This window comes from Bacillus sp. EKM501B (assembly GCF_011800505.1).
Classification (GTDB): Bacteria; Bacillota; Bacilli; order Bacillales; family Bacillaceae_G; genus Bacillus_A; species Bacillus_A cereus.
In genome coordinates, this window is sequence record NZ_JAALFZ010000017.1 from 1 (window position 1) to 57,671 (window position 57,671).

The window sequence follows — 57,671 nt, forward strand, 5'->3', positions numbered from 1 at the left end:
AAGTGCTGCAGATACTTCAGTATAAGCATCCGTATTTTGCGTCGCATCTACTAAATCTTCTGCACCAACAAGCGGTAATTCACTAATTGCAGCTAAATGTTTTACAACTGCTTCAATATATTCTGGATCTGCATTTAAGCCTGTACCAACTGCAGTTGCTCCCATGTTCACTTCATATAAGTGTTGACGTGATTGCTGAATGCGTTTCATATCACGTTCAAGTACACGTGAGTACGCTTTAAATTCTTGTCCAAGGCGAATTGGCACAGCGTCTTGTAAATGTGTACGTCCCATTTTAATCACATGATCGAACTGTTCGGCTTTTAATTCAAATACATCATGCATATAACCCATCGTTTGTAATAAGCCTTCTAATGCATTTAACGTTGCGATATGAATCGCCGTTGGGAATGCATCATTTGTTGATTGGGCCATATTTACATGACTATTTGGACTAATATAGTGATAGTCTCCCTTTTCCATTCCTAATAATTCAAGAGCACGATTGGCAATGACTTCATTTGCATTCATGTTCATTGAAGTACCCGCTCCGCCTTGGATTGGATCTACGATGAAATGATCATGCCATTTTCCATCAAGAATTTCTTGAGCAGCTTCTGCGATCGCACCGCCCTTGTTTAATTCCAATCTTCCTACATCTGTATTCGCAAGCGCTGCAGCTTTTTTTACAATTGCGAACGCTCTAATTAAACTTTCATGAATTTTGTACCCTGTAATCGGGAAATTTTCAACAGCGCGTAAAGTCTGAATTCCGTAATATGCCTCAATAGGTAATTCCTTTCCTCCCAAAAAATCATTCTCCACTCGCACGTTCTTGTTTGTCATTGCCATTTTAATTTCTCCCCCATATTAAATGTAAAACCTAAATAAATCATATGAAGTCATTACCAATCCTTATCAGATTTTATTGTTAAATCGTAGGCTAAAGGCTCTTCAATAATTTTTTTAATCTCTTCTAATTTATTAGTTTTCCCAAGCGCCCACATCAATTTTGCTATGATGGCTTCCGTATTCATATCTCCAGACAATATTACTTGATGTTGTGCCACTTTCCGTCCTACTTCATAGAGAAGTATGTCTTCTCCTTCTTCCAGGCATTGAGTAGTAATCACTACAGCAATCCCCATTTCAGTCAACTCTTGAATTTTCGAAAGCAAGTTCCTTCCTTCAAAAGGTAATCCACCGTTTCCAAAACTTTCAATAATAATTCCTTTATACAAATCTTTTAAACAATCAAATATCTCTGGTTTTGTACCTGGATACAATTTCATAAGAAAAACATCCGTACATAAATTAGTATTTATTGAAAGTTCATTATGGGAGGACGTTGGCTTCCAATGATATTTCACTTCATCTTCATTTACCTCAGCAACATATGGATAATTCACACTTTCAAATGCATCATAACTTTTTGTTCGCATTTTAACTGCTCTCGTCCCAATAATCACCCTACTATCAAAAACAATAAACACACCGCCAACATCCTCACAGGCAAATCTAAGAGCATCAGCTACATTTTTCTTTGCATCTGTCTTTTTAAAACTAATAGGTACTTGTGAACCTGTTAAAACAACTGGTTTTCTTAAACCTTGCAGCATATAAGATAACGCGGAAGATGTATAAGCTAACGTATCCGTTCCATGTGTAATCACAAACCCGTCATAGTCATCATAGTGATTAAAAACAGCATTAGCTATTTCTTTCCAGTGCTCAGGTTGCATATTGGTACTATCAATATTCATTAAGATTTTGCAATCTATTTCTAAGTTTCGAGAAGACTTCGAAAAATAATTCAATAATTCCTCAGCAGACAATCCTGGAACAAGCCCCTCATTCCCCTCCACAGATGCAATTGTCCCACCAGTTGCAAGTAATAAAATTTTCTTCATACACAACCCCTCCATAAAATAAACAACGATATATCGTTCGCGTAATGCGTATTTATATTTATCATTATAGAACTTAATTTGAATTAATCAAGATTTTGTATTCAATACGCGTACTTTTTTTCTATTCTTGATTCTTTTTCTATGCTATAATTAATTTAATAAAATTAGATGGGGTATGAGACGAATGCTGGAACGTTTATCTAAATTAAGAAAAAATCAAAAATGGTCCTTACAAGAGACAGCAGATCGACTTGGGATTGCGAAAAGCACCTATGCTGGTTATGAAAATGGTTATAGATTACCTTCATTACAATCTTTATCTAAAATAGCCGATTTATTTGATACATCTGTAGATTATATATTAGGTCGAATTGAACATTCACATCAAAACAAAGATGTAATTGATATTACAAGACTCCTAAACGATCCAGATGCAACACTTTTAGTAGATGGAGAAGCACTGTCAACAGAAGAGATAATAGATTTTATTGCTTTTGTGAGAAGTAAACGAGAACTAAGTTCCAAGAGAATAGAAAATATTGAACCAACATGTAAAAGTTAATTCAATAAAAAACGAAGACACTGCACTCTTTAAACTTAGAAATACTTAGACAATTAATTTGTAAACGGTTTATATAATAGATTCTTAGCAGCTGGCCTCATTTGGGGACTTATACTTGGAAACAATCCCATTGGTTATATGATTCAATTATTTTTCATCATTTGTGTGGGGTAGCAGCTATTTTCGGAGATCTCACATCCAATAAATCAATTATCATGAAACAAGGACTTCTCGCTATTTTAGCGTTGCTTGCCCTTTTATCTGTCATATAGAACTAAAGCTTTTCAATAAAGGAACTCACTTTTGAAGAATACGCCATTCTTTCTGTAGATTTATAAGAAAGAATGGCGTTTTTGTATGTCTATTTCTGTATCGAGAGAATTTGAAAGTATAACAGAATTCAAACAAGAATTAGCAAAGTATATAAAGTACTATAATCATGAAAGAATCAAGGAAAAATAAAAGGGAATGAATCCGGTATTGTACTAGGCTCATTCCCTAGAGGCTACTTAACAAACCGACCTTTCTAACTTTCGGGGACACAGTCTAGTTGAAGTGCTACAAGCAACGAATTTACTATTTTAAAGTTAAGTGTTTAACCTTGAAGTATTTAATTCTTTTTTCCAGACAAAGCATACATTATATCTTGATGCTTTATTGTCCTCTTATAATTATGTGGTATCGGGAATTTGTTTCGTTGTTCTTTTATTATAATTATGATTACTATAAGTGATAAAGCTACAGGTATAAAAACGATTAACAAAGCATCTTAATGTTTATGAAATTCTTTGTTAATCGTTTCTCTTCTCCCTAATCTCCTGCGAGACTATATTTTTTATTAAAATTTCCCATATCTTATTTGATTTATTCTGTGACACCAGATTGGGTTACTTTTACATCAGCTGTTACACGAAAACGTAAATCTTTATAGGATTCTTCCCATTCTTGACTGTTCCATTTTCTTACGTGAGTTCTACCAAGCTTTCTAAGTCCTATAGGATCTGTGTCTTTTTTAATAAATCTCTTTATCAATGTAGTTGCTTTTTTTTCTATTTCTTTTTCCATAATTTTTTCTAATTTTTTTATTTCTTTAGGATTATCTAGATTTTTTGTTTTTGTAAATTCTTGAATTTCAGCTTTAACTTGAATATGAGCATTTACGAATGGATGCTTACTATTCCCCTCCATCTTATATTTTGTTCTAGCTTTTATATTCTCTATCGTAGCGTAAGTATTTGAAGAACCAGGTAGTTTGAATTGGTATGTACCTTGTTTAAAATTATCTGTCAACAATTTAAATACAAATAAATCTTTAGGGTTCACTTTATCAACCATTTTACATCTTTTAAAAAGTGCTATTCCATCTAACTCCAACACGTTACCTTTTTTAGATATTATCGGTAAATAGGAATCTCTCGCATCATCATTAAGTTGGTTTAAAAACATAAAAAAATTTGTTTTGGGCTGCGTTCCATTGTCCATATTTTGCTCCAGTAAAGAGGATAGATAGGAAGCAATTTCTTTTTCTTTAGAATAGTTCCCCTTTAATAGTGATTCCCCTTTTACATTTGTAATTGCTAAATAAATTGCATTTCCTACACTAGGATTTCGGTTCAAAGTCTCTAAAATTTCCTGCATTCCCTTTTCAATTATTTTTTCATTAAATATAATAACACGCAATTGCCCCAACTCTAGAGGTCCAGAAGATTTTTCGGATGCTCTTGCAAGAACTTCTCTACCAGTCTGGCCTGATGCTGAATAGATTTTTGTTTCACCTTCCCCGCCTCCTTTATAAGCTGAAATCGCAAAGGTTCCTTTTAGCTTACCTTCTGCTTCGGTATCATATGCCGCAACTTGAACTAAGTCAATGTCATCCACAATTTTCGTTTTAGCACAACCTATTAAGAAGACACTTAATATAAGGAAAAGTATCCATCGCTTCATGTTTATCTCCTTAACTTTATTTTGGCCGTTTGAATTAGCCATAGTACAGGTAGGTATACATATATATATACAAAGCCCATTTGACCTGTCCAAGTATTTAATAAGTTAATTTTATTACGATTATTCAAGAAAAATGATAAAACAAAGATGAATAGGATGATAACTGGCAAAACATATTTTTGCTTTATTCCCAGTGCCTCTTTTATACCACGACTTACTCCCCATAATGTAAAGGAAACATTGGGTAATATAAAAAAAGCCCAAACAGAAACAATAATGTATTCAAACCGCTCTATAAAGGGAAATTGTATAATTTTAATCATGCTTAAATATGCCCATATCGCACTCGCTAGTTGTTTTTCACTAAAAAATGCAAGAGTTAAAATCATAAGGTATGTGTAGACAATAGTCGTTACTAAATTTGCATAGTGCGCATATTTTTGAGACGTTTTTGCCTTTTTAATAAATGGGTAGTACAGCAATAACATTTCAAATCCAAAAAAACTAAACATATTTCCTTTCATTCCTTTCATAATTTCTAGGAATGAATGCTGTGCAATTGGAAATAAATTCTGGAAATCTGCATACTGCAAAGGATAAAAAAATGTGAAGATTAGAATGCTTGGGATAACGATTCCAAAGAAGCCGATTCCGGCAACTACACGAAATCCTCCAGTAACAATGTAATAACATAGACCCAAAAAAGCCCCTGCTATAACCCAAGATGAAATTGAAGGAAACATCCAAACATGTACTACTTCGATATAAGTATGTAGTGTTGTTGCACCTAACAATACAATATAGGATAAAAAAATGAAGTTGAGCAATCCACCAATCCATTTTCCAAGTACGTTTTGATTGATTGCAATGATGTCTCCATTACCCTGATTTAAAATCTGATATATGATCCAAATCATAACATTAACAGATATTCCAAAAAGTAGCGTGCTAATCCACGCATCATTTCCAACTAATTTTGCACTAATCCTTTCAAAACCAAGCATACCAACTCCCAACTGTATAGTAATAATTAAAAAAAATACCATATATGGCGAGACTTGATACTCAATTGGGATCTGTTTCATAATGCTCCTCCCTGTTAAATTCAATCATCAAAATCATTTCGTGATATGATTTTATTTTTCTCTACCTCTTCTGGATTAAAGCGAAAACGCTGTTTAGACCTTGAAAAAATAGGACGTCGAAACATCGCTGAGATTGGCATACGTATAATGCTGTCTTTCCAATCTGTAGGACGTGTAGGATAAAAAGGGAACAAATAAGGACGTCTTAATGATTCTGTACGTAATAAGCGTACTAAAAGGAAAGAACTTGTTAAAACAATTCCTAATAAGCCCAATAGGTGTGCAGATATTATAAAAGGAAAACGAATTACTCGAATTGTATTACCAATTCGATATATTGGTGCTGTAAATGAACTAAGAGCTGAAAGTGCAACAATGATAATAAGTACGTTACTTGTAAGACTTGCTTCTACCGATGCTTGTCCAATTACAATACCACCTACGATACCGACAGTTAAACCCACTTTAGTTGGTAAACGTGCCCCTGCTTCTCTCAGTAATTCAATCGTTATTTCTAAAAAAAGTGCTTCAATTAATGGAGGAAAAGGTACTTTACTTCTCGATATGATTAACGTTTCAAGAAGTTCTTTTGGGATAAGCTCGTAATGATATGTTAAGATCGAGACATATAATGGCGTCGTTAAGACAGAAAATATAAAAGCAAAAAGCCTTAATAGACGAAAAAAAGAGGCTATAATCCAAGGCATGGTGTAATCTTCTGTCGTAGAAAAAAAATCAATTAATGTTGTTGGAAGAGTGATGGCATAAGGCGAGCCATCTACAAAAAGTGCAATTTTCCCTTCTGCTAATACAGCTGCCACACGGTCCGGACGTTCTGTATTCAAAAATTGAGGGAATATAGAATTTGGGTTGTCTGCAATTAACTGCATCAAATAAGTACTATCCAAAACATGGTCTGTTTTTATTTGACTTACCCTTTTTATAATTTCTTGTAGATTTTGATCATTTACAATTCCCTCTATAAATACAATCGCAACAGTTGTGTTAGAGAGAGAGCCTACTTTCAATTCCTTCATTTGTAAATAAGGTGTTAGGAGTTTTCTACGTACTAAATTTAAATTTACATCTAAATCTTCGACAAATGCGATTTGCGGACCCACAATATTGTATTCAATTTCAGCTTTTGTAATATCCCTTTTTTCTTTCTTTGACACATTTACTAACAAACAATTTAGTTTATCTGTATCGAACTGAATAAGTATATAGCCATTTAAAATACTATCCTGAATATCTTCAATTTGATTTGTTATTTTTGAATTTTCAAAGGGTAAGACAGACCGAATATCTTGTAATGAATCGTAGCTCTTCTCTTTTATATAAGTTAAAACCTCTTCATGAAATATATTTACATCGATTAAGGTTCTAAAATATGAAATGACTATAGAGGATTTGTTTGAAGCGATCTCCAACGTTATAAAATCTTTAGATTTTTTTAGTAATTGCATTAATTCCTGCAAAGATTTTATAGAGTGAACAGGTACTTTTTCATGTGGTTTCAATTGATAATACCCTTCCTTTCAAAAAGAACCTATATATAGTTTTTAGAAATTTCTATTTTAAAAATGAGGGATATTTATATGTCAATATGCTCATTAAAAATAATGCCTTTTTAACTAACTTAACCAAAATTAGTTAAAAAATGTATTACAAGTAAAAATTTGAAATATCCCCAAGAAAAATTACAATATTAAAAACATCCTTTCTTTTGGTTCTAAAGAAAGGATGTTTTTATAACAGGCTTTTTCAAGTGTCTATTCTATAGGGTACATTTACCAGTGTTCTTCTCTTTATTATTTCATTAAGTAACATTAGCATTACATTTTGTATGGTTTCTTAAAAAATTTCAGTAAAAGAACATATTAATTTTGAAGTGTACAAATAGGGAGAGTGACTTCAACTGTAGTTCCCTTATTCACTTCACTCTCAATAAATACATTTCCCTGATGTGTTTCAATGATTTTATAACAGATCATTAACCCTAAGCCAATCCCCTCTTCTTTAATACTATAAAAAGGTTCTCCGAGGTATGGTATACGTTCTTTTGGAATGCCACACCCTTGATCGATAAAACGAATACTTAATTGATTATTATCAAGTATATTTAATTGAATGAGAATTTCTCCTCCCATCGGCATAGATTCAATTGCATTTTTTAATATATTAACAAATACTTGCTTTAATTGATTTCCTTCACATGAAATCAATGGAATACCAGGGTTAAGATCGATTTTAATTTTTATATTATTCATCATTGCTTGAGGTTGTAGTAGCATTAAAACTTGATCCATTAGCACACTAATGTTATTAGGTTGCATTTTTACCACCTGTGGTTTGGCTACCGCCATAAATTCAGTTGTAATGCTCTCTATACGCTCAATCTCTGATGATACTATATTAATATAACCCTGATTATTCTCACTTTCCGTTGATTTTAGTAATTGCATGAACCCTTTCATTGCAGTTAATGGATTATTAATCTCATGAGCCATTACAGTCGCTAATTGTCCTACAACAGCAAGTTTTTCAGATTTTCGTAATAATTCTTCTGTTTTTAGCCGTTCAGTGATATCACGAGAAATACTTAGGAAAACTTTTTTCCCATTTAAGTTAAAAACACGAACACTAAACTCAGTTGTTATTACTTTTCCTGTTGGAAAAACATATTCATCTTGCAAAGTGAAGGAAGTTTGTCCCTTTTTAATTTTTTCTAATAACCTTACGATCATTTGAGAATCTTGTGGTACTATATTTGAAAATGATAATGAGAGCAACTCTTCTCTACTATATCCAAACCTTCTACACCCAACAGGGTTTACCTCAATAAATCGACTTGGAGCATTTTCTTCATTCAGCTCTACTACATATACCGCATCAGTTGCTTGTTCGATTAGTGCACGGTACTTCATTTCACTATCTCTTAATTGCTGGTGTAATCGATGTCGTTCTCTTTCTGCTTGTTTTCTTTCAGAGATGTCTCTACATATTGCTGATAAAGCTATCACATTTCCTCTTACATCTAGTATAGGAGAAACTGTCAGACTAACATCAAGAAGACTCCCATCACTCCTTTGTCTAACGGTTTCTAATCTAGTAACCACAGATTCTCCTGTTAGAATTTTCTGAATATTTTTAAGCGATTCTTCCATTAAAAAATCTGGTACACAAGGTAATCTTTTACCTATGATTTCTTGTGATGACCACCCAAATATCTTTTCATAAGCTTTATTCGCTTGTAAAATATGCCCTTCTCGATCAGAAATGGTAATAGCATCTAGATTGTGCTTTATAAATGATTCCAATAATTCTTTGGTAGCGCTTAATTCTGATTCTACCTTTTTCCTTTCGGTTATATCAACTGTAGAACCAACAACTTCAATAACTTGTCCATTTCGTTTAATCGGCCTAAGCGCAATAAGAATAATAGTTTTATCATTTGGCCAAGGTAATTCAAATATAATTTCTTTTCCTTCCCATGCCTGAAGATAGTACTTCATCAATTGTGGAACTAAATGTGGAGGAACAATAGAAGCATCAATAGTACGTAAGCTTTTTCCTACCACCTGTTCAGAATAAAATCCGTTTTGATAATAAAACTGTCCATCACATAAAGTGTGTATAAAGTGCTTACCCACTTTTTTAAATTTAAAAATTCCTCCTTGAAGCTCATGTACGGTATCTGCAAGTTCTTGCTTCGATTTTTTTAATTCTCGATTCATTTTAGATAAGTCCTGTGTTAAATAATACAATCTCTGGTAGGCTTCCATAAGAAATAGCCCAATTAAAAGTCCTAACGCTATATATAATAAGCCTCCTGTGTAAAGTAATGTAGTATTAAATAATACGCCAACTAACCACTTTATTCCAATAAAAACAGAAAAATATAACGATGCACTTTTAAAAGGATGTAGTTTTTTAAAATAAGTTTTAAAGGTAGAAAATAGAATCCCCATACCTAAATAAGCAATCACAGGAGGTTCCCAGTACCCTCCTGTGTAAAAGATACGCATTACAATTATGCTAATTAACGTAATCCAACCAGCAATACGACCAAAGTAAATAAAAGATAGAATAAGAGGAACAACTCGAAGATCGTAGGAAAATCCCATGTATGGAAAAGAAAAGAACATTAACGTAACTGCAATAATCCCTCCATAGAGCTTTTCAAAATATCGACTAGAATTAATTGTAAACACTTGAATAAATATTGCTGCGCTAACTAATAAAGAAAAAATAGAAAGGTTGATGAAATAATCTTTAATAATCATGTAATGTCCCTCCTTGCATTAAGTGTATTCGACAAAAAAGCTAAAAATCCTACAAATTGTATAAACAGTTCAAATGCATAAATTTTAAACTAGGATAAAATCTAGAAAAGTAAATAAGGGGCACAGCAGATGAGATATTTTAATGAAAAATAGTTCAAAAAAGATAATAGTAACCGTTGACTACTATTATCTTTTTTCTTTAATTTATCGTAATATGTCTGAAACTCTAAGGGACGTGGTATGTCATTTCATCAAACAATGATTATATGCTGAGTGATGAATATAGAAATTTCAGCAGTCATTTTTGAAAAATAACATAAAAAACAAAACTATCTTTAAAAATGGAAAAAAACTATATAAATGTCAACTAATCTATGTACAAAAACGTTTACTTAATTTTGCATAAAATCACTCAACTTAGGAAGCTAAGTAGTTCTTCAAGGTCGATAAGAACACCTGTAGATGCTTCAGGATAACTACATAATTGTATGAGTAATGTACTTGAAACCTTTCGGTAAAACCATATACATAAGACAACTAACTCCTTTGTTCAATATTTACTTTTTCGCTGAACAAATTCTTTTTCTTGAGCAAAATATTCTAGGATATAAGGAGATTTTTCAATTAACTTGTTGTCTAGTTTATTGTCCAGCTCCAATTACTTCGTTACTTTCAGATTCAGTTCATTATATTTTGTACTTTGTCTTTATACACAACATATTCTTTACCATCCACTACTGCTACTACCGCAAATTCATCATTTGGATTGAATGAAAGCCAATCAGCCCACATGTTAGTATTAGCCCCTCCACTCCACATATTATGAACAGTGTTTTTAGTTAAATTCATAACTTTATAAGACGCATTTGGCGCATTTGTTCCAGTCTTTATTTCAAAAGTGTATGCGTTATGAATTTTTTTATAAAAGTAGAAAACGTTTGATGGACGAAGCTGATTCAAAAAATCCTGTTCTTTTTTCTCTGCAATTTTTATCCCTTCTTGCAAAGTGACAACATCTGTTTTTAATGTTTTCCAACTGTTTTTCGCTGCATTCAAGCTAGGGGTTAAGAATTTATATTTATTTTGATCAGCTTTTTGATCAGCTTTATCAATATGTCCCAGTACACCCGAATATTGAGAATCTAAATCCTCCCATTGCGTAGACATATAAGTAAGAGCAGTGATAGCACTATCAAGCATACTATGCATATCACTAATATTATGAAATGCAACTCCAACTACACGATTCAATGTTATTTTATAATCTACAGTCTGACGCAATTTTTCTAATTCAGGTTCTAGCCAACCTAACTTACCTCTTGCATCACCTATCATTATGCCACCAGCAATCAAGGTTGGAATAAAGGGGATTTTCACCATGTCTAAGCCCTTAGATTCTATGTCTTTCTGATATTTTACTTGTCCTAAAAGGTCCTCTAGACGCTTTTGGTCAGCCTCCACATCAGCACCTTGGTTTTTTAAAATCGATTGCAATGTCTCTTTATGACTTCCAAATGTTCTAACATCTTCTCCAATAGCATTTTTTAATTGAATTAATTCTTCTTTTAATGCTTTTGCAGACTTTTGATTTTGTTGAATTCCTCCCTGTAAATCTGTAATCCCTTTTTTTAAAGTATCTCCATTTCCAGTATTGATCGCCTCTACTAATGTTTCATAATAATTTTCAAATTTTGTATCGTATTCTATAATGCCTGTCAATGTATCAAAAAGCTGTTTTTTTACTTGTGTATTCCATGTAACAGCATGTGCTCTTGCATTCTTTTGATCTTGTACAATTTTACTAGGTAAATCTGCATTTCCATTAATAGTTATTCCTTCAAAACTCACATCTGGATTATTAATTAGCAAATAAGAATATTCATTCATAGCTTTTGCAAATAAACCAGCATCTTGCAAAGCTTTTTTCATCTGTTCTTCATTTGCTGAAAGAGACATATTTTCAGTGTTCGTTTGTTCAATTTCAATTGCAAAAGTTTCTAGTGGTATGACTGCATAAGTAGTTGTTATAGTTAAAAATGCTGATACAGCGAGTAGTTTATGAGGGATTTTTTTCATCATTTCGTATTCCTCCTATATAAGGTATGGTTTCAAGTTCTAATCTTATTAAAAAGCGATGTCTTTCAAAATGAGTTCTACATCTTTTATCAGTATCGTTTGAACTTTCTTTAGCAGCCTTCAAATCATTAAGTATTAAAGAAAATGTATATAATCTGCTTCAAATTAACCGATTCTGTTGCAAATTTTAAAAAAGCAATTAAACTACAAGGTTATTTTTTATTCGAATCATACTTATATATAATTGAAAGGCGAAGTCTTTAATGAGACTCCGCCTTTCTGTTATATAAGGATTTATTAATTATTACTTTTCTGTTTAACAGTGTAATCATAGACTTTCTATGTTTTAGTTCACTTTACAACAGAATTAATATTTCCCTATTTTTGTGGAGTAACAGTTTCCACTTTTAATTCCTTTATTCCTTCTTTTAATGTAACAGCATCTGTTCGTAATGTTTTCCAACTGTCTTTCGCTGCATTTAAATTAGGTTTTAAGAATTTAAATTTATTTTGATCGGCTTTTTGAGCTGCATTCTCAATATGCCCTAGAACGCCCGAATATTGAGAATCTAAATCATGCCACTGCGTGGACATATAAGTAAGAGCGTTAATAGCATCATCAAGCGCCTTGTGCATTTCATTAATATTACTGTAAGCAACTCCAACTACACGATTTAAGGTTACTTTATAATCCACGGTCTGACGTAATTCTGCTAATAAAGGCTCTAACTTACCTAAATTATCCCTTGCTACTCCCACTATGATACCGCCAATTATTGGTAGACCCAAAATAGCACCCTTCATTACATTAAACCCATCAGATTCTAATTGTTTATAATAGTTTACTGATCCTAATACTTCTTCTAGACGCTTTTGATCGGCATCAACATCTGCACCTTGATTTTTTAAAATTGACTGCAAGAGCTCTTTATTACTTCCAAATGCTCTAACATCGTGTCCAATAGAGTCTCTTAATTTAGTTAATTCTTCTATTAGTTGTTGTGCATACTTTTGATTTTGTTGAATTTCACCTCGTAAATCTGTAATCCCTTCTTTTAAAGTTTCTCCATCCCCTGTATTAATCGCCTCTATCATTGTTTCATAATAATTATCAAATGTTGTATCGTATTCAACAATACCATTCAATGTATCTAAAAGCTGTTTTTTTACTTTCGTATCCCAAGTAACGGCATGTGCCCTTGCATTCTTTTGATCTTGTACGATTCTACCAGGTAAATCTACATATCCATTAATGGTAATTCCCTCAAAATTCACATCAGGATTCTTAATTAACATATAAGAATAGGCATTCATAGATTTTGCAAATAATCCAGCCTTTTGCAAGGTCTCTTTCATTCTCGCTTCATTTGCAGAAAGAGCCGTATCTCCATTATTCGTTTGTTCAATTTCACTTGCAAAAGTTGTTACTGGTGAAACTACATTAGCAGTTGTAATAGTTAATAGCGTCGATACAGCGAGTAATTTGTAAGGGATTTTTTTTATCATTTCATTTTCCTCCAATTTAGGTTTTAAATTTCAGTTCTACTCCTGTTTAAAAGCAATATCTTTTGAAATGAATTCTGCATCTTTATGAATATCATTCCAACTTTCTTTAGCGGCTTTTAAATCATCTGGTATTAAAGAGAATTTGTGGTCTTGCATAGAATCGATATTATCCAATAAATCTGTATAATTTGCACCCATTGTATTCCATTGCTTTTGAATATTTGTTAGAGACAATATCGCTTGATCTACAGTCTGATATAGATATGCCAATGTTTCTTTCGCGTTAGTAAGCGAAAGAACTGCTTGATTAGCACGATCTGCTTTCATACTTAATTCTCCGATTTTGTTAGAAATTTCATTATAGGAGTCCATATGCTTAGATGCTGTGACACCAGCCGCTGTTCCTAGACCGATACCAGCTGCACCAAGAGCCGAGAGTCCACCAACAACAGCCGGTGTTGCTGTACCGCCAGTTACAACAATAACTACCGCTCCTCCAATAGCTGCAATAACTAAAATAGCTGCTCCCAATCCACCACCAATTGACCATGCTAATACATCATCAAAATGTTTTTTCTGAGTAGAACGAAGTTGCTCAATTTCAGCTTGAAGTTGTGGAATCGTTGCCTGTTGACCTGCTAATATTGCAGTTAATCCACCTTTCCCATCCGGACCACCAACATTATTTTTAAAATCTGTAGAATTTTGATATAGTTTCCCTTTGAAGTCTTGTAGCATCTTAATCACATCTGTAACTTCTTTTGAATTTGTATTGATTGTAGTAATTAAATCATTTATACCCTCTTTTAGACCTGCCTTATCTTTCTTTTGTACAGTTTCTACTAATGTGTCGTAATAATTTTGAAATTGTTCATCGTAATTTACAATATTACGAGCAGTTTTTTGAATCTGTGGCTTCGCTGTATCTAACCAGTAATTCGCATTGATTCGTGACAGCTCTTGATTAAGGTGAATATTTTTGAGCAACTCTCCCCCCTCTGAGCCTAAATCGATATTAGATAAATTTACATTTGGTTGCTTAATCATTGTTTTTGCGTATAAATCCATTACTAGAATATGAGACCCTGTTTCAGCTAATGCTTTCTTCAGTCCTTCGGGGCCTAATGCATAATTGCCTACTTTTTGTTCTTGAGCGGTCGTTTCTTGTGCAAATGCATGAATAGTGTTACCGGTAGTAGCAGTTATAACTGTTGCTAATGTAGCTAAAGTTAATACTTTGAATGGAAATTTTTTCATGACTATTCTCCTTCTTTCGCTAAATGCTTATAATCTTTATGAATTACCAAAAAACGCAATATTAAAATTTATATACTTGTTCTTCAAGGTAACTTATTACATTTTTTAATTGTCTTAATGTATCTTTTTGAGACTGCTCGTTAGTTGTATCAACATTAGTGGATAATTTTGTAATACTATTTTTTATTAGATTTAAATCTTCTTTATAGCGCTTTAGTAGATCCAGTTCTACATCTACTTGATTTGCAAACGTATGCAAATCATTTTGTGTAAGAAGAAGCATTGATTTTTGTAAATCAGCTATTGATAATTTCGTTGTTAAATCATATATTTTTTGATTTTGTTTCTCTAAATCATCTAAATATGCTCGCTGTTCTGCTGTTAATTTATTTACTTCAGCAAAAACGCCAAATGTTTTCTTAATCTTTTCGGTATCAATGACCTTCATCAGGTCATACTCTTGTGTTTTTGCTGCGGCTGCGGCTGCTATTTCACCTTGTTTGCTTTTCTCAATTGCTTCACGAGCTGCTTTTTTTGCTGCTTCAATCTCTAGAGCAGTTTTACCTTGTTCTGTCGCTTCTTGCGCCGCTTTTTTCTCCGCTTCTAAAATAGAGTTGTTAATTTCTTTTCCTTTGTTATACGCTGCCACCCCTGCTTGAGCAGCCGGTTCAATAATTTCTTTTGAAAGACTATAAACTTCTTTGAATATAGCAAATCCCTGTTCATTTAAAGCCCCTGGTATTAATGCAATTTGCTGTAAATCATTTTGAATTGCTTTTTTGGTATTTAATATTTCATTTTTTAACTGATCTATTTTTCCTGTTCCATCTGTACTTAGTATGCCTTGCGCAGTTGCCACATTAGTATCAAAATCTTTTAATTTTTTATCAAGCTGTAATTTAAGATCTGTTAATTCATTGATTTGTCGTTGCGCATTTTCTTGATTCGTCATAGCCATTTCTTGAAGTACTTCAAGTCTATCCGAAAACCCTTCTCTATCTTCTTTATTGTCTACAAACGATTTTAATGTCGGGTAATAACTATTAAATTTTGTTACAAATCCTTTACTTTTTGAATTTAATAGAATTAACTGTGGATAGAGTTCCGATGACCATTCCTTCATATCTTGTTTGATTAGGAATTGATTGGTATTTAAAGCTGGGACTTCCTCTAGCTGTACATTAGGACTCATTAAAGATTGATCAATATACGTTTGGACTAATTTAGAATGCGCACCTAATTTTCGTAATGATGAAGAAATATCCATGTTTTCTTGTTGAGTTTCTGCTTGAACGATTGGTGTTGCGAGAGTATTGATAGGAATAGTTGCTCCAGTTACAATGGATGTTATTAAAAATCCTGTCATTATTTTAGTTTTCATTCCGTACACTCCTTTACCATTGTTTTTATAACTTAATTCATATAACTTGTACGACCGCTCTCTTTGTAAACTGGATAAGAAGGAGAAATCTTTCAGATACGTTAATATCGTTGTTTTTTACTTCTAATAGGATATAAGGATTTTATTTATCTCTCATTTCGATACTCTATTTTTTAAAATATAAATAACAAAAATTTATTAACTATATTTGAATCAGGCACCTTATGAGTAGTAAATTATTAATTCTTTCCTAAAGTTGCGGTTTAACTTACAGAATCGTGAGGATCAATAAACCAATGCTTACAGTTAATCTTGTCATAACATTGTTTAATTTCAATTTGATAATATCCCTCTTAGTTTTGTCAGCAAACTCCTTACTAGACAACAAAAGATGAAATTATACTGTACATTGCTTATACTTTTATTGCGGAATAACTTCACTTTTGTTACGCAGAAACTTAGAACACGTTTATTACCAATTTGATTCTTGACCTCTTGTAAATGAATTGACTATTTAGAAAATTATTAAAGACATAATTTTACTTACAACTTCACTATAATTCCTATTAGCGTAACCTTCTCCTTTCTGTCTGGTCATACCAGTTATGTTGTTCATTAAAACATTAAATTTTTAATGCGTAAATAGAAAAATTTTGTCGATTAAGCTCGATAATTTACTGTTAAATAAAAATATGAACCGAAAAAAATTATATAAATATAGTTATTCGTAAATTTCATTTCTGTAATTGGAATGATTACAAATTAATGTGTATACGGTTAAAAATAACTATTTTAGCTCAACCAAGAAATTTTATTTTAGAAAAAATACTTATAGAATAATATAATAGGTCTTTTTATACTTTTTTACCTTTATTTAGTTATGTATAATTGCATAAAATGTAGATATATTTAGTAATATATGTTATATTATTGATTTTTCACAAAAATCCTAATATCATTATTAATAAATATCCAGTATGAAGATATTAGTCTATAAACTTATCTTCGTTATAAACATAGGTTTTAAATTACAAAAAAGCTACAAAGCTTCCTTGGAACACTTTGCAGCCTTCTGTCTTTTTATTTCCTTTAGCAAAATAACGGTTAGTGTATTTTTTCAAATTAACAATATGGTACAAAGATTTCCATTGAGCTTTTGCTCACATATGTGTTTATAAAGTCTTCAAGAGCTATTTGTTTGAGCTGACATCAGACTAGTTTATCTGATTCAGAACTATACCGATAAAGTGCAACTTTAATCAGTGGGGGTTTTGTTCATCCCCACTGATTATTAGCCCACACCAATCGGGCTTTTACGGGCAGCCCGCCCCCCACCTAACTTCTTTGCTTTCGCTGAATTTTTAGATGGAGGTCTTACTGCCCGGCAAATAGCGGGATAAATTCAGCACATGATTGTTATTTAAAAAATAGATATACTTTGTTTCTCCATTATTTTTCTAACTCCTAAAAATTGAAACTGTTCCGCTAACAAGATAATATCTGGTTAATCTCATACGTCTATTTGAATACAAGTTCTTTTTCTAGACAAATCACAAACTCTTTCTAGAGTAATAAGTCCAGTATTTTCATCTTTTGGGATACTTACACCCATGTTTAAGTCTTTACATTGGAGACAGCAAATAACAAGCTTATATTATTGTATATTTTTCACGGTACTGCCTAGGAGTCATGCTAGTGATTTTTTTGAAAACTCTTATAAAATAACTTTGGTCATTAAAGTTAAGCCAAGCACAGATATCTGATAACGAATAAGTAGTGAGGGTTAATAATTTCTTTGCTTCTTCCACTCGTTCCCTTTGAATATATTCGCTTAAAGTAATTCCCATTTCTTTTTTAAATAGTTTAGACAGATAAGTAGGCGTAATTTCTAAATGATTAGCAAGTTCATTCAGAGATATTCCATCGTAAACATTTTTATTAATATGTTTTATACATGTAGTAACCGCGTAAGAATACTTTTTTGCATTGTATTCTTTCACACGATCTGCAAAGGTACGTAAAGCGTCCCCTGATAATCGCTTTACAGATTCTACATTATCTAATTGTTCTAGGGTTTGTATATATAAAATACTATGGGCAAAAGCAATATCTGGTGGCAGATTTCCTTCTATTGCATATCGAGTGGCTAAGGTAATCGCAATAATTCCAAGGTTTTTTTGATTCCTGAGCGGATCCTCTACTAGCATAAGTTCAACATCTTCTTGCGAAACCGCATACATATACTGTATTAACTTTTTTTTATTTCCTTCTTTGATAGTCGAAAAGAAATCATTTACTAATGCCATATTGTGCGTTTTAGGTTTATTTTGTCGACGTTTTAAAATATATAAATCAGGTTTCACATTTTTATTAGGAGTTTCCTCTAGTACTTTATTTTTTTCCAAGACAATATCTACATCTAACTTTTCATTGAAAATCATGTAATGTAATAAAATTCCCATATCAATTAATGTAGTTTTTTTAATCTCAGATAAACACTGATAATAGGCAAGTCTTTCTTGAATGTTATCATTTGATTTAAATTCTTTCTGAAATTTTATGATCATATCATCTGAATCTTTTGAATGTATAGTAGGACCGATTATAATAGTCCCTTTAATATCATCATGATTTTCTATATGAATTAGAACAAAATTTTCAAGATAGTTGTTGCTTCGAAAAAGTGGCAAGTTACAGGGATCGTTTTCTTGATAAATATCACTAAGATGTTCTTCTTTTGAAGAATAAAAAGGACTACAAACATTATCAGATGTAGAATGATATAAAATTTTTCTGTCTGCAGATAAAATATGTACAGGGGCATTAAATGCTTTATGTGCAAGATCACACAAGTGTTGTATATCGATAGAAGTATTCATTACATTCTCCTTTATAGATCCATAAAATATATTTTGTTATATATAATTCACGACAAATAATACTATAAAATATCAAATTAGTACAATTCACAACAAAATATTACTATATCTTTTTTATAAAAATCATATATTATTTAATTGTAGTTAGCATCTAAATAGCAGAGTAGATACGTAAAGGAAATACACTAAGTTCTTTTCTTAATTCTACAAAATATAATTATTGAACTTGAGAAAACAGTGAAGTACTTCAAAATACAGTGGTAGTCAATGCGAGGACCAAGCTGGAAAAAGATTTAAAATAAAGCGAAAGTAACAGGAGATACTGTACCACCGCAAGAAACAACAGTCAAAGTTCCAATTCAATCATTTATACAAATTGAATTCAAAAAATAAATACTGCTAATTTAAATGTGAAACTGAAAAACTATTTTGCTCCAAATTTTAGAAAAAGATAATAAAGAAGTTGTGAAATTGGAAACAGATGAAAGCAATACGGCTATTTTTGAAGCACTATGCTTTGAAAAGTACAAGGTGGAGGAAATTCAAGTACTCAATTAAATATTTAATTGAGAGAAAGGTCTTTTCATCAACTAAAAATAAAAAACGAATGGAATATTCAAAAACATGACACTATATTACTGGTCGTAACAATAGTTTTACTTTCCACAAAAGAGGAAAAATATATAGACTTTACAAATACTAAGAATAGCAAACTAGATAGTTTTATTACCGCATCACATAAAGTGAAACTTTAATCAGTGGGGGTTTTGTTCATCCCCCACTGATTATTAGCTCTCACCAATCGGGCTTTTACGGGCAGCCCGCCCCCCACCTAACTTCTTTGGCTTCGGCTGAATTTTGAGGTGGAGGTCTTACTGCCCGGCAAATAGCGGGATAAACTTATTATTAATTTCCAAATACAATAGTTGTTAATCAACAAAAAAACTTCAATAATTAAGGTGCACAGTAAATTGACCTCAAAACAGTAATTACTACAATATCAGTTTTTACTTATTCTATAAAAAAGAAATATCACTTAATAATTATTACTTTATATCAATTTAGACATAAAACATTTTATTATATCGGCTTAAGTATTATGAAATTAAAATTACAAATAACACCAAAACTCTTTTAAGGGCTCGCACATCGTTCGTATCGGGTTGATTATCTTTTGATACCTATGTCATTAACACAACTAAAAAAGTTTATTACAAAGGAATCTGAGAGGTTTTTTCAATTTCGAAATTTATTTTTTTGTAAATTAAAGGAAAAATAATCCATATATACGGATTATTTTCTTAGTGTACTCTGTATTGACCTGTTAACTGTTTTTCAGCCATTCGAACTAAGCGTTTTGTAATCTCTCCACCGATCCGAACCATTTGCAGATGATGTGATGTATCAGGTCCCAGTGTGACTCCTAGTTCAAAAGCAATTTTATACTTCATTTGCTCAATAGTACTTGTAGTAGCAGAAATAAGAATTTCATTTGTATTACTTTCGCATCTTTGAATATTTATAAATAACATGTACCTAATTATGCTATTTATGCATGAGCAACCTAATTTATTCCAGTATTTTTATAGAAACCCTTTCCTTTCCCTTATTCCACCAATTAAATTTGAAAAACAAATGTACATTGCATTTCAATATAACAATAAAAGCTACAAAAGCAACGAATTTACTATTTTAAAGTTAAGTGTTTAACCTTGAAGTACTTAAATTCTTTTTTCCAGATAAAGCATACATTATATCTTGATGTTTTATTGTCCTTTTATAATTATGTGGTATCGGGAATTTATTTCGGTGTTCTTTTATTATAATTAAAGTTTGAAGTTCTATGTTCAATACTTTTGCGAGGACATGATAGTTATATCCATTGTTTAACAGAGAAATTATGTCATAAAACATAGTTTTTCCACCCACTAATTTTACTAATTTATTCTTTAACTCATCCCCTTTTTCTTTAGCTTCATCAATTTCTAACAACATAGATTTTTTATTTGTCTGCTTAATGTATTGAGTATACAACTCTGGGAATTCTTTTTGTACTTCTTTGTTTAATACTGGTTTATATTTAATCATATAAGTAACTTGTAACAATGAGCGTTTTAACAAACTATCTTCAATGAGATACGCTACTTTATTAAATAAATGGACATATTCCTCAATATTGGAATAACTATTAAAATGAGCTAATACTCTACTTTTTATACTAAAAGCCTTGCCTACATAAATAATATTGTCATTATAATCTTTAATGAAATAAATACCACTGTCAGATTTTTTCAATTTATTATCTAATTCTTCTATACTCATAAAATGCAATTCACTCATACTTCTCTCTCCTTAGCAGTTTTAAATCGTAAAAAACAAGCAAGGTTTCTAAAAAAGTACTTAGCTGCCCTAGCATCTCTTATTTTATCTCTTGCTAAATGTCAAAAAACTGTTTCTATGTTCCTCAACTATCAATATGATTATTAATAAAATTTTCTATCGTTATTATCTCGCAATTTTATCATGTAATTTCGAGATCGTTTCCTCATTTAAATTACTGTGTTTTATCGAATAAAGGAAATATATTACTACCCCAATAGTAATCCAAATACTAAAGTACGCCCATGTCCTTAACGGTAAATTTAGCATTAAAAACACACAGCATACAATTGCAACGCATGGTAATACAGGTACAAAAGGTACCATAAATCCACGTTTTAAATTTGGGTGTGATTTACGTAGAATAATAACTGATAGACAAACTAACGCAAACGTCACCAAACTACCGATATTAACTAAATTAACTAATTCTTTCAAATCAATAAACCCAGCTATTATAGAGCTCCCTATTCCTGCCAATCCAGTTATAAAAGTGGGTGCTCCAGTTTTCTTATTAACTTTCGCAAATGATTTCGGTAACAATCCATCACGACTCATTGCAAAGAATACTCGTGTTGCCGCATACATATTGGAAAAAATAACAGCCATAAGGCCAATTACAGCACCTGCAGCAATTGCACCAGCGACTTTTCCTTGTCCTACAACTTCCATTACATAAGCCATCGCCTCAGGAACATTTAATTCTTTATAGGAAACCATTCCTGTCATAACAAGACATACCATAACATAAATAATTGTACATATGATTAATGATGCAATAATACCGATCGGAAGATTACGTTTCGGATCTTTTACTTCTTCTGCTGAAGTTGCTAATATATCAAAACCCGTAAAAGCGAATAAAATAGCTGCTCCACCCGTAAAAACTCCACTTAAACCGTATGGTGCAATTGGTATCCAGTTTATTGGTTTTACATAGAATATACCAACCGTAATAAACAACAAAATCATTCCAATTTTAATCAATACCATTGTATTATTGATTCGTTTACTTTCCCTCGTACCACGGGATAACATCCATGCTAATATCAATGTAATGATTACTGCTGGTAGATTCACAATACCACCATGCGAAGGAATCGTTACTAGAGCTTTAGGTATCTCTAATCCAAATCCCTTTATTAAATTGTGGAAATAGCCTGTCCATCCAGCAGCGACAGCCGCTGTTGCCACCATATATATTAATAGCAATGACCAACCTACTAGATGAGCAACAAACTCACCAATTGTTGCATATGAGTATGTATATACACTACCAGACGCCGGGAGTGTAGAAGCAATTTCCGCGTAACATAATGCTATAAATCCACATATAATTGCTGCAAGTATAAATGAAAAAACAACTGCTGGGCCAGCATTTCTTGCTGCTACTAATCCAGTTAACACAAGAACGCCCGTTCCAACTATCGAGCCTACCCCTAACATAATTAAATCAAATGCTCCTAATGTTTTCGTTAAAGTCTTGCTTTGATTATGCTCTAACAATTGTGTAACGGATTTCTTTTTTAGTAAATTACTCATATTTTCTGTATCCCCTTTAAAATAAGGTTTATTCTTCTCGTTAGTGTTGTATATAAATTTACTTAGTTATTAACTAGCCTCATAATATTTCTTTTACATTAAATAGATTTAAAATATTATATAAATTCGCTTCTCACTTACTAGTTAAACTAGACATTTCCATAGATTTTTGCGTACAACGTTTCATAGCTGAAATGATAGCTGTTCTTAAACCTTTTTCTTCTAGCGTTACTACAGCCTCTATCGTCGTTCCACCTGGAGAACAAACCATATCCTTCAATTCACCTGGATGTATTCCTGTTTCCAATACCATTTTTGCAGAACCTAATACAGCCTGAGCCGCAAATTTATAAGCTTGTTTTCTCGGCATACCGCCAAGTACAGCAGCATCTGCCATGGCTTCTATAAACATATACACATATGCTGGAGAAGAACCACTAATAGATGTAACAACATCCATTAGTTTTTCATTTATGACCTCCGTCTGGCCGAAAATATTAAATATGTTCAGTACCTCTTTTATATCTTTTTCTGTAACCATTTCATTAAAACATAACGCAGACATTCCTTCTCCAACAAGTGCCGGTGTATTAGGCATTACTCTAACAACTTTTAACTTTCTACCAAATTCATTCTCAGTGCTCTTAATACTTTTCCCTGCAGCAATAGTTACAACGATTACATCATTTTTTATTTGATCTTTTATTTGGTTAATTACCGATGAGTATAAATCTGGTTTGATTGATAAAATTAAAATGTCAGCGCTGTTAGCGACTTCATTGTTGTTAGTAGTTATAGTTATGCCATATTCATTACTAGCATTTTTTAAATTAATGACATTTAAATCTGAACAAATTATTTGATCTGGAGAAACTATATTTTTTTTAATCATCCCACCTATCATAGCAATACCCATGTTTCCACATCCGATGAATCCTATTTGTTTATTCATAATAATTTGCTCTTGCTCCTTCTACTCTAAATTTTATTGATCTTGAAATTATTATTCTAAATAAGGGCTATTACAATTACTTGGTTTATCAATAGAATTTCAAAATTCTCCTTCCTATATAGAGCTTACATATACCTCTAATAACTTCTTTGCTTTCGCTGAATTTTGAGGTGTGGGTCTTACTGCCCGGCAAATAGCGGGATAAAATCATTTCTTTAATCTATAATAAGAAGGACATAAAAAAACAAAAAGTTACAAAAATTTTCAAATTAAAACTTTTATAACTTTTTGTTTTGATGTAAATATAATTTCAATTAAAGTATCTCATCGTTTTAAACTTGACGCTCCATAATCTTGTATAGTTACATTTATATGATATTTAATCGGTACTTTACTAAATGTTTGATCCCAATCTTTTTTAACTTTCTCCCATGTTCTCGGGTGTTTAATTCTTAATTGGTTGCCAAAACCCGCAATATCGACTTGATATTCTTTTTGTATTTTTTTTGTAACATGATGTACTAAGTGCTTTACTTCTTTTTCAATAGCTTTTTCTTCCCTTTTTAAAAATTTATTTTTAAATTTTTTTCCTGATTGCATCCAATTTTCAGACAAACGTCCTTCTGATTCAATGTTTACATCAAAGGAAATATTATTTCCATTAACATGTGGTATGATTTTGCTTTTTATTGACTTTATTTCGTATATAATGAGTTTCTTTGATTCTTTATCAAAAGTTTTTACCACACCACCATTCCTTTTTCCATTTATCCATACTACTCCTTCCAATTCCTGTTCATTTAAAAAGCCCATCAACTTTTTTGTCTTCCCTTTAATTACAGCAGCTCCTGCAAATTTTGTTTCCCCTTTTATCGAGATTACATTTTGCAAAAGAAAACTGGACCCTGACCGCATCTTTCCTTCCAATTTAGCGAGCGATACAGGAGGTAAAATCCTTGTTGTTCTATTTCTATTATCTGCAATTCCAGACAAACGAAATGCTGGGATTTCTCCTTTTTTGTTTGATTCCAGTACCTCCTTCGCTAGACCCTTGCTAATTAAGAGCATACAGCTAAGCCGAACTTCATTGTCACGGAGATACTGTTCAAGTAATTGTTCTAAACTGAATGTACGTACAAGACTATCACTAATAACAATGTTTTTTAAATGTGGGCTGAACATTGTGCTCTCTCTTTTCAATGAAAACTCACGAACAATTTGATGAATGGAATCACCGGTCTCAGAAACATTTATATAACGTTTTTGTTGTCCATTTCCTTTACTTTGTGCTTGCGAACTAACAATTTGATAAGTAGCTGTTATAAGATTTCTTTTAGGATAACCTCCTTCCTCATCCTCTTTCTCAATTGTTGAATCCTTCCCTTTATCTAGTGCTATACCTGCAGTTAAACTCAACTCTTCTACTTCTTTACTGCTCCAACATCCTGTTAAAAATAGAAGCAAAAGCGTCCATAACAAAGTCAAATAGAACCGCATATAATTAAATTTATTTTTCACACTACTCCTCCTTTTAATCGCGTAATAATAAGAAGAAGCAGTGGCAGTAAACCAAATAAAAATAAAGCAGCATTACCGAGCATATCCCCCAATTTAAGCAAGTCATTTATATTTTTCGAAGTCATAGCAATGATGTAAATGATTGGAATCAAAGCAAAAATAAACGGATGAATTCTCTTTTTAAAGAGTTGTGCTAATCCTAATGCAGCTGCATAATAACTAATCGTATAGGTAGCAAATATTTGCATAATCCATATTACAAGCAATAAAGATTCAAAACGTTCAAATATCAATCCAGAAATTTCAAAACTGCGCATAAGATCAATTGTCGGCCATGTTCTTGTTACAACCCCATCAATTGATAATGCACCAATGACCATTACAACAGTTATTACATAAAAGATTAACGGAATAGAAATTCCAACTAAAATAGCTTTTACTGCTTTATTTCGTTGTTCCATAAATACCAAAAGAATTAACATAATTTCAGGACCTGTATATGCGAGAGACGTTGTTTTTATCCCATCTAATACTGGTTTAATTCCCAAACCTAATACGGGACGGAGATTATCTATCTCGAATATTCCGATGCTCATAAAGGAAATGATTAAAAAAATAAAAACAGTAATAGGAAATATTATTTCAAACATCCGTGCAATTGAATTAATACCACTCATAATCAAATAGAGACCTATCCACATAAAAGGCATAACAATAGCCCATGTGGGGGTTCCTTCGAGCAAAAAAAAGCTTATTACTTCTGCCATTGAACGAATTTGAAATGCTGAAGTTGTAAGAAAATACCCTATAATAAGAAAACTAAGTAATCTGCCTATCCATTTCCCTACAATATCTTGACTGTATTGGTAAAATGTTTTTTCTGGAAACTGCTGACTTAATTTGACCATAATTACTCCTGAAACCATTGCCAGTATTCCACCTAATATCACACTTAGCCATACATCTGGTGTTTTCACTTTTTCCACAGATGCTCTGGGCAAAGTGAGGATTCCTGTCCCAAGTATGTAATTTACAATAATAACAACTGCTTGCGAAGTTGTTATTCGGTCTTTAAGTTTAGTAATCACTGAAGGCCACTTCCTTTCGTCATCAGCTACCTTTTGCGGATATTTTTTTTGGTATGCATTATTTTTGGTCGACGTCTCATTATTTTTAATGGCATGCGAACCATAAAATCTTTCCAGTCACTAAATCGATATGGAACAGCAGGGCTGGTATAAGGAACGCCAAAACTTTTCAGTTTCACTAAATGACTGCAAAGTAAAAGAAAGAAGAGAATAACTCCATACAAGCCAAATATCGCAGCACAAAACATAGCTATAAAACGAAGAATGCGTAACGTAATTCCCACACTATATTGCGGAATAGTAAAAGAAGAAATAGCTGTTACCGCAACAACGATAACCATTATTGGACTAACAATTCCTGCTTCTACGGCAGCCTGACCAATTATTAAACCACCCACAATTCCCATTGCAGGCCCAATCGGTTTAGGCAGACGTAAACCTGCTTCTCGCAAAACTTCGATAGCTACTTCCATAATTAACGCTTCTATTAAAGCGGGAAAAGGAACTCCTTCTCGCGATCCGATAATAGAAATAGCGAGCTTAGTGGGAATTAATCCTGGATGAAATGAAATAAAAGAAATATATAGTGCTGGAGCAAATAATGAAACAAAAGCTGTCATGAAGCGTAATAAGCGGAGAAGCGTACCAGGAAGCCACCTTTCATAATAATCTTCTGGTGATTGCAGCAGCATACTAAATGTAACTGGAGCAATTAAAACAAATGGTGTTCCATCTAACAAAATAGCTACTCGACCTTCCATTAAAGCACTAATAACACGATCAGGTCGTTCTGTATTTTGAATCTGCGGAAAAGGACTGAGATAATTATCTTCAATAAGTTGCTCTATATAACCAGATTCGAGTACACTGTCTATGTCAATTTTCTGAATTCTGTTTTTTATTTCATCCACCAATTCTGTACTAGCAAGATCTTTAATAAATGCGACAACTAACTCTTTCTTTGCACGTTCTCCTACTGGTAGCTTTACTAATGATAAGTTCTCATCCGCACAGTGTCGTCGCAAAAGTGAGGTATTATCACTTAATACTTCAGTAAAACCGACCCGTGGCCCTCTGACTAATGCCTCCGATACTGGTTCTTCAATATTTCGTTTATTTGCTTTTGTTGTACCAAGAATAAACACATCTGCTAAACCATCAATTAAAAGAGCTGTTGAACCTATCAATACTTTGGGTATTAAATCTTTTATGTAATGGACTTCTGCTACTTCACTAATTGTAAGAACTTTATTTTTAATATATTCTTTTGAAACAGTCCCCTCCACATAAGAAGATTCATTTTTATATTCATCAGAAAAATCATCCATTAGTAATTTCATAATATGTTTGTCAATTATCTCTTTATCTGATAGACCATCAACAAAAACGATCCCAGCTTGAATATCTGTGCGTCCAATATTAAACTTCCGAAAGCGAACATCAGAATTATGTCCGATTTGTTGCTTTATAAGTTCTAAGTTAGAGGCAAAATCATTTGTGAAATGAACGTTTGCATTTTGAGATGGTTTATGCTCTTGTTTCGTTTTAATTTGAATATTATTTTTTTTCACTTGTTTGTCTCTTGACTTCCACCAACTCATTCTTCCCACTCTTTCTCTGACATACGAACCCAATGAAAAAATCTTGAGATAGTATACGGAATTAAAAACAAGATAAAAGCTTGTACAAAGACTTTCCAATCTGGAAGATAAGAAGTAATTATGTTCCACATTTTTATCACCCAATTTATATACTGTGCTAGGATTGAGATTTCTAAAAAACGATATGTACTTAATAAAAAATAACGATAAGATTAAAGAGCAGAAAAGCGAGACATTATGCTTATTTAGTACAAATAACCTAATTAGTATAAAAACATTTCTGACCTAAAATACCATTTCCAATTATAATTTGTTAAATATTATCTCCTTTTCCCTTATTTATATGCCCGCATTTGAATTTCAAATAATATAAGGATCAATGATATTTCCTCTTAAAGAAAAAAAGATGCTAGAAGATAGCATCTTTTTTTAAATTCAACTTACTATGTAGTTATATTTTATTTTGGAAATACTCGTTTTTTTAATGAATATTAATGTTTAAAAAAATAAAAAATACATATTCTTTTGTTCTAAGTTCATGCACTTCTACCAAATCGATACGGAATTTTCTGATTTTAAAACTAATATGAAATAAAGGAGAATAAAAAGAAAAATTATTATCAATCTATCAATTGAAAATAATACTTAACAAGAGTTTATCATCTTAACTCCAAGTGTATTCGTTTTGCTTCAAAATAAAGAACTTGAATAAATTTTTTCGTATCAATACGAGCAGGTAATGTTGGTTCATTATTCAATTCTGTCATCTTTCTCCTTACGGTAGTAAAATCAAAAAATCTAGAAGCATAGTTTTCGAACTTCGGGTTTAAAAAATCAGTAAGTCCAAGGGATGCTAAATGGTTTAATGATTGATAAATTGCTCTCCGAATCCGTTGTTTGGAAGCTTCTATGAACCTTTTTAATTCGGCATCTTCAGCTGAATCCCCAAGTTTTTTTTGAGCCAAATTCATAAAAATCTCTTTTAGTGAGGGAAAGCCTTGTTCCAACGTGTTATCTTGTTCATATTTATATAAATAATCTAGCATATCCATTAAATCTTTACTTCCACTTTCACTGGCTATTCCTAATTCAGACAAAAGAAAATGAATGGAATTTTGAAAATGATTAAAAGTATTTAAATGTTTTTCATTACGGTATTTTTCTTGCGTACTTGAATTACTATCCAATTTTAGTACCATATTAAGCGATTCTTGAATGTTTTTTATCGATTTTTCCAAACGAATTCGTTCAATGACTTTCCGAACAACTGTTAATACTTCAATCCGGTTAATTGGCTTAATAATATAGTATTCAACACCAAGCGAATAAGCTTCAGCAATTAATTCTTTTGATTCTACTTGAGAGACCATGATGATTTTCCCTTTAAACGAAGGTTTTATTTGACGGATTGTTTTTATTCCATCTTGAATCGGCATTAACAAATCGATAAATAAAATGTCTATATTTTTAAGGATTAGCATTTGTTGCTCTAAAGATAAACCATCCTCAGCTTCTCCTATAACCTCCCCAAGATCTTCATCCTCGATAATTTGAGCCAACATTGAGCGAACCGCTTTTTCATCATCTACTATATAAAAATACATAGAATCACCCTTTCGAAATTATATGATCAATCCCTAATCTAATTATAAAAATTGATCCTTTTCCTTCGGTTCTGTCCTCAAGCGTAACATCACCTTCAAGTTGTTCGACCATTTCTTTAACATACGATAATCCGATACCTGTCGATGGGTTGCCTAAATCATCATATTTAGAAGTAAACCCAGGCTCAAAAATTGAATCTTTATATTTTGAAGAAATACCAGGACCATTATCGCCTATTTGAAATTCAACAAAATGGTGGTCTTTATTAATGTCAATTGTGATGGTTCCCATACCTTGGATAGCTTCTACAGCGTTTGTAACGATATTATTTATAATAGATAAGATTGTGTAAATATGATAATGAGAATGCACACCATCAATTTTATACACAAATTGGATGTCTTTCTCTAGCAACCGTGCATATTTCGTATTTGCCCGTATAATGATATTTACTAGTTCATGTACAGACATATAATCTGTAAAACTTTCATCAGAAATTAGTTTTGAAAGTCCCGCAAAAATACGTTGGTTATCCTTTTTAACGTCATGGACCTCACCAGCAATTTGTAATGCCTGTTGCCTTAAATCCCCAAACTGAAAATCCATCTGTTTGTGCTCAAAAGAGTCTAAGGTTTTATATAAATCATAGGATTTTTTTGTTATATTCTCAGCATCTTGTAATGTTTTCTTTAAATGAACAGCATCTTCATATAAATTAGAGATAAGCATGAGCATGTGTTCATTTTGCTTCTTTATATGTCTCTCCCTTGATTGCGCTTCATACAATTTCATCATATTGAAAAAGCTTAGAACTATAAAACTATGGGAACATGCGATAACAATAATCTCATTTATTGCCTCGGATGTGATCGATGTTTTTAATACGAAATATTGAATCATTAATTCCACACAGTCTGACAGTATTTCAATCATGCAACCAATAAAACCAATCATTAGTGGTTGATGATAAAAACGTTTGATTTTTGCTAAATGAAAGAGATACGAATAAGTAAAATAAAAGAAAAAACTAGGATAGTGAGTATGAAAAGCGGCTAGCCAATCCATATTTCCCTTTATAATGACATCCATTGAGATACGAAATACTACAACGACTATCGCTGTTAAAAAACCCGGTAAAAATGCTGGAATTCGTCGAAACAATAACAAAAAAAAGAAAAATGTTGGTGCGCCAAAGCTCATTCTAAATGTTTCATTTAAAGGAAATGACTTTATTTCACCTACTAAGGGTACTGTAAGTATCATTAAAACGAGAATATAGATGTCTTTTTTTACTAAATTACTAAGATTCAAAATAATCACTTCTCACTTTCGCCTAACAGTCAGTATACAAACCTATTTGCATTAATACAATACTTACTCTATTTTTTTCAAAAACTGATAAATAAGATATAAACGAAAGCATTATAGATTGTGAGTATTCATTACACCCTTCTACTTTAGAAAGATACTTTATAACTCAAAAATGTTCAGACACAATATAAGGTCTGAACACTTTTGGACTCGCTCTAACACCAAAATATCTGTGCTCCTTTTTAAAATATACTTAAATCCCATTCTTTTGCAATATGTTCTAACAACATAATTCCTGGTAAACTATTCCCATATTCATCAATGGCTGGTCCGTAAATACCAATACCACATCCATCTTGGAACGATAAATCCTTCCTAGATTTTGAGGGAACAAGTGTCATAATTCCGCCGGATACCCCACTCTTAGCTGGTAATCCAATGAAAGCAGCAAATTTTCCAGAAGCATTGTACATTCCACAAGTTAGCATTAAAGCTTTTGTTAACCTAGCTACTTCTTTAGGGAGCACTTGTTCTTTGCGAATAGGATGATATCCATCATGTGCTAGTATAAGCCCTATTAAGGCAATATCTTCTGTATTTATTTCAATCGAACATTGTTTTAAGTAAACCTCTAGTGTCTCCTCCACATCTGATTCTAGAAAACCATTCTCCTTTAAATAGTATGCTAATGCTCTATTACGATGAGCCGTTTCCCATTCTGATTGAAATACTATTTCATTAATAGCGGGACGCTTCTCTATCATTTTTTCAATTAATACGTATAGAGATTCTAATTTTTCTTGCACCGATGTCCCTGGCAAAAGTGAAGCTATCGTAATCGCTCCAGCATTGATCATAGGATTAAAAGGTTTTCCTGGTTTATGTATCTCTAAACGAATAATTGAATTAAAGGCATCTCCAGTTGGCTCTACGTCAACTCGTTCTAATACATAAGAAATACCGCGACTTAAACAAGCGGCTATAAAACCGATTACTTTTGATATACTTTGTAATGTGAAAGGTATCTCCCAATCTCCTGATTTTATCATTGTTCCATCTGGCTTTACTATACAAATACCTAACTGCGATACATTTATTTCCCCCAGAGCGGGAATATAACTGGCGCTTCGTCCCTTAGCTGCATACGCTCGATAATGAGCTACCCATTGATCTAAGCAAACTTTTTCTTGACCCTCAACTTGAACGCTAGAATCCTTTATCATTTAATCATATTCCCCCGTACTATTAACTTTATATAGAATGATTTTTTCTTTACTATAATCAATAATATTTGCACTAGAACCAAGAAAAATATTCAGACATATTGCAGTCTGAATATCCTTCTTATTACACACTTTTCTTTTTTGAAGTTTTCTCATAACTATCCCAACATTCAATATTTTCAAGTCCTTTAATGTTTTCTTTATAAAAAACAGGATCTTTACCAGCTTTTTTCTGGTTTATATAATCTTGTAACGCCGCAAATGCTACTTTTGAAAGTAAGGTAATAGCAATTAAATTAATAATAACCATAAAGCCCATAAATAAGTCCGCTAAATCCCATACAATTTGAATCTTTGCAACAGAACCAAATACAATCATAGCCAACACACTTATTCTGTATATCATTAACCACACTTTACTTGTATGTAAGAAGCGAATATTTGTTTCGCCATAATAATAGTTGCCAATTAACGCACCAAATCCAAATAAAAAAACAAAGATAGCAAGACAACCCGATGCCCAAGGACCTATGTGTTCACTTAATGCTGCTTGTGTAAGTGCAATACCATTTAACCCCGGTTGTTTATATGCATCAGACAGCAAAATAATAAAGGCAGTGCTAGTACAAATGATCAGTGTATCCGTTAATACACCAAATGCTTGAATCAGTCCTTGTTTCACCGGATGACTTGTTGTTGCTGTTGCGGCAACGTTTGGTGCACTTCCCATACCAGCTTCATTTGAGAATAAACCGCGTTTAACTCCATTCATAAGTGCTGCACCAATTGAACCGCCTGCTATTTGTTTAAAACCAAATGCGTTTTGAACAATAAGAGAAAGAACTTCCGGCATTTTTGATATGTTGGTAACTACAACAAATAATGCAACTCCAATGTATAATACTGCTAAAAATACCACCTTGTATTCAGCCATTTTTGCAATACGTTGTACACCACCAAAAATAATCGCAGCGAAAGCAATGGCCATGATTATCCCAACTGTTAGACGATCTGTACCAAATGAGTTTTGAAAAGCAATTGTAACTGTATTTGATTGTACTGAATTGAATACAAGACCAAAAGTAATTGTGATTAAAATAGAGAATAATACTCCCATCCAACGTTTATTCAACCCTTTTTCCATATAATAGGATGGACCACCGCGGAAACCAGTTTTATCTTTTACTTTATATATCTGTGCTAATGTGCTTTCGACAAAACTGGAGGCCGAGCTAATAATAGAAATAATCCACATCCAAAATACAGCTCCAGGACCACCTAATGCAATTGCAATCGCAATTCCTGTGATATTCCCTGTTCCAACGCGGGCTGCCATACCAATACAAAACGCTTGAAAAGGAGAGATTTGATCTTTAGAACCACTTTTCCCCTCCATTAATACACGGACCATCTCTTTTAACATTCGAAACTGTACAAAATTCAATTTAAATGTAAAATAAATTCCGCAAATAACAAGCATAATAATTAACAATTTAGACCATAAAAAATCATTTGTTGATCCGACTAACTCTACAAAAAATCTTTCCATATTATCACTCCATACCAAAAATTTATCTATCATAATCTATATAAAATCACCTATATTCCTTGGCATAAATACCTCATTCATATTCAAATACAACAAGGATAAAAATTTTCTATATTAATAGAATTGGCCTGTTTAAACAAACATCGCAACACGCAACTGCGAAACTGAATTTTCTAAAAACTTACCATTTATACACAAGATGCTCTATCCCCTTCTGCAAAACTAATATTCTTATCCACTAATGTTGTTGTACTATTATGTTTGTTTCGTTTACCGGTGATTTACATTTTAATCATAATAATCAATAGTGATTAACTGGTTTTTTGTTAATTTTCTTAAGAACATGGAAATATCTCCTTTCTTACTACTAATCTCAAAAATAGGCTAGGTAAAAATTTCACGAAAAATCTATAAAGCGCTTTCAATCTTTAACTAAGAGAAGTTTGTCTTTAATTTATAATTAAAAGTACAGAATGTTACGAAAAAGTACAGATTTTTATAAAAACAAAAAATTTTTTAAGATTTTTCATCTAAAAAAACAGTGAGATTTTGTGAATTTTATACAGTATCCAAACGTCGCAGATTTTGTTCTATCTATCCTTTGACAAGTCTCTATTTTCTTCATATAAACATGCATACTTTTTCTCTTTTAGAAGTTCATATAAATTATTTGAAATCAAGAATCGACGGAATATTATAGGAATATTAAAAAAATAAAACATTTAATTTATTTATGGTATCATACAAAAAACATTTGTTTTCTCAATTAATCCCCCTAGCTGGATTCGTCTATATTGCACATATTTACAACATGAAAGACACTAAGAAAAAAAGGATTTTGTTGAAGGGATGAAACATTACAAAACTCTTATTTAGGACCTTATGTCATCCTCTTTTCTAGCAATATCGAGTTATCCCAAAAAACGTATATTTACTAACATAACTTACAGGTGGTGTATTGTGAAAGAAATAGTATTTGTTCAAAATAAAAAAAGACTCCTTATGAAATTCGAATTTTTAAAAAAGGATTTAGTACTTACCATTTCACTGATACTAGCAATTGTCAGCTGCTTAATACATTCGCCAAAGATCGAATATATTAACTTTGAAGTGTTAATTAGCTTATTTAATCTGATGGTAGCCATTAAGGCCTTGGAACAGCTAAAGATATTAGACAAACTTGCCGTTGCGATTTTAAATAAATGCAATAACAGCAGGTCAATATCTATTATTCTAATTTTGTTATGCTTTATTTGCTCCATGTTTGTAACAAATGATGTCGCTCTCCTCACTTTTGTACCAATAACACTTGTCATTAGTAAAAAAACACAAATGAACATGATGGATACAATCATCCTGCAGACAATTGCGGCAAACATCGGTAGTAGCTTGATGCCTATGGGAAACCCACAAAATTTATACCTATATTCTTACTATGGAATTAAGCTCATCCCATTTTTAGGTTCAATCCTGCTTTTAGCTGTACTTGGAATTAGTTTGTTATTTATATTTACTCAAAAACTTCAAAAAACAGATTTGAAAATAGAACTACCTGTTATTACCGTGAAAAATCAAAAAAAAGCTACCGTCTGGATTTTGATACTTATTACTATCATTGCATCTATTTTTGGTGTTATTAATTATTACATTGCGCTAATAGTCACACTGATAGCAGCATTTACGTTAGATAGAAACTTACTATTTAAGATCGATTACTTTCTTCTAATAACCTTTGTCTGTTTTTTTATTTTTATCGGAAACATTTCCCATTCCGATGCACTGGGGACATTTGCTCGCGCTAATTTAAGAGGAGATACTTCAGTCTTCTTTAGTTCCATATTTTTGAGTCAATTGATTAGCAATTTTCCTACTTCAATTCTTCTATCAAACTTTACTTCTGATTGGAAAGCTTTATTACTAGGAGTAAATATTGGAGGGCTTGGAACAATTATCGCATCTTTAGCCAGTGTAATCTCCTATAAACTATTCATTCAGGCCAATGTTAAAGAGAGTAAGGCATATTTAATTAAATTTAGCATTTACAACTTTGCATTTTTAATCATACTTACATGTATACAATACTTTATCTTTAAATTTCTAAAAATTTTTTAAAAAATTGATTCCTTTAGAAAAACCCAAATTTCTCAGCATTAAATTGAGAAATTTGGGTTTTAATATAGGTATGTTCACTATTTTGAGATGTTCCCAAAGCGAAACTCTTTTAGCTTTTACGTTATTTATTAGAATTCGGTTCATTTTTTATGCACTCAGTTATATAATAAATGACTGAATTTATAGGGTAATAACTTTCAATTAATAATAGAAATATAGCTTATTACAATGTTATTTCATTTTTGAAGTCCTCTTCACAAAATCCTTAATGTCCCTCAAATTTTTCCCGCTAATATTATCTTTGATGGTTAAATTTAGTTCAATTTCTAATTTTGCAAATACTGCTCCTACACAATTATAGATACTTAATCCCTCTATACTCTTTCAAGCGGTAATCCATTCCGATGGAAATTACAAATGACAAAATTTATCCGTTTTTCCTACTTGCTAAATTCAGCAAGTAGAATGTTTTTAAAAACTTCCGGGTTATTAAGGTTTAAACTGTTCGAATTGATAGCGAGTGTATGTTTACCTCCAAGTGTTCCACCAGCAAAAGTGGAAAACCCTGGAACGGCCCCCCTGTGTCCCCATACCGAGACACCGTTCGGAAGCTTAATTTCAAGTATTCCAAGACCATATCCGGTTCCCTCTCTATTTGTAGGAACTGTAGTAAGCATTTGTTTTAACTGCTGTTCCTTCAGTAATTTGCCACCTAGTAAGCAAGAGAAGAATTTGTTTAAGTCGTCAGCAGTAGAAATCATATCTCCATCCGAGCTACCTGGGTTAATATAAGTAACATCTTTTAGCTCACTCGCTCCGTCTAGTTGCAAATAGCCACGGGCATGCTTGGTGCCTGGAATCACGCTTGAATTACCAGGTAGAAATGTATTTGACAAATCAAGCGGTTCAATAATCCGATTTTCAACCTCTTCCGCATAGCTGTTTCCTGTTACTTTTTCAATAAGGATTCCTAGTATTACATATCCTGTATTTGAATAAGACCAACCCTTTCCTGGGGCAAAGTCTGGGGGAAGTGAAATCCCCATCTTTACAAATTCTTCAGCCGTATACGATTTTTTTATATCCGTAATATCAAAGTCTTTTGAATTTATATAGTCAGCAATACCACTTGTATGATTCAATATTTGCCGGATCGTAATCTGGTTACCATCATATCCGTTTCCTTGAATAACACCAGGTAACCATTTTTCAATGGAGTCGTCTAGATTCAAACGGTTCTCTCCAGATAATTGAAGTAGAACTGTTGCAATGAACGTTTTCGTCACACTGCCAATGCGAAAGCGAAAATCTGCTTGCATTGGTTTCTTAGTTTTCAGATCCGCTACCCCAGCACTATAACTCCAAGTTTTATCCCCCTTAGAAATTTTAGCGAGTATTCCTGGGTATCCAAGTTGCAGTTCATCTCGCATTGCTTTCTTAACGGAAGTACGATCACTTTGCGTACTTGTTTGTAACGAACTAGATACATTTTGCGTAGATTCTGCTTTTACAACTGATGTTGGTGTTATGTATAACAGGGAACTTCCACCTATTAAAAGTGCTAGACTTGCACATGTAATTTTACTGCGTGTTTTCATAAAAAATTCCTCTCTTCTATTAAAATTGTATAGATAGTTGATAGCAGTGTCATATACGAGCCACACAGCTATCCATTCTCTCAATGATGAAAAGGCAACAATACATTTGCAATCATTGTACTCATTATTTTCACAAAACACTCTTGTTACTAATTGTTATATATATGCCGTACTTATCCCCCCTTCACGCCTCCTTATATTTCTATCCTACACAATGAAAATCTCTTTTTCCTTACCTATCCCTTACAAATTCCTTACATTCAAAATTACTTGTACACTAGGGTTGAAGTAGCATCTGTGCCCGAAAACGCAAAAAAATAGATTACCTGCACACGAAAAAGTATAGTGCACAGGTAATCTATTTGTTTTTGAGATTAATAAAAACCTAATTTATCTTTTGAATTCTTCCATCAATAATAGACTGAATTGGTTCTTTTGATTTTTTTATATAATCTACTAATGCTTCAAAATCAGTTGGTCCTGTTTCAGCATCTTTACCGTTTTTAAAGGATACAAATCCATCTCCCCCTGAAGCTAGAAATGCGTTAGCAACGACGCTGTAAGTTTTAGAAGGAATAATTTCTTCTCCATTCGTTAAGCGAATACTTGTTACTTTTTCTCCATTGGGCTTGTTCGCATCCCAAGTGTATTGGATCCCTGAAATTTGAAGCATTCTTGTTATGTCTTTTTGCCATTGTTGATTTAAAATATCACGAATGTCTTGACCTGTTAAATTTACTTTTATTAATTGATTTCCGAATGGTTGAATACCATATATCTCTCCCCATGTAATATCACCAGCATCTAAGTCATTACGAATACCACCAGGATTCATAAGTGCAATTTGGGATTGCATTGTTGTACGCTGGGCATCAGCAACTAAATTTCCAAGAGTAGATTCACCAGCCGTATTGAGTTTGCGATCTAGTGGCGCAATAGACTTACCTACAACTTCATTAACAAGAGGTGCGATTTTTGCTTGATATTTCTCCATCTTCTTCTTTATTTTTTTATCAGGCTCTATGCCTTCATGATAAGTTGTAACAATTTCTGCTTTTTTCTCAACAATATCTTGTGTTTTACGATCAATCTTTACATCAACATCAGCAAAAGCCATACCATATGAATTTGCTTGTACGACAAGTTTATTATTAACAGTTCCATTTACATAAGTGTGGCTATGGCCACCAAAAATAACATCGACTTCTGGATCAGTCTCATTTGCTAATCGGACGATATCACCATTTGTTACGCCGTTCCCATCTGTTATACCTCCGTTATGTGCAAGAACAACGATAGATTTAACGCCTAGTTTTTTTAATTGCTTTACGGATTTGTTAATAGCTTCAACTTCATCTGTAATTTCTACATTCTTTAGCATAGTAGGCATAACAAGGTTAGGAACATCCGTTGTTACGACTCCGATAAATCCAACAGGAACTCCTTGTACCTTTTTTATAGTGAATGGTGGTAAAAATAAACGACCGGTGGATTTATTATAGAAATTTGCAGCAACATATGGGAATTTTGCCCCTTTAAAATTTCCTGTTTTCTCATGGTATCCACCATAAATAAGGCGGTTCATTTCTTCAACACCTTCATCAAATTCATGATTCCCTATCGTTCCAACATCGAATTTCAAATCATTTAGAAATTCAATCGTAGGTTCGTCTTGTAATAATGCTGAAACAGGAGTACTTGCTCCAACAACATCTCCAGCATGTACCTTTAATGTATTCGGATTTTGTTTTTCACGATCACGTAAATAAGCCCCTAAGTACTCAATTCCCCCTGCATCTTTATTGTTAATTTTTTTTACAGTGTCTAGTTGCCCATGAAAATCGTTAATACCGAGCATTTGTACATCTATGTAGCGGTTTGATTCTGTACTTGCTTGGGCTGAAGGCATAGCAAATACACTAGTAAAAGTAACTGTACTTAATGCTAAAGCAACTGGAATGATTTTTTTCAACATAAAATTTCTCTCCCCTAATTAAAATCTGACATAATACGATGTTATTTTAATATATTAAGAGAATTATTTCTATAAAAATTCAACTAATTATAAAAATTAATAAGATTTTATTGTTTTCTGACAAAACATTTCTTTATTTTGAGGATTATTCAAAATATTATCTTGATAGTAATATAACAATACTTCTAAGAAATCTAAAAAACTCTAATCAATATATTTTAGCTGTTAAGAAGAGTATTCAATCCAAAATTAATGGAGATTTATCAACCTAACATCTCAATATCACCATTAAAAAGATGCTCCTGGATTTATCCAAGAGCATCTTTTATAAAGCTTTATTTTTTTACTTGTTTATAATTTATTAATTAACAATTATATAGTTGTAATCAGTCCTTTAAAAATAATAGGAGTGCTTCATTAAATTCTTTGGCATGCGTTGCATTTAGCCCATGTGGACCACCCTTTATTAACGTTACTTTAGAATTAGGAATTGCTTCATGTGTTAATTTCCCACTATATTCATATGGTACAGTTGCATCAGAATCACCGTGAATAATAAGAGTAGGTATATTAAACTTCTCCAAGTCTTTTCTAAAATCAGTCTTACTAAAGGCGGTAATACAATCAAGTGTTCCTTTAGGCGATGCACTGGCTGCAATATCCCAATTATATAAACGGAATGGCTCACTAACTAAATCTGTTCGATTACCAGCTGCGAAAAATCCCTTAGTAAATTCATCAAGAAATGCAAGGCGGTCATTAATCACACCACTTTTGAACGCTTCAATTGTTGCATCATCTAATGCCCCTTCAGGATGATCCTCTGATTTGTATAAATATGGAGGTACTGCTCCAGCAAAAACAGCCTTTTCAATACGATCTGTTCCATACGTACTAATATACCGGGCTACTTCGCCTCCACCCATAGAAAAACCAACAAGTGTGACATTTTGAAGCTCTAAATGTTCTAATAGTTGATGTAAATCAGAAGTAAAGGTATCATATTCATACCCTTCCCACGGCTGAGATGATTTTCCAAATCCTCGACGATCATATGTTATAACTCTGTATCCAGCCTCAACAAGAGCGGGAACTTGGTATTCCCAAGATCGACCACTTAACGGCCAACCATGAATTAGTACAACTGGTTTTCCTGTGCCATAATCCTCATAATATATCTCAATTGGTTCTTGATTTTCAGTTCCTACAGTAATTTTAGCCATGCTTCTACCTCCAAAAAATATTCTAATATGTATCCTTTTCTTCAATAATCCGGATGAATGTCATAACCTATTCATGCACGTTTATGTTGTGAACTCTAAGTATGAAACTCTATTGTTCCAATGCATTCATTTTCTCCTTTTGGAACAATCCCCCCTCTAATACCTTTTTCATCATAAAATAATTACTGAACATTACTCCTATTCAATTGTAATAACAAAAATAGGTGACTATCAATATTGTTCTATCTATAGGATGTATAGGTAAAACCAATCTATTTTATAGTGAAAACAACTATAGTTACGACCTATACGAATTATAGATAATTTAGAATTGATTAACGAATCAGTTTTCAAATACTATAAAATTGTATAGCACTTCATGTTCTGTGAATGCTGCTATAACCAATATTATTGGTCAGCTTAGTTATAAACGAAGAAACTTATGATAGTATCCGACTATTTAAACTTTCTTCGATTACTTAATTTTTAGGAGGAATACATAATGACTGATCTCTATTCTCGTATTAACAAAGATGATGCTGTTGTGCTTTTAGTAGATCATCAAACTGGTCTTATGTCCGGACTAGTACGTGACTATGGTGTTGATGAATTCAAGAACAATGTTTTAGCTCTTGCTCATACTGCTAAGTTTTTTGATTTACCAGTTATTTTAACAACAAGTTTCGAAAACGGGCCTAATGGACCTTTAATGCAAGAATTGGTTGATCTCTTTCCTCATGCACCAAAAATAGCTCGACCTGGACAAATTAACGCATGGGATAATGATGATTTTGTAAAAGCAATCGAAGAAACTGGAAAAAAACAACTTATCATCGCAGGCGTAGTTACGGACGTTTGTGTTGCTTTCCCGGCACTTTCCGCTATAAAAGCTGGATATGAAGTATTTGCTGTTACGGATGCTTCAGGAACTTTCAGTAAACAAGTTGCAGATGCTGCCAATACTCGTATGGCACATAGTGGTGTGCAACTTATGAACTGGTTTAGCGTAGCTTGCGAATTACAACGCGATTGGCGCAACGATGTCGAAGGTTTTGGCAATTTGCTTGCTAGCAATCTTCCAGGCTATCAAAATATAATTGGAAGCTATAGGGGAGCTCAGCGAGATCTTAGTAAACAAAATGCATAAAGTGAAACTTTAATCAGTGGGGGTTTTGTTCATCCCCCACTGATTATTAGTTGAACCAATCGGGCTTTTACAGGCAGTTGATCCCCCACCTAACTTCTTTGCTTCCGCTGAATTTTGAGGTGGGGGTCTTACTGCCCGTTAATGCGGGATAAATGTATTTCAAAGAAATAGCTTTAAATCACTTTCAAAAAAATGGATAGTATACATTTAGTGCTGATTAAATCAGCACTCTCTTTTAATTTAAAAGGTATAGCAAAAATTTTATTTTTACGATTACAATTTTAAACAATTAAAAAAGGAGCGTTTTATTATGAGTAATTTAGAATTGTTAAATCCGGAGAACAGTGCATTAATTTTGATTGATTTTCAACCTCAAATGACTTTTGGAGTTGCAAGTATTGATAGACAAACATTGATTAATAACGTTATGCTACTTGCTAAATCAGCAAAAACTTTTAACGTACCTACTATTCTTACTACAGTTGAGACACGCAGCTTTTCTGGTTATTTTTGGCCACAAATTCTTGATATATTCCCAAACCATGAAATTATAGAACGCAGTTCAATGAACTCTTGGGAAGATCCAAAATTTGTTGAAGCAGTTAAAGCAACAGGTAGAAAGAAATTAATATTTGCAGCACTTTGGACTGAAGTTTGCCTTGCATTCCCTGTGCTTGAAGCAATGAAAGCTGGCTATGAAGTGTATGCAGTTGATGATGCTTCAGGTGGTACTAGTCTGACAGCACATAACGCTGCTATGCGTCGTGTAGAACAAGCTGGTGCAATTCCAGTGACAGCAATTCAAGTTTTACTTGAATACCAACGTGACTGGGCACACAAAGACACTTATGATGCTGTAATGGAAATTGTAAAGGAGCACACTGGCGCTTATGGTCAAGGAGTAGAATACGCATATACTATGGTGCACGGCGCGCTTCCAAGCAGGAAAATATGAAACAAGAAGGAGTAGCTGTCGAAGAGACTTATACAGGGAACACGATGGATGCTGCTGATCCAGTAACAACGATTGTTACATGGGAAATTCAACAAGGTAAAGAAAAACAGTTTGAAACATGGAGACATGAAATCGAAGCTGCCGCTACTAAATTCCCAGGGCATTTAGGTGTAAATCTAATAGTCCCAAATAACGAATCGAGAGAGTATACTGTTATTTTTCGCTTTGATACGTATGAGCATCTACGTGCTTGGCAAGAATCAGACATTCGCCGGGATTTGTTAAAAACGGCAGAACAATTTCAAGTTACTAATCCGAGTTACAAAACTGAAAGTAGTTTGGCTTATTGGTTTGTTACTCCGAAAACGCCAGTTCCACCGCCAAAATGGAAAATGTCTATCGTTACCCTTTTGGGTGTATGGCCTCTTAGCATGTTAGTTCCTAAAGTGATAGGACCTATTATAAAACATATGAATCCTATTATGTCGGCCTTTTTTGTTTCAGTATGTATAGTGTCCTTGCTATCATGGGTAGTCATGCCGATTTTCGGTAAATTATTTCATCCATGGTTACAAAATAATAGAAAGTAGACGAGGTGTGAACATGAATTTACCGGATATGATCTTATATAACGGAAAAATTACTACCCTTGACCCTTCTCAGCCTGAGGTATCTGCTATCGCCATAACTGATGGTTTAGTCACTGCAGTAGGTGGAGATGAGCTTCTTAATAGTGCCACGGAAAAAACAAAGAAAATAGACCTTAAAAGAAAGAGAGCTATTCCAGGCCTGAATGACTCTCATATACACGTTATTCGTGGTGGTCTGCATTATAATATGGAATTACGTTGGGAAGGCGTGCCATCACTTTTTATTGCTCTAGAAATGCTCAAAGAACAGGCAAGGCGTACACCTGCTCCTCAGTGGGTAAGGGTAGTTGGAGGTTGGTCTGAATTTCAATTTAAAGAGAGACGGTTGCCAACTTTGGAAGAAATTAATGCCGTTTCTGAAGACACTCCTGTATTTGTGCTACATCTTTACGATAGAGCACTTGTAAATCGTGCTGGGCTGCATGCACTGGGATATACAAAAGATACACCAGACCCTCCAGGCTGCTTAATTGAGCGGGATAAACGAGGTAATCCAACGGGCCTTTTAATTGCGAATCCTAACGCTTCTATTCTTTATTCAAGTTTAGGTAAAGCACCAGCACTTAATTTTGACGACCAGATTAATTCAACTCGCCATTTTATGCGCGAATTAAATAGATTAGGTATTACAAGTGCTATTGACGCAGGTGGTGGATTCCAAAATTATCCTGATGATTACAAAGTTGTTGAACATTTAGCCGAGAAGGAACAATTAACTTTGCGTATTGCTTATAATCTATTTACGCAGAATCCAAATCATGAATATGAAGACTTTGCTTCATGGGCAAAAATTGTTTCTCCAGGTCAAGGAACTGATAAGTATAAAATGAATGGTGCCGGAGAGATGTTAGTATTCTCAGCAGCCGATTTTGAAAAATTTCAAATGCCACGGCCTGAACTAGCTACGATGATGGAAGCTGACTTAAAGAAAGTAATTTCTCTATTGGTGGAAAACCGTTGGCCCTTCCGTTTACATGCAACTTATGATGAGTCAATCACACGTTTCTTAAATGTATTCGAGGAAGTTAACAGTGAAATTCCTTTTAATGGTCTACGATGGTGGTTTGATCATGCAGAAACAATCTCAGATCGTAGCATGGAACGTGTTAAGGCTTTAAATGGCGGTATTGCCATCCAAGACCGCATGGCTTTTCAAGGTGAATACTTTGTTGATTTATACGGAAAGGAAGCTGCAAAGCGTACTCCTCCGATTTATCGTATGTTAGACCTTGGTATACCTGTTGGCGCCGGTAGTGATGCAACTAGAGTTTCCAGCTATAACCCTTGGGTCGCTCTTTATTGGATGGTTGCCGGAAAAACCATTGGTGGACTTTCGATATACGATGAAAAAAATAAACTGGATAGAAAAGTAGCCCTGGAATTATATTCAAAAGGAAGTGCGTGGTTCTCTGGTGATGAAGGTAAAAAAGGAACCCTTGCAGTAGGTCAGTTTGCTGATCTTGCTGTATTGTCTGCTGACTACTTTACTGTGCCAGAAGAAGAAATCAAAAACCTTGAATCATTACTCACAATTATGGGCGGACAGGTTGTGTATGGAAATGATGAATTTAAAAATTTATCACCTGAATTGCCGCCAGCATCACCTGACTGGTCACCGACGGGAGTTTATGGTTATGGCGGTGCTAACCTAGCCAACACTATACTTTCTCACGATGCCCATGATAACAAGTTACATAGTTGCAGTAACCCTCTCCATCAACACACTCATACCGTAATAGGAAAAGATGGAACTACATGGGGTATCGGTTGTACTTGCTTTGCTTTCTAAATCAAAACCACCGGTATAATGCCGGTGGTTTTCTTTCTGCAATAAGGATATGTAGATTCGAAATAGCATTGTATATCTCTATTGGAATCTATTACTATTTAATAGGACAAAAGAGTTGATAGCTTAAACTTGATTTGTTTTTTACATCCTTCTCTCCGTGCAAAGCCTACCCCTTTCCCTTAAGTAAAAGTCAAAAATCGATCACACCACACATATAAAGCCACTGCCCTTTGACTTTAATATTTGCTTTATCTTAAGATTTATAGATTTTTTCAAATTTTACACTAGAATTATTATTATTTCTATTACACTGATACTTTTTGCGAATCATTTAACTTCTGCATAAAGATGCGTGCAGCAAAACTTAAAAATTTATCATCAAAGTGAATAAGATTAATATCTTGACTTGGTGTTGGATCAGTAATACGAACTATGCTCAAAGTATCATTATTAACAAAGTTAACCAGTGAACGAGGTATTATGGCAACCCCATGTCCATTGTATACAAGGCTCAATAGAGAAATAGAAGATTTTGTTTCTATATTTGCTTCAGATAAAGATAACCCTAAACTCTCACAATATATTTTAATAGATTCACGACAACTACATGAAACCATTATTCTACTCAGCCCTACTAATTCTCGAAAAGAAACAAATGATTTTTCATTCAAAGGATGATTTTTTGGAATGACAAGGACGAGCTCTTCACTATACAAAAGGGTGTTTGTTAATGTGTCTGGAATTTGAGCACTACGTGTAATCCCAAAATCAATATTTTTGTCAACGATTTGATTTACGGCAACTTCGGATTCTACAATTTTCACTACGATGTTGGGATAATGTTGTTGAAACTTCATAATATAAGGTGTTAAATAAGTAAGGTCCTCTAATAGACCTCCTATAGTAATCACACCTCTTTTTACACCCTTTAATTCAAAAATTTCATTATAAACGTCATCAAATTGTTGCATGATAAATTTTCCTTTATCAAATAGCAGCTTACCCGCTTCTGTCATTTTGATACCTCTTCCAACTCGATGAAACAAAGGTGTATCAAGTTCACCTTCTAACACACGTATTTGTTGACTTAAAGTCGGCTGTGAAATACCTAGAACTTCCGCAGCTTTAGTAAAACTATTATTATTACAAACTTGAATAAAATACTCTAAATGACGTAACTCCATTCTTGATACCCACTCTCCGCTTTATGAAAGATTTATAATGAAAAGGACGATATGTATACGTGAACATAACAACTTTATTTCCTACTATATTAATTGCAATTACATAATTTCTTTATTTTGTACTACAATACATTTACTACTATTTATTAATTTTCCCTCCTATTTATTTAATTTATATTTAATTAGGATATTACTAAACAGAAATAACATCTAAAAACTTACACTTTCTGTGCGTAATATCCTAACTTTTTCAACTGTTTACTTATCATTTTTTCTCAATATAGTCCAAACTACCAAATATTTGCCGAATCCCCTCTCTATGCTGTGGAAAAATTAGTGTCACCAATTCAATACCTTCTGAAATAATTGATGCATACGTGATACAAAAACTTACAAGTAATATTTTGTCCTCAATTTTTTTATAGGCCGATCAGCTTTACTGTATAGTAGCTCAAGCACTGCAAATTCAGTTGCATTAAGTCCATAAATTTTTAGATCCTTTTCATACGTTTAGTGATTGGCTGTAATTCCCTTGATAATATAACAAATAACTTTAAAGATAAGCTCTCATAATTACCAATCCTTTACAAGTTATCTTGAATTCGAGATTTATTATATTATCGTCGAAATATTATGTCAATAATTCATTTTAGCGTTATCAAGCCACTTATAATTTATTTCTCAACATAAGACATATAGAATCGTTAGAAAATAACTGTTAATATATAGATATCTCAATTACGTTATTTTTTAGAGGGCTTGTTGTCTAGAACAAGCTCTCTTTTTTCATAGTCTAAATGGAATTCGGACACATTTTATATGGTGAGTTTTGCCCTCTTTTAGCGATAGAGACAAAAAATCTGGTTGTGATGTAAAAACTTCAAAATAACCGCAAATAATCTATAAAAATCAGACATATTAATGAATATGCATTCAAGCGAATCCGGTCTGTTTAAATTTGATTATTGAACTATTTCTCTGTGGCAAAATAAAGCAGCGCTATGGTCGGAAAAGCGATTCCGATCCACAATGCTACACTCCATCCTCCGAAAAAGGATCCAACAGCAACACCCAAAAAGAAAATAGACATGAATAATCCATTTAAGCGACTACGAACTTCTGGTTGCAAAGAGAAAATCAAACGTTGACTTAAAACTGGAAGAGGAATATCGCACTCGATGTTTCCAGCCCCGTCGACTGCAAGCAAAGCAACTTCTAGAGAAGGGAATTCAAAGAGGAGAATTGAAAGAAAACCTTGATATTGAATTATCCATCGATCTCATTTACGGACCAATTTTTTATCGGTTGCTAGTAACCGGTGATAAGTTGGATGATTCCTATGTACATCACTTGGTAACAAGCGCATTCGATGGAATACGATAAACATGAATAACATTCGAAAAAAGAATTAAATGGGCCTTCCTCCTATACGAATAAAATTTCGCTTAACTTAATAAATAAAATATCTAATTATTTAAGCTGATGTATATGAGTCGGTCCCCCACATACATCAGCTTAAGAGTTGAGAATTACCCTAAATGAATGAACATGCAAAAAAATTTATTCTGGGGATTTTACGATATTTTATTTAATCGAAATGTGACATAACTCCTAATATTAGTCTTATTAAGACGCAAGCTCCCTCTCTTCTCTTTTTTAATTGAATATTTTAGGTTTATAATGATTTATTTTTAAAGATAATTACCTAATTTATTAACTTATTTTAGAGTAAAAAATAGGAGAAGCCTATCGTGACAGACTCCTCCTAAAAAACAACCGTTATATACATATTGAAAATAAATTTATTTTATTAATAATGAATATTCACCAGTGTTATCATCAAATTTATACACATTCAAATAATATTTCCCTGGTTTCGCTACGAATTTTCCCTTTATAGCATTTCCTTCATCTTCACCACAAGCTACGTAATTTTGCATGTCTGATTCATGATAAAGTACCCATGTCATCCCAATGTTTTGTTCATTTACCACAGAAATATCTACTTCTTTTGGAACTGTAACATCAAACGTATAAACATCTGTTTGATCAGGAGCAATCAGATTTCCTTTTACAAGCTTATTAAACGGGAGTACCTTTTCCTCTTCAAGGGATCCACCTGTTTGCGGATCTTGTTTTACAGTAACTTTTGTTTGTTCTTTACTTTCTTTTCCTCTACTATCTTTCACTGTTAGTTCCACAGTATATGCTCCTTTTTCTCCATATACATGGGTAGGGCTGACTTCTGTACTTGTTGTACCATCTCCAAAGTTCCATAGATAAGAAATAATTTTTCCATTTTCACTTTCTGTACCATCACTATGGAATTGAATTCCTTCATTTACTATCCCGCTATATGGTCCATTCATATTTACTATAGTCGTTGTTTTTTCTTTTTCCTCTGTTGCAACACCATGGAAAACAATATCATATTCAAATTGATTGGCTGCATTCACACGATAGTTAACAAAATAGGCTGTAACTGTTTTATAGCCGCTCCATCCTGTTTGAGACAACTGCTCCAAGGTTTGATTGACTTGTTTACTCATTGTTTTCCAGTCTTCAGACTCACCTTTTGATGTACTACCTATGTACTTGCCTTCTACAGTAAATGTGTTAAAAAATTGAGACTCATGTTTTGTGATTTTTGCATCTTTTATATTAGTTACATCGACAATTTCTTTCTTCACTTCAGCTAACGGCTTAGGTGCATGTTGTATTAAGTAATCATTTGTTACTTGTGGTACATTGTATTTATCTTGATTATCAATCAACTGCTGCATATACGTTTGATATTCTGTATTCAGCTGTGCATCTTTACTTAATGCTTCACGATACGCGTCATAATTTTTCACATCGTTTGCACGGATTAAATCCTGAATCTTATCAAAGGTTTCAAAGTGGTGATTATATAGATAAGACTGTAGTGCAAAGGAATAATTATAAAAATCCCATGATCCATATTTTGCGAACAAAGTTTGCTTTGCAGTATAACGGCTTGCCGGATCAGATGATAAGCCACTTATAATACTTTTACGTGGAACAACATTATTTGTACGTGTAGATCCTGCAAAGAATTCTGCATTCCCTTCTTGGAACCAAGTTAAGCGTTCATTTTGATATAGTTCTCCACTCCCAAATAAACCAGGAACCTCGTATCTTCCTTGTAAATAATGAGTGAATTCGTGACGGAATAACTCTTCTAGACTATAAATACTCTGTTTTGGTGTACGCTCATATGTAAAGAAAGTACCCTTCTCTTCAATATAAATACCGCCGTTGTTCGTTTCATATCCATATAATTGTCTATTTAATTGATAATCATCTGGATTATTATAAATTACAATTGTCAGCACATCATCTGCGTTACCTGGTTCTAGTGCTTTATCATTTCCAATTACACGGTGATATTGTGCCTTTACTTCTTTGGCTGCCCAATATAACCTTTTAATTTTCTCTTCTGTTACTTTATCGCCTGTCTTAAAAACAATAGATCCATCATCAAATGTATATGTTTTAGGTAAGTATTGTAACTTCCCTTCTTCACGTATTTTCTGTAAATCTACTGTATTTCCATCATAATCTTTTCCACCGTAGTTTGTTTTGATTTGCTCTACCGCTATAAAATAAGGTCCACTTAGGCGAGGATACATATTCATCGCTTGTGTAATAACTTCCAATCCTTTGTTTGGATTGCTATGAAATTTCCCTAAACGTCCTGCATAATAAATCCCATTATTAATTAGCCAACTATTCTCAGTTGTTAAATTCCGTATGAGAGCAATTCTACTAACCTCATTTATAAAGTTATCTATCTTTCCATACCACATTGTTGCATTAGGCTTTTTATTCGTTTCCTGCAAATAAGATTGTATATCATAATCAATACCTTTTACGATTTCATATACAGCTTGTTCTTTCATATAATCATTAGCATACATAGAAAGGTTATCATTAAACTGTTTTAAAATATTTGCCGCATACTGTACTGTTTCAGCATCACTAGAAGCATTACTAATTAATTTCCCATACGCAACTACTACTCTATCTTGCTCAGCTGTACCTAATGTAAAGTTTGGATTTTTTGCAATAGCTTTTAATGCTGGTAAACATTTGTCATGGAAGCTTCTCTCATTTAAGTAACCTACTTCATTATTAGAATATCCCACATAAAAAGCAGAACGTAATATCTCAACGAAAGTTTCAATTCCCATTGAGTCCTCTTTCGTAAAAGATGTCCCTCGTCGTCCTAATTCATTAATGATAACGTTCATACGTTCTCTATTTTGATAAAAAGCTTTCGTATCTTGATTGAATTGAAATAAGTCTGTAATTTGATTCCATGAAACTCTTGATAGCGTATCAATGAATTGACTATCAGGCATTTTATTCAGTTCTGCCAGAGTATAGCTTTGCTTTAATTGCCTGTCATTATGTTTCATCACCGAAGTTGGCCTTTGTGAAAAATCACCTACTTTTAAACGCTCTTCAAAAGTTAAAGTTCCATCCGCTTTTGTAGCATGTGCAATTTCATCTTTTAAAGTTTCTGTCCCAATCGGTTTCATCTGTAACGTATTATAGGGTGCTTTTTCTTCTGCGGATACCTGTGTTTGAATACTTCCAAATGATAATGCCATCGTACTAATACCGATCATCATTTGAGTAAATTTTAAATTCTTGTTCATAACATTTCCTCCATTTATATATTCCACCCAAAAATATAACATTTTATCTTAATAAATTATCATAAAATGTATTATTACATATTGTTTAATATACATTTATGTATAAATTAATATTAAACAAATCATTATTGAATCTCTTTCTTTTTCCATACATACTCATAAATTGAGTAAACTTTTTGTTTGGAATTTACAGGTTCGTTGCACGAAACCAGACTCTCTTGCAAGATTTCTTAAGATGTTCGGGGATAAATAACATTGAATTTCTTGAGCAAATAGTTGTAGTTCATCAGATACAAAAATAGACATAAAAAACGCTATCCTTTCCTAGGATTCTAGAGAAAGAATAACGTTTTTTTACTCGTTCAGTACTTAGTAGGTATAACTTTTTATATTTCAAATGACTTTTCTCTCTAAAATTATTTTTCATACAAATTTTCAGATTCTAAAAAATCTATAAATTTCTTATAATGTGTCACTGTTCTTTCTAAAGCAATCATTAAAACAAATATAAAATAAATTGCTTGAATTCCATTCATATAATTAAAGAGTGATTCAAATATATATACAATACTTGCAATCATAGAACAAAACCATAAATAAAATTTCATTTTCAGTTTTTTAATTTTTTGCTTAGTTGTCTTACAAGGCTGGCCATGAACTCTTATAAACAAATAAATTGCTGTATGCAAAATAATAATTGAAAATTGGAAACTTCGATTGTCCTCTGAACTAAATTCAGAGAAACCTATTTCTAATGAATGTAATACTATCCAAATAGAAAACAAAGATAGCACGAAGACATATAAAAAACCAAATAATAATTCAAAAATAAATAACCAAGGTTTATTTAATATTGAGTAAAATGGATTTAGATATTTTATGGTTAATAAAAATTTCTTCACTAAATCAGTAATAATAATTGATGTATTAGTTATATTCATATAGAAAAGTAATGTTATTGGAACCAATAACATTATAGCAATGCCCCAAATGGTAATCTTAATACCGGATAAAAAGAAAACAGCTCCAAAAATTACAACTGAAAAAATAAAAGTTGATATTGGAACAAACATTAAAAATATAAGAGTTCTTATTAAGATTAACTCCCCTAAAAAATCTTTTATTATGAAAACATGTATTTTTTCCTCCTTGTAATTCTTCACAGTTTCAACTATTTCTTTCTCGGATAAAAGAAAATACTTCAATCTATTAAACATAAAAAAACTCCTTTATATTAATTTAAAAAAGATTGACCTCTGTATGCTACAGAGGGCAATCTTTCTTGATGATTAAAATATATACCCAACTGTTAGCAAATATATTAAAAGACATTGTCATCAATTCACTTTAAATTTCACTTCTGGGTATTTGGAGTCCAATTTTTCAAGCGCAGAGCTATCGTCTACCTGTTTCACATATCGATCAAAAAAAGCGAGACTGAATTCGTTTATAATACGGTGAACGTATCTTGGATCTTCATCTAAGCTTCGTAACAAAGGAGAGAACAAATGAAAATCAGTGAAACTCGTATGATTGGTATGGGGAATAACCATTGACATGCCACCACCTGCAAGTGCATGGTCACTACGAACTTTTCCCTCTAAAAAATCTTCCGTGGAATCATCACTAGTCTCTGCATTCATAATCAAAAACGGTTTTCCAACTCTAGATTTCGGAACATTTTCCCCATATAATGTACCATCCATATTGATGGCTGCTTTGACACGGGAGTCTTCCACTAACACTTGCGCAGCTGTAGCTCCACCATAAGAATGTCCAAACATTCCAATTCGGGATGTATCCATTCTTCCTGTAAAGCGATTATCTTTATCGCTTTGGTTAAGCTTCTCTATTTGATTAAGTACAAAAACAACATCTTCCTTCCATAATTTGATATGGCGATCTCGTTCGGCAAAATCAGTTAAATTGATCGACTGTACAAAAGCGGTTCTGCCATCTGGAAAGACGGTAGCTGCAGCATCATAGGTATGATCAATTCCTACGACGATGTAACCTTGGCTGGCCAACTCCTCCACCTCAAACGTGTTTTGATTGCGAAAACCGCTTAAACCATGGGAAAAGAGTAGGACCGGATAACGTTCCTCTGAATCTGACAATTGAGCTTCCATGAATGCATTCGACTTCATCAAGCCTAGATGATGAAACGCGAATGCTGGAATAGACAATGATTTTTCCAACCCCTTGGCAATCTCATCCGAGTTATGGATATAAGGTGCGCGATTCATCTCTCCTTTTTCTTTTGCAGGATACCAAACCTGAACCATCAGCTCGCGCCGGCCGTTCAAATCTTTCATATAAGGTTCTTCTCGATTATAATCAATCCAATGATAAAGTGTAGTACCAACCTTGAAGGGACCGCTCGTTTTTTCAAATAAAACTACCGGCATGAGGGAAGGAAGCATGACCGCAATAGTCAAATAAATGACCAGTAGCGATGTCTTGACTGTGAATGCCCCACAACTTTTAACGTTCTTTTTTGATTCAGCAAATAGATAGCAGCTTGTTAAAATAAATGGGGACAAATAAGCAGGAATCATCTGCCAGCGATACCCTTCTACGATAAGCTGCACAACAACCACACAAAAGGCAACTGTTAGAATAAAGACAGACCATTGTTTTATTTTCTCACTAAAAAACAATATACAGCCTAGAATACTAAAATTCACAATGATTATAACAGTCTCAAAAAAATCCATTTACATTCCTCCTATACCCGTATTTTATCTTCAAGGACATCCCAGCCAAATTGAAAAAACAATTTAAAATTACAAACTTTTCGTTTCCATCTCTGATTACCTTAATTTGTACCTTTAGTACCAAAAAATTATTTTCGGTACTCATTTTATATTATACCGAAATCTTCCAGACTGTAAAGTATAATTACCCTTAAGTAAAATCGACATAAAGTGAAACTTTAATCAGTGGGGTTTTCTTCATCCCCCACTGATTATCAGCCCTCACCAATCGGACTTTTATGGGCAGTTGATCTCCCACCTAAATTCTTTGCTTTCACTGAATTTTGAGGTAGGAATCTTACTGCCCATTAAAGCGGGATAAAAATAAAAAATGAGCGGGGCTACGTTAACCTGTATGGTTATTGTGACCCTACTCATTTTTTATGTAGAAGTACTATTTAATCCTTACTTGTGATTCCATGCAATATGATATCGGTCATCATTGCAAGTGACTCTTGTAGAGTAATTTGGTTAGAGGCTATACTCCCCTGTTCAAAAATTGATTTCATTAACGTTTTGAGTGTTTGGATTAGCACTGGAATGTCCATTGAACGTAAAACACCGGTATTGATGCCCTCTTCAACTAGCCCAGTAATTACCTCCCATTCTTCATTTATGCCTTGTTCTATTTTTGCCCACTGCTCTGGATGGTAACGTCGCAGTTCAATCAGTAAACGTACGAAGCTGTGCTGAAAATCCTTAGGCACAATTAAAAGAATCCCTTTTAATTTTTCCGGTATGGTCAAATTCGAATTATCGATAATTTCCCGAAAACGTATTTGGGCTTCTTCATTTATTTGCTCAACTACATAACCAATAAGCTCGTCCTTAGATGGAAAATGCTCGTAAAGCGTACTTTTGCTTACACCTAGATCACGAGCTAAATCACTCATTGTGAATTTTATTCCCCTTACATGAAAAAGCGCAATAGCAGTTTTGGCAATCCGATCTTTCATCATTTATTCACCTCATACCAAAATAGTAAAGTTATTATCTCTCCAGTACTATAATAGTACTTCGAGTACAAGAATAGTTTAACTTTTTATTTCTTGAAGGTCAAACGTGATGAAGATGATGACATTTCACCTCATAGCCTTTAAATGAAAATATTATGTTTTTTATGGAAACCAAGTTTATTTTTATCATTACGGGGACATCAAAACTTTAACTTGATGGGGATATGGTGCTATCTCGATTAATAAATATTACAAATCATATATCTATCATATTTTTTATAAACAGGATTAATTAGATTTAAAAAAAGATTTCTTTTTCTTTACTCGTAATAAGTCACCTGTCCATCCTTTGAATCGCATATACATATACATCCCCCCTGTTGTGAAAATAATAAATAAGAGAGCGATTAAATAGCTATATTTCCATTCTAGTTCAGGCATGTATTTAAAATTCATACCCCATAATGCTCCTAAGGCTGTCAAAGGCGTACTCACAGCAGTTAATACAGTAAGAGCTTTCATAATTTCATTCCCACGATGAGAAGAAACAACTTCTTGCAAATGAATCATCGTGTCTAATTCTTCTTGGTACTCTTTAACGAGTTGTAATCCACGCTCTAATTTTACGCTTGTTTGTTTATAACAAAGGGTGTTTGTTAGTTTTTCTAACCAAGCTTCTTTTAGGCCTTGTAACACTTCTTGTATTAAGCGAAACACGTGTGTGTTCATAAATAATTCATGACGAATATGATAAATCCTTTCTAAAACTGCTATGTTATTATGATGATAAAAATCCCATAATACATTTCTGAAATTGTTTTCAAAGTAGTCAACCTTTCGCAAATAATGAGATATAAACATTGATAAGATAGCACATAATCCTTCAGCGGAACTATTACAATTTTTTGTACCCATAGGGAAATTATGTATTAATTTTTTGAAATCCTCTTCCTCTTTTTCCTGAACTGTTATCAGTATTCCATGAGCTACGAAATAATGAAGAAATTTTTGAATTTTGGCGTCCTTTTTATCTTGATCATATAAAAACGAACCATATACACAAGTTTGACTTGGTGATAACGTATAAACATATAATCCATTTTCACAAGGAGAACTTATTTTCTTTACAAATTGAGAGAAATAAGATGTTACATCACGAGGGATTATAGAAGAAAGTTTTTCAAGCTCACTAGTTTTCACATGATACCAACTCCATTTCGTCATTTTTATGCATTCCATATTATTCTTCCTTTCTAAATTGTTTTATGTTTAATCGAATCATAACCGTAGTATGACATTTGTATGTAGGTATTCATGTCTTGGAGGAAAAGTTTTTAGATCATCTAAATTACAAAATAAATGACATAGGAGGCCTTATTCTTTTAAAAGGAAGACCCCCTATATTAGTTATTTTCATTCTCAATTTTAAACATTTCCTCTATACAAGCACTTTTTATTTTTTCTTATAAAGAATTTATTATATGTGGAAAAGAAGCTACATAATTTGGCACGTCTATTCAACGAACTCCATTTCAGTCGTTATTATAATTTGGATTCATATGCAGATTGATTGGTGATGTCGTCAAATACTTGACTCCCAATAATGTAGTATCCATGAAGTGCAGCCTCTTTCGAAGCGTCTACCATACGGAAAGAAGAAATTTCACTTTGCATTTTTTTAATTCGTTTTTTGTGGAGATCTACTATTCCTCCTGTCCAAATAATAGTATCATACTGTTCTAACGTAAATTGTTCTTGTAATATGCACATGACGTCTTGGAAGTGTGCATCCAACTCTTTTTGAATCAAAGTATGAACCTGACTTGTCTCAGGATTTTCTTCTCGACATTCATATCCTTTTTCTAATATGTTTGGCATGTCGTTAATATGCAATTGATTACTTTCACCCTCATGATTCTGCACGATATTCTTAATATTTTTCAAAGGCTTGCTACATCCTAGTTCCGTCTCATAATGATTTAAAATGACATTCTGTTTCATATCTGTCATTTCTAATGTACGAAATCCACCATCAATAATTAAGATACGATCTTGTTCCTGAATGATTCCCTCTTTTAAGAAATAGGCATGTAAAGCGACCGGTTGCTGAAGAATCAAAACATTTTCCACCGTAATATTAATAAATTTCCCATCAATTTGTACGGAAGTTTCTTTTTTTAGTGCACGTTGTAATTGCTCATGCTGACTACCAAAACAAGTAACGGGAAGCCCGGTAACAACTAAAGGTAACACGACATTTTCTTTATAATCCTTTGCAATGCAACCAAATATTTGTTGTTTAAACTGTTCGCTTTCATAATAATTTTCTATTTCTTCTTCAAATGGAGGAAGAAATGAAGCGTCAGATTGATGTGCTTCATTTCCCATGTAGTATGCAAAGTCTAAGTCTATAAAACTTACCTTTGTTAAATCTTCACTTTCAGCATGATTAGGTACAGGAGCTAGTGTGGCAGCTTCACTCTTAATCGTCACCTCAGAATCTACATCCTGTCGATATGCCCGCTTAGTAAAACCAATTCCTACATCAATTGCATACAGAGATTTCATACTTTTTTCCTCACTTTCTCTTTTTAGAATTAAATCTAAGCACTCTCTTCTTTCCCTTCTTTCACATATTTCTTTTCATTTTCCGTTTTTTCTCCGGCTAGGTTCTTACTATTTTGATTTATTTCATTATCCTTTTCATCTTTTTTCTTTTTGTTATTTTCGTTTTCTGTTAAATCTTTAATAGTAGAAATGACAACCGGTGTGGCTGTAAGCAGTTGTGGTAATGTTTGTTTTGCAACATTAGCTGCAGTTACAGAGAATTGTTTACTTGTCTCGGTTACCTTCTCTAATGTTTCCTTTATGTTTCCTTCTTGTAGTTTGTCTTTTACGCTTTTTCCTTTTGTTTGTATAGCTTTCCGATTTTCTTTTTTTAACAGAGATACCATGACTCCGGTCGTAATCCCAATCACAGCATATTT

General features: G+C 32.9%; 40 protein-coding genes and 8 pseudogenes (1 of these 48 running past the window's edge). 10 read left to right on the forward strand and 38 right to left on the reverse strand.

Annotated features, from left to right (window positions below):
• Positions 1-852: lyase family protein (locus HFD78_RS23260; RefSeq protein ID WP_001251921.1), on the reverse strand; the 852-nt coding region annotated here is incomplete at its 3' end.
• Between the two features lie 53 nt (positions 853-905).
• Positions 906-1,910, reverse strand: a complete 1,005-nt coding sequence (ansA, locus tag HFD78_RS23265; protein WP_000722299.1) for an asparaginase — start codon at positions 1,908-1,910, stop codon at positions 906-908.
• A 184-nt stretch (positions 1,911-2,094) separates the two neighbouring features.
• Between ansA and ansR the strand changes: the two genes are divergently transcribed.
• The 3 genes and pseudogenes from ansR to HFD78_RS23280 all read left to right on the forward strand — a co-directional run.
• Positions 2,095-2,472, forward strand: coding sequence for an HTH-type transcriptional regulator AnsR (gene ansR / locus HFD78_RS23270; RefSeq protein ID WP_000893567.1), 378 nt, complete (start codon positions 2,095-2,097; stop codon positions 2,470-2,472).
• Between the two features lie 66 nt (positions 2,473-2,538).
• Positions 2,539-2,744 (forward strand): annotated as a pseudogene (locus HFD78_RS29625) (DUF1304 domain-containing protein); the annotation flags it as partial.
• A gap of 103 nt (positions 2,745-2,847) precedes the next feature.
• A pseudogene (locus HFD78_RS23280) lies at positions 2,848-2,934 on the forward strand (IS3 family transposase); the annotation flags it as partial.
• A gap of 125 nt (positions 2,935-3,059) precedes the next feature.
• Here HFD78_RS23280 and HFD78_RS23285 read toward each other — a convergent pair.
• The 11 genes and pseudogenes from HFD78_RS23285 to HFD78_RS23330 all read right to left on the reverse strand — a co-directional run.
• Positions 3,060-3,190: pseudogene (locus HFD78_RS23285) on the reverse strand (excinuclease ABC subunit C); the annotation flags it as partial.
• A gap of 146 nt (positions 3,191-3,336) precedes the next feature.
• The gene (locus HFD78_RS23290) at positions 3,337-4,416 is read right to left on the reverse strand and encodes a Ger(x)C family spore germination protein (protein WP_000832860.1); all 1,080 of its coding nucleotides are present in this window, start codon (positions 4,414-4,416) and stop codon (positions 3,337-3,339) included.
• Positions 4,417-4,418: 2 nt separating this feature from the next.
• Positions 4,419-5,501 carry a GerAB/ArcD/ProY family transporter gene (locus tag HFD78_RS23295; RefSeq protein WP_000809694.1) on the reverse strand — a complete coding sequence of 361 codons (1,083 nt, stop codon included), beginning with the start codon at positions 5,499-5,501 and terminating at the stop codon, positions 4,419-4,421.
• Positions 5,502-5,521: 20 nt separating this feature from the next.
• Complete coding sequence (locus tag HFD78_RS23300; protein WP_000802299.1) at positions 5,522-7,021, reverse strand: spore germination protein; 1,500 nt, start codon at positions 7,019-7,021, stop codon at positions 5,522-5,524.
• Positions 7,022-7,381: 360 nt separating this feature from the next.
• A complete protein-coding gene (locus HFD78_RS23305; protein ID WP_000584305.1) occupies positions 7,382-9,787 on the reverse strand; it encodes a PAS domain S-box protein in 2,406 nt (801 codons plus the stop codon).
• 430 nt (positions 9,788-10,217) lie between these two features.
• A pseudogene (locus HFD78_RS29630) lies at positions 10,218-10,445 on the reverse strand (hypothetical protein); the annotation flags it as partial.
• A gap of 20 nt (positions 10,446-10,465) precedes the next feature.
• Positions 10,466-11,866 carry a hemolysin BL regulatory component HblB gene (gene hblB, locus HFD78_RS23310; RefSeq protein WP_097863152.1) on the reverse strand — a complete coding sequence of 467 codons (1,401 nt, stop codon included), beginning with the start codon at positions 11,864-11,866 and terminating at the stop codon, positions 10,466-10,468.
• Positions 11,867-12,241: 375 nt separating this feature from the next.
• Positions 12,242-13,369 (reverse strand): hemolysin BL binding component B, encoded by a 1,128-nt coding sequence (gene hblA, locus HFD78_RS23315; protein WP_000591969.1) that lies wholly within the window; start codon positions 13,367-13,369, stop codon positions 12,242-12,244.
• Between the two features lie 36 nt (positions 13,370-13,405).
• Positions 13,406-14,626 carry a hemolytic enterotoxin HBL lytic component L1 gene (hblD, locus tag HFD78_RS23320; RefSeq protein ID WP_000714435.1) on the reverse strand — a complete coding sequence of 407 codons (1,221 nt, stop codon included), beginning with the start codon at positions 14,624-14,626 and terminating at the stop codon, positions 13,406-13,408.
• Positions 14,627-14,687: 61 nt separating this feature from the next.
• On the reverse strand, positions 14,688-16,007 hold the full coding sequence (hblC, locus tag HFD78_RS23325; protein ID WP_000850227.1) for a hemolytic enterotoxin HBL lytic component L2: 1,320 nt from the start codon (positions 16,005-16,007) through the stop codon (positions 14,688-14,690).
• Positions 16,008-17,656: 1,649 nt separating this feature from the next.
• Positions 17,657-18,886, reverse strand: a complete 1,230-nt coding sequence (locus HFD78_RS23330) for a helix-turn-helix domain-containing protein (RefSeq protein ID WP_001097905.1) — start codon at positions 18,884-18,886, stop codon at positions 17,657-17,659.
• A gap of 429 nt (positions 18,887-19,315) precedes the next feature.
• Between HFD78_RS23330 and HFD78_RS23335 the strand changes: the two genes are divergently transcribed.
• A complete protein-coding gene (locus HFD78_RS23335; RefSeq protein ID WP_097863151.1) occupies positions 19,316-19,444 on the forward strand; it encodes a peptidase in 129 nt (42 codons plus the stop codon).
• Between the two features lie 743 nt (positions 19,445-20,187).
• Here the strand turns inward: HFD78_RS23335 and HFD78_RS23340 are convergent.
• The 11 genes from HFD78_RS23340 to HFD78_RS23390 all read right to left on the reverse strand — a co-directional run bounded on the left by HFD78_RS23340 (position 20,188) and on the right by HFD78_RS23390 (position 33,654).
• Positions 20,188-20,418, reverse strand: coding sequence for an alpha/beta-type small acid-soluble spore protein (locus HFD78_RS23340; RefSeq protein WP_000897398.1), 231 nt, complete (start codon positions 20,416-20,418; stop codon positions 20,188-20,190).
• Positions 20,419-20,584: 166 nt separating this feature from the next.
• A complete protein-coding gene (locus tag HFD78_RS23345; RefSeq protein ID WP_001292158.1) occupies positions 20,585-21,226 on the reverse strand; it encodes a GIY-YIG nuclease family protein in 642 nt (213 codons plus the stop codon).
• A 165-nt stretch (positions 21,227-21,391) separates the two neighbouring features.
• Complete coding sequence (locus tag HFD78_RS23350) at positions 21,392-22,807, reverse strand: amino acid permease (RefSeq protein WP_097863150.1); 1,416 nt, start codon at positions 22,805-22,807, stop codon at positions 21,392-21,394.
• Positions 22,808-22,940: 133 nt separating this feature from the next.
• On the reverse strand, positions 22,941-23,759 hold the full coding sequence (gene proC / locus HFD78_RS23355; RefSeq protein WP_001041290.1) for a pyrroline-5-carboxylate reductase: 819 nt from the start codon (positions 23,757-23,759) through the stop codon (positions 22,941-22,943).
• A gap of 324 nt (positions 23,760-24,083) precedes the next feature.
• Positions 24,084-25,277 carry a Ger(x)C family spore germination protein gene (locus HFD78_RS23360; RefSeq protein WP_000790801.1) on the reverse strand — a complete coding sequence of 398 codons (1,194 nt, stop codon included), beginning with the start codon at positions 25,275-25,277 and terminating at the stop codon, positions 24,084-24,086.
• Positions 25,274-26,365, reverse strand: a complete 1,092-nt coding sequence (locus HFD78_RS23365) for a spore germination protein (RefSeq protein WP_061655832.1) — start codon at positions 26,363-26,365, stop codon at positions 25,274-25,276. Before HFD78_RS23365 ends, HFD78_RS23360 begins: the two co-directional genes overlap by 4 nt.
• Before the next feature lie 26 nt (positions 26,366-26,391).
• Positions 26,392-27,966: a spore germination protein gene (locus tag HFD78_RS23370; protein WP_103652778.1), complete on the reverse strand. Its 1,575-nt coding sequence runs from the start codon at positions 27,964-27,966 to the stop codon at positions 26,392-26,394.
• Between the two features lie 659 nt (positions 27,967-28,625).
• Positions 28,626-29,570, reverse strand: a complete 945-nt coding sequence (locus HFD78_RS23375) for a response regulator (protein ID WP_044584615.1) — start codon at positions 29,568-29,570, stop codon at positions 28,626-28,628.
• A 4-nt stretch (positions 29,571-29,574) separates the two neighbouring features.
• A complete protein-coding gene (locus tag HFD78_RS23380; protein WP_000584794.1) occupies positions 29,575-30,891 on the reverse strand; it encodes a sensor histidine kinase in 1,317 nt (438 codons plus the stop codon).
• Between the two features lie 233 nt (positions 30,892-31,124).
• Entirely contained in the window at positions 31,125-32,105 is a 981-nt protein-coding gene (gene glsA / locus HFD78_RS23385; RefSeq protein ID WP_000588648.1) for a glutaminase GlsA, read from the reverse strand.
• Positions 32,106-32,229: 124 nt separating this feature from the next.
• Positions 32,230-33,654: an alanine/glycine:cation symporter family protein gene (locus HFD78_RS23390; RefSeq protein WP_000439285.1), complete on the reverse strand. Its 1,425-nt coding sequence runs from the start codon at positions 33,652-33,654 to the stop codon at positions 32,230-32,232.
• 960 nt (positions 33,655-34,614) lie between these two features.
• On the opposite strand from HFD78_RS23390, the gene HFD78_RS23395 reads away from it, so the two are divergent.
• Positions 34,615-35,766 carry an anion transporter gene (locus tag HFD78_RS23395; protein WP_000659281.1) on the forward strand — a complete coding sequence of 384 codons (1,152 nt, stop codon included), beginning with the start codon at positions 34,615-34,617 and terminating at the stop codon, positions 35,764-35,766.
• Positions 35,767-36,206: 440 nt separating this feature from the next.
• On the opposite strand, the gene HFD78_RS23405 is transcribed toward HFD78_RS23395, so the two are convergent.
• The 3 genes from HFD78_RS23405 to HFD78_RS23415 form a co-directional block, all read right to left on the reverse strand.
• A complete protein-coding gene (locus tag HFD78_RS23405; protein WP_070756674.1) occupies positions 36,207-37,364 on the reverse strand; it encodes a serine hydrolase domain-containing protein in 1,158 nt (385 codons plus the stop codon).
• A gap of 385 nt (positions 37,365-37,749) precedes the next feature.
• A complete protein-coding gene (locus tag HFD78_RS23410; protein ID WP_000913791.1) occupies positions 37,750-39,339 on the reverse strand; it encodes a bifunctional metallophosphatase/5'-nucleotidase in 1,590 nt (529 codons plus the stop codon).
• A gap of 386 nt (positions 39,340-39,725) precedes the next feature.
• Positions 39,726-40,562, reverse strand: a complete 837-nt coding sequence (locus HFD78_RS23415; RefSeq protein ID WP_087875539.1) for a bromoperoxidase — start codon at positions 40,560-40,562, stop codon at positions 39,726-39,728.
• Positions 40,563-41,064: 502 nt separating this feature from the next.
• Here HFD78_RS23415 and ycaC point away from each other — a divergent pair.
• The 4 genes from ycaC (at position 41,065) to HFD78_RS23435 (ending at position 45,103) form a co-directional block, all read left to right on the forward strand.
• Positions 41,065-41,709: an isochorismate family cysteine hydrolase YcaC gene (gene ycaC / locus HFD78_RS23420; protein WP_000131214.1), complete on the forward strand. Its 645-nt coding sequence runs from the start codon at positions 41,065-41,067 to the stop codon at positions 41,707-41,709.
• A 310-nt stretch (positions 41,710-42,019) separates the two neighbouring features.
• On the forward strand, positions 42,020-42,664 hold the full coding sequence (locus HFD78_RS23425; protein WP_000067163.1) for a hydrolase: 645 nt from the start codon (positions 42,020-42,022) through the stop codon (positions 42,662-42,664).
• Positions 42,661-43,254, forward strand: a complete 594-nt coding sequence (locus HFD78_RS23430; protein WP_000806851.1) for an antibiotic biosynthesis monooxygenase — start codon at positions 42,661-42,663, stop codon at positions 43,252-43,254. Before HFD78_RS23425 ends, HFD78_RS23430 begins: the two co-directional genes overlap by 4 nt.
• A gap of 13 nt (positions 43,255-43,267) precedes the next feature.
• A complete protein-coding gene (locus tag HFD78_RS23435; RefSeq protein ID WP_070756681.1) occupies positions 43,268-45,103 on the forward strand; it encodes an amidohydrolase in 1,836 nt (611 codons plus the stop codon).
• Positions 45,104-45,408: 305 nt separating this feature from the next.
• Here the strand turns inward: HFD78_RS23435 and HFD78_RS23440 are convergent, their stop codons facing one another.
• The 3 genes and pseudogenes from HFD78_RS23440 to HFD78_RS23445 form a co-directional block, all read right to left on the reverse strand.
• Positions 45,409-46,287 carry a LysR family transcriptional regulator gene (locus tag HFD78_RS23440; protein WP_000423205.1) on the reverse strand — a complete coding sequence of 293 codons (879 nt, stop codon included), beginning with the start codon at positions 46,285-46,287 and terminating at the stop codon, positions 45,409-45,411.
• A gap of 218 nt (positions 46,288-46,505) precedes the next feature.
• Positions 46,506-46,868, reverse strand: a pseudogene (locus tag HFD78_RS29995) (MarR family transcriptional regulator).
• Between the two features lie 389 nt (positions 46,869-47,257).
• A pseudogene (locus tag HFD78_RS23445) lies at positions 47,258-47,443 on the reverse strand (MFS transporter); the annotation flags it as partial.
• On the opposite strand from HFD78_RS23445, the pseudogene HFD78_RS23450 reads away from it, so the two are divergent.
• Positions 47,431-47,670, forward strand: a pseudogene (locus tag HFD78_RS23450) (TetR-like C-terminal domain-containing protein); the annotation flags it as partial. The pseudogenes HFD78_RS23445 and HFD78_RS23450 sit on opposite strands and share 13 nt — an antisense overlap.
• A 419-nt stretch (positions 47,671-48,089) precedes the next feature.
• Here HFD78_RS23450 and colA read toward each other — a convergent pair.
• The 8 genes and pseudogenes from colA to HFD78_RS23490 all read right to left on the reverse strand — a co-directional run.
• On the reverse strand, positions 48,090-50,972 hold the full coding sequence (colA, locus tag HFD78_RS23455) for a collagenase ColA (RefSeq protein WP_098219406.1): 2,883 nt from the start codon (positions 50,970-50,972) through the stop codon (positions 48,090-48,092).
• A 159-nt stretch (positions 50,973-51,131) separates the two neighbouring features.
• Positions 51,132-51,278 (reverse strand): annotated as a pseudogene (locus HFD78_RS23460) (IS4 family transposase); the annotation flags it as partial.
• A gap of 110 nt (positions 51,279-51,388) precedes the next feature.
• A complete protein-coding gene (locus HFD78_RS23465) occupies positions 51,389-52,189 on the reverse strand; it encodes a hypothetical protein (protein WP_000483298.1) in 801 nt (266 codons plus the stop codon).
• 120 nt (positions 52,190-52,309) lie between these two features.
• The gene (locus tag HFD78_RS23470) at positions 52,310-53,689 is read right to left on the reverse strand and encodes an alpha/beta hydrolase family protein (RefSeq protein ID WP_097813982.1); all 1,380 of its coding nucleotides are present in this window, start codon (positions 53,687-53,689) and stop codon (positions 52,310-52,312) included.
• Positions 53,690-54,126: 437 nt separating this feature from the next.
• Complete coding sequence (locus tag HFD78_RS23475) at positions 54,127-54,687, reverse strand: TetR/AcrR family transcriptional regulator (RefSeq protein ID WP_087875542.1); 561 nt, start codon at positions 54,685-54,687, stop codon at positions 54,127-54,129.
• Between the two features lie 285 nt (positions 54,688-54,972).
• Positions 54,973-55,923 (reverse strand): magnesium transporter CorA family protein, encoded by a 951-nt coding sequence (locus tag HFD78_RS23480; protein ID WP_000388933.1) that lies wholly within the window; start codon positions 55,921-55,923, stop codon positions 54,973-54,975.
• A 303-nt stretch (positions 55,924-56,226) separates the two neighbouring features.
• Complete coding sequence (locus HFD78_RS23485; RefSeq protein WP_097863145.1) at positions 56,227-57,252, reverse strand: ParM/StbA family protein; 1,026 nt, start codon at positions 57,250-57,252, stop codon at positions 56,227-56,229.
• Between the two features lie 35 nt (positions 57,253-57,287).
• A protein-coding gene (locus HFD78_RS23490; RefSeq protein ID WP_065703728.1) for a peptidase U61 crosses the window boundary here: on the reverse strand, positions 57,288-57,671 show its 3' portion. Its footprint extends 18 nt past the window's final position; 384 of the gene's 402 nt are visible here — the last part of the coding sequence; its start codon lies off the right edge, out of view; its stop codon occupies positions 57,288-57,290.

Coding starts and splice junctions, on each gene's coding strand:
- hblA (WP_000591969.1), bottom strand. CDS start 13,369: ATGATAAAAAAAATCCCTTACAAATTACTCGCTGTATCGACGCTATTA.
- HFD78_RS23350 (WP_097863150.1), bottom strand. CDS start 22,807: ATGAGTAATTTACTAAAAAAGAAATCCGTTACACAATTGTTAGAGCAT.
- HFD78_RS23370 (WP_103652778.1), bottom strand. CDS start 27,966: ATGAGTTGGTGGAAGTCAAGAGACAAACAAGTGAAAAAAAATAATATT.
- HFD78_RS23475 (WP_087875542.1), bottom strand. CDS start 54,687: ATGATGAAAGATCGGATTGCCAAAACTGCTATTGCGCTTTTTCATGTA.
- colA (WP_098219406.1), bottom strand. CDS start 50,972: ATGAACAAGAATTTAAAATTTACTCAAATGATGATCGGTATTAGTACG.
- ansA (WP_000722299.1), bottom strand. CDS start 1,910: ATGAAGAAAATTTTATTACTTGCAACTGGTGGGACAATTGCATCTGTG.
- HFD78_RS23330 (WP_001097905.1), bottom strand. CDS start 18,886: ATGAATACTTCTATCGATATACAACACTTGTGTGATCTTGCACATAAA.
- HFD78_RS23485 (WP_097863145.1), bottom strand. CDS start 57,252: ATGAAATCTCTGTATGCAATTGATGTAGGAATTGGTTTTACTAAGCGG.
- HFD78_RS23340 (WP_000897398.1), bottom strand. CDS start 20,418: ATGTTATTTATAAATATTCAAAGATGCGAAAGTAATACAAATGAAATT.
- HFD78_RS23390 (WP_000439285.1), bottom strand. CDS start 33,654: ATGGAAAGATTTTTTGTAGAGTTAGTCGGATCAACAAATGATTTTTTA.
- HFD78_RS23440 (WP_000423205.1), bottom strand. CDS start 46,287: ATGGAGTTACGTCATTTAGAGTATTTTATTCAAGTTTGTAATAATAAT.
- HFD78_RS23295 (WP_000809694.1), bottom strand. CDS start 5,501: ATGAAACAGATCCCAATTGAGTATCAAGTCTCGCCATATATGGTATTT.
- HFD78_RS23480 (WP_000388933.1), bottom strand. CDS start 55,923: ATGGAATGCATAAAAATGACGAAATGGAGTTGGTATCATGTGAAAACT.
- hblB (WP_097863152.1), bottom strand. CDS start 11,866: ATGATGAAAAAAATCCCTCATAAACTACTCGCTGTATCAGCATTTTTA.
- ycaC (WP_000131214.1), top strand. CDS start 41,065: ATGACTGATCTCTATTCTCGTATTAACAAAGATGATGCTGTTGTGCTT.
- HFD78_RS23415 (WP_087875539.1), bottom strand. CDS start 40,562: ATGGCTAAAATTACTGTAGGAACTGAAAATCAAGAACCAATTGAGATA.
- HFD78_RS23405 (WP_070756674.1), bottom strand. CDS start 37,364: ATGAAAACACGCAGTAAAATTACATGTGCAAGTCTAGCACTTTTAATA.
- HFD78_RS23290 (WP_000832860.1), bottom strand. CDS start 4,416: ATGAAGCGATGGATACTTTTCCTTATATTAAGTGTCTTCTTAATAGGT.
- hblD (WP_000714435.1), bottom strand. CDS start 14,626: ATGAAAAAATTTCCATTCAAAGTATTAACTTTAGCTACATTAGCAACA.
- HFD78_RS23430 (WP_000806851.1), top strand. CDS start 42,661: ATGAAACAAGAAGGAGTAGCTGTCGAAGAGACTTATACAGGGAACACG.
- HFD78_RS23305 (WP_000584305.1), bottom strand. CDS start 9,787: ATGATTATTAAAGATTATTTCATCAACCTTTCTATTTTTTCTTTATTA.
- HFD78_RS23425 (WP_000067163.1), top strand. CDS start 42,020: ATGAGTAATTTAGAATTGTTAAATCCGGAGAACAGTGCATTAATTTTG.
- proC (WP_001041290.1), bottom strand. CDS start 23,759: ATGAATAAACAAATAGGATTCATCGGATGTGGAAACATGGGTATTGCT.
- ansR (WP_000893567.1), top strand. CDS start 2,095: ATGCTGGAACGTTTATCTAAATTAAGAAAAAATCAAAAATGGTCCTTA.
- HFD78_RS23465 (WP_000483298.1), bottom strand. CDS start 52,189: ATGTTTAATAGATTGAAGTATTTTCTTTTATCCGAGAAAGAAATAGTT.
- HFD78_RS23375 (WP_044584615.1), bottom strand. CDS start 29,570: ATGTATTTTTATATAGTAGATGATGAAAAAGCGGTTCGCTCAATGTTG.
- hblC (WP_000850227.1), bottom strand. CDS start 16,007: ATGAAAACTAAAATAATGACAGGATTTTTAATAACATCCATTGTAACT.
- HFD78_RS23410 (WP_000913791.1), bottom strand. CDS start 39,339: ATGTTGAAAAAAATCATTCCAGTTGCTTTAGCATTAAGTACAGTTACT.
- HFD78_RS23470 (WP_097813982.1), bottom strand. CDS start 53,689: ATGGATTTTTTTGAGACTGTTATAATCATTGTGAATTTTAGTATTCTA.
- HFD78_RS23345 (WP_001292158.1), bottom strand. CDS start 21,226: ATGAGTGAATTGCATTTTATGAGTATAGAAGAATTAGATAATAAATTG.
- glsA (WP_000588648.1), bottom strand. CDS start 32,105: ATGATAAAGGATTCTAGCGTTCAAGTTGAGGGTCAAGAAAAAGTTTGC.
- HFD78_RS23435 (WP_070756681.1), top strand. CDS start 43,268: ATGAATTTACCGGATATGATCTTATATAACGGAAAAATTACTACCCTT.